We start from the raw sequence: 57,671 nt of genomic DNA, 5'->3' as shown, positions 1-57,671 counted from the left end.
ACTTAATACTACGTTGACAGGTTTACCGTCTACTTCTAGTTTCATGACACCATTCCGACCAACTTCTCGAAGCGTTTTGGATAGATCTTTTTCATTTAAGGCAATCGATTGTGTTTCCAATTCAAATCCATAAACTACTGCTGGGATGAAACCATTTTTTCGTAACTTCGCATTATCTTTATGTTCACGCTTTTGAGTTTTAACTAATGTACTCATCTATTTTCATCCTCCTATAAGTTCTTATCCTATTTAGATATATACCCATTTGGAGGACGTTTCAAACGTTATAGTATCAATCAAATAATGTACTTACAGATTTCTCTTCGAAAACTCGTACAATTGCATCACCTAACAATTTTGCAACAGACAATTCTTTGATTTTTGGAGAAGTTTTATCTTCAGCTAATTGAATAGAGTTAGTAATTACTAATTCTTTTATAACAGAATTATCAATACGTTCAATTGCCGGTCCAGATAATACTGGGTGTGTGCAACAAGCGTATACTTCTTTTGCGCCACTTTCCATAAGTGCTGCTGCCGCAATAGAAATAGTGCCAGCAGTATCAATAATATCATCGATTAATATAGCTGTTTTACCTTCTACATTACCTACGATATTCATAACCTCTGCCACGTTTGGACGCGGACGACGTTTATCAATAATTGCAATTGGAGCTTTTAGACGATCTGCCATTTTACGAGCACGAGTAACACCACCGTGGTCAGGGGATACGATAACCAATTCTGCCGGATCAAAGTTTTTACCCAAGAAGTAATCAGATAAAATTGGAGCTGCCACTAAATGGTCTATTGGAATATTAAAGAATCCTTGAATTTGTGGAGCATGTAGATCAAGAACGATCGCACGAGTTGCACCTGCAGTTGTTAATAAATCTGCTACAAGTTTAGCTGTGATTGGCTCACGAGCACGTGCCTTTCTGTCCTGACGTGCATATCCGTAATAAGGGATTACTACACTAATTGTACGAGCTGAGGCACGTTTTAGTGCATCAAGCATTATTAATAATTCCATAAGATGTTCGTTTACAGGACCTGAAGTTGATTGAACAATGAATACATCGCATCCACGAATACTTTCTTCGATATTGATCTGTACTTCACCATCACTAAATCTAGTAACTGTACTTTTACCTAGAGGTACTCCTACTTCTTTTGCGATTTCTTCTGCTAATTCTCTATTAGAATTAAGAGTAAATATTTTCAATTTTGAGTTTGCATATTGTTCTGGCATGGTAATCCTCCTGAGTTGTGGGTTATTTTAGTTTTTGTTTGTTTACGTAGCCTTCTTTATTCTCCTGTCGAACACGGCCTATTGCAAGTGCTTCTCCAGGTACATCTTTTGTAATAGTAGAACCTGCAGCAACATATGCTCTACTGCCAATCGTAACTGGTGCTATTAAATTGGAGTTACAGCCAACAAAAGCATCGTCTTCAATCGTTGTTACAAACTTATTTTCTCCATCATAGTTTACAGTAATCGCTCCACATCCAACGTTTACATTCGAACCAATGGATGCATCCCCCATATAACTTAAATGAGAAATTTTACTTCCGTTCCCTACTGTCGATTTTTTTACTTCGACAAAGTTTCCGATTTTTACATCATTGCCAACCTCTGACTTTGGTCGAATATGCGCAAATGGACCAATAGCTGTGTGATCTCCCACTTCACTAGATAAAACGACAGATGAATGGATAGTTGTTCCATTTCCAATTACACTTGAAACAATATGGCTGTTTGGACCTATCGTGCAGTTTTCTCCAATAGTAGTTTTACCTTCTATGATTACTCCAGGCTGAAGAACTGTGTCAGGACCAATAATGGCATCGCTACTAATGTATGTATTTTGAGGATCTATAATCGTTACGCCTTCACGCATATGATGATGTGCAATACGAGAACGCATAATTTGTTCTGCTTGAGATAATGCAATACGATCATTTATCCCTAGTGATTCTTCAAATTCATTTGCAGCAAAGGCTGAAATTACTTCGCCTTCTTTTTGTAAAATCTCGATTACATCCGGTAAATAATATTCACCTTGAGCGTTTTCATTTTTAACTAACTTTAAAGATTTAAACAAAGCTTCGTTATCAAAACAATACGTTCCAGAGTTAATCTCATTTACAAGCAGTTCTTCTTGCGATGCATCTTTTTGCTCTACAATGCTTTTAACATTTCCATCTTCCGATCGAATAATTCTCCCATAACCAGTTGGATTATCCGCAATTGCAGTTAAGATGGTTGCTTTAGCACCAGTCTGTTTATGATGATTTAATAGATCATTCATCGTTTCTACGGTTATAAGTGGTGTATCACCACATATAACAATCGTTGTACCTGAAAGAGTTGCAAGTGCTGGCTCTGCCTGTAATACGGCATGGGCAGTTCCTAGTTGCTCTACTTGTAGAGCATATTCACTTCTATTCCCTAACTGACTTTGAACAGTTTCTGCACCGTGGCCTACGATCGTGACTATTTTTTCAACACCTAGCTTCTCCATGTTTTCTACAACGTGTTCTACCATAGGCTTCCCACAAACAGGATGTAATACTTTATATAGACTAGACTTCATACGAGTTCCCTTACCAGCAGCTAATACGACCGCGTAAGTATTTGTCATTTTCCGTTTTCCCTCCAGTGGGCTAATTTCCTCTTTTGACTATAGCCGAAATGAAGCGATTTTTCAAGGAAATATCTCTTGACAAATACATTACAAAACAAGTAATATAGACAATTTTACTGCACAAAAAAACCATCTCTATCATAGAAATGGTTTTGTTTTGTAATTATACTATTATATGCTTGCTTCTTTTAATCTTTCTTCTTCTACATCATCACTTAGATGATAAGCATATAATACCGCTTCTTGAATTTTTGAGCGGGTTCCAGAATTTATCGGATGTGCAATGTCACGAAATTCGCCTTCAGGAGTTCTCTTACTCGGCATCGCAACAAATAATCCATCATTTCCATCAATTACTCGTATATCATGTACAACAAATTCGTTGTCCAGTGTAATGGAAGCGATAGCCCTCATACGGCCATCTGTCAGTACTTTTCGTAATCTCACGTCAGTTACTTCCATTTCTTCACCACCCCTTTTTTCAAATTGCAAAAATCCATCTTATTTACTATTCCACAAAAATTTAAAATGTCCTTCTTTATTTACGAATATTTTTAATATTGTAAAACAAAAGTATTAAAATACGTATTCTTAGAATCCTGTAATATTTCATCACGGCTATTGATTATCCAATTTACACATTAAAATTTTACAAGAAATGTGCAAGGATCCCATTTTGCACTTGTACGTTTTTGGTTCGCTTTAGACGAAATGATCACTACATCATTACCGCGGGCTAAGTGCATATTTTACTGCTTACTTTATAAAAAGGAACTGGCCAATTCATTCATTTCCAAAATCTTTAAAACTTTGTATCGTTTTCGGAGGTCTTTGGACAGACTTATTGCTCTATCATTACCGATTGATTTTTAATAGAGGCTGGTCGTTTGTCCGTCCGTCGCCCTTCTTCAACAGTACGAATAAGGTTAAGATTTTTTTAGATAATGAGTGAATAGATGCTTTCCAACTCATAAAGGAAGCACCCGAAGATGCAATTTCGAGTGCTCTAGTGCCCCTCTATACAATAGATGCTAACTATTTTTTTATCATATACTCTTTTACCAGTAGAAGAAAATTAGCAGAAATGCTCTTCTTAAAAATTCTTGCTAGCTAACAGGTACATCCCCTCTGCCTTACCTTGTATACAATCCACTGCATTTTCCTATCGTTCAAAGTACCAGTGACTTTATGCACGCAAAAACTAGATACTTCCTTATCTTTTAGTTGTCCTTTCTTTTATAATTGATTTGAAAACATTTACTTGATTGTAGTGGAAGGCGGCGACTCCAGCGGGATGAGTGAGACAGATGAGACATCACAACGCACGCGCAAGCGGCGGTGATGGCACATCGTTCACCCCGCGGAAAGCGTCCGCCTGTAACGGAAATCAACAGTAGTATTGAATCGATTTTTTCTCCAAAATATCTGAACACTGGATTTATGGAATGGAAAATTATATACTTTCTTATTCTTTCAAAAAAAAAAGCATGCTTTCCGAAGAAAACATACTTTTTATCTTATATAATTGCTATTACTTCTATTTCTACTTTTACATCTTTCGGTAGTCGAGCAACCTCTACTGCAGAACGCGCTGGTTTGTGCCCCTCAAAATGTTTTTCATATGCTTCGTTAAATTCAACAAAATCGTTCATGTCTTTTAAAAAGACTAATGTCTTTACTACTTTTGATAAGGAAGAACCTGCTTCCGTCAGTACTGCATCTAGATTAGCAAATACCTGTGCTGTTTGTTCTGTAATAGAACCTTCTACTACTTCTCCTCCAGGTGTTAATGGAATTTGACCTGAGCTATAAAACATTCCATTTACAATGACTCCTTGAACATAAGGTCCGATAGCCGCTGGTGCATTAGTTGTTGATACTGCTTTCATCTAAATTTCCACCCTTCTCAAAATAATTTCCTTCAGTTAATGCTATTGTGCCATCTTTTTCATTGACTTCATGAAGTTTTACAAGAGATAAATAATCGTCTACTAACTGTTCACCCTCATGCTCTGCCTCTACTAATACAGCAATGCCTGCAAGCTCACAATTAAATTCTTCTAGTAAACTCTTCATCCCATTAATCGTACCCCCGACTTTCATAAAGTCATCGGTGACTAATACTCGCTGCCCTTTTTCCATACTTCTTTTGGAAAGAACCATTGTTTGAATACGTCTTGCAGATCCAGAAACATAATTAATACTTACTGTTGGACCTTCTGTCACTTTGCTATCTCTACGAACAACCACGACTGGTACATTTAAATGTCTAGCTATGGCATGTGCAATAGGAATACCTTTTGTGGCAACCGTCATAATTGCATCTATTTTTTCATTAGCAAAAGCTGAGGCAAAAACTTTACCGACTTTATTCATAAGAGACGGGTTCCCCAACAAATCCGTCATATATAAGTAGCCACCAGGTAACAGGCGTTCTACTTTGGAAAGCTGTTCGATTAAATCTGCAGCAATTTGTTTTACATCTTGATCAGTCATTGTAGGTATAAATTTTACACCACCTGCTGCTCCAGGAACAGTTACAAGTAAACCTCTACCTCTTTCTTCAAACGTTTCTTTTACAATAGTTAAATCTTCACTAATAGAAGACTTAGCTGATTCATACAATGAAGCAAAGAACGTTAAAGAAATTAATTTATGGGGGTGTTCAATTAGATAGTGAGTCATGTCTACGAGCCGTTCACTTCTTTTCCATTTCATATAATCACCTCAAATCACGAATGTTTTATTAAAAACTTAACACAATTATCCGTGTTTAAGCAAGTGAATCCCGGTCTCCAATTAATCGAACTACATAAACCTCATCACAAAAACCACGAAGTCCATTATATATCCTCTGCACTCTCGACTCTTGGTTGACCAGCCCAAACACAGTTGGGCCACTACCACTCATCAACACAGCATCTGCACCAAACTTATGCATTTGTTCTTTTAATCCAGCAACCTCTGGATATAACTTTAGAGTAACCTCTTCTAATACATTCCCCACGGAAGCACACATCAAATCAAAATCTTTTTCCTCTATTGCTTTAACCATATGTTTTGTATTTGGATGTACTATATTATTTATTTTTAAATTACCATAAATATCTGCTGTCGAAACTCCTAACGTTGGCTTTGCTAGGATTATCCAACAATTTGCGGGAGCTGGTAGTTCTCGTATCTTTTCTCCCCTACCCGTTGCAAGTGCTGTACCCCCGTATACACAAAAAGCAACATCTGACCCTATCTTCGTACCAATTTGGGCAAGCTCGTCCAAAGTAAGTCCTAAACCCCAAATTGTATTTAACCCTCTTAACGTTGCAGCGGCATCACTGCTACCACCAGCTAAACCGGCAGCCACTGGTATGTTTTTCTCAATTTTAATGGAAACTCCTAATTTCACCCGATACGTATCTTTCAGTACTTTTGCGGCTTGATAAGCTAAGTTTCGATGATCATTTGGCACAAAACGATCAACTGACAAAATATGTATTTCTCCATCTTCTCTTACTTCTAATCCAATCCGGTCCGCCAAATCAACTGTTGTCATAATCATTTCGACTTCATGGTAACCATCAGGACGTTTATGTAATACATCCAGTGTTAAGTTTATTTTGGCAGGTGCTTTTACATAATACATACCATCTGCTCCTTTTCCAACATATATTGTCCCCTATTTTACCACAGTAATTTCTATTTGAAAAAAACGAAAAGCATGCTTGTACAACACAAAAAAGAAAAGGCGGATTTCTCCGCCTTTTCTCCTTGCTAGTTGTCCACTATTCTTTGGATTTCGTTTGCATACCGGTTTGTAACCAGAATAGTCATATTCAAGATTTACTTTGGCAACTTCGATTGCTGTTCAGCCATTTCAATTGCTCGCTTTACCATATTACCTGCATCACGTGATTTTATTCCACCCCAGCCTTCGGTCTTGACTACCTCATAAAATCCAAGATCTTTTGCAATCTCTTCTTTTAATTCTTTAGACATAATACCTTTTCTAGCCAAATGGGGAATCCTCCTTTTCAAATACGCCTCGGTGTATTTTCATCTAGATTTTGATTTGTGGTTGGACCTGCAGGATGCAGGACACTCAGTTACTCTCGCACGGGTACGACGAACATAAGCTAACATCCTAATGCAAAATCTGTGCCATCCGCCTGAGGCAGTAACTTTATTCAGCTTGTACCTTTACCTCTCGCCACTGCGCAAGCTCGTTGCAAATAAACATAACTGAATTAAGTTGAACAACTAGCTTTATAAGTATGTCCGGAAAACAGAAAAAAACTCCTTTTCTATTCAGCTGAACAGAGAAGGAGTTTTTTTACATATAAAAAATCGAAAATAAAAGTTCTAAACAATCATTTCACAACTATTAAATTATTTGCTTCATCAAAAATAGTGATTTCTACTGCTTCTGTCAAAATGTCTGCATAACTATAAGATACACGTTCAAAAGAATTTTCATCTTGATCCAAGTCGATAACGAATACAGCATGGTAAGTTTCTCTTAATACACCGGCACGTTCGATTGTTTTCTTTCGTCCTCCGTTTGCTTTTAACTGCAAACGTTTGCCTAAATGATGATCTAATGACTTCTTAATATCAGCTAAAGTTTTTGGCATTTCGCTTACACCTCACTGAATACTATGATACCATTGTTTATAATTTTTGTCAAACAAAATATTTTAACAATCATAACACATACTTGTCAACGTTTTTATTACTTATATACAACACTTTTGTTTATAAACATTACTAATATTGTAACAAGTGTTATTAATGAAAATGAGGATATAGCTCATCCGCTAGTTGACCAAACTCTACGATTGATAAAGTTTCGCCTCTTCTCGTCGGATCGATATTCACTTTTTCTAATGATTGAAGGATTAACTCTTTTTTCATTTTCCCGTTTGGTAAAGAGGACTGCAGATTATTAATAATTGTTTTTCTTCTTTGAACAAACGATCCCCTTGAAACTTTAAATAAAAAATCTTCATCGATTACATGTACGGGAGGTGTCTCATGTCGAGTAAGTTTTATAACCGCAGAATCCACATTAGGCTGAGGCATAAAAACAGCCTTTGGAACAACCATTGCTACTTCCGCTTTCATATAGTATTGAATAGCTATCGACAGCGAACCATATGCTTTTGTACCTGGTGAAGCAGTAATTCGATCCGCTACTTCTTTTTGCATCATGACAACCATTCCACGAATTGGTAGACGATCCATTAATAATTTCAGTAATATTGGTGTTGTTACATAGTATGGTAAGTTCGCTACGACCATTACATCTTGAAAATCAGAAAGTTTTTCTTTAAATAGTGCTTTTACATCTGCTTCTAAAATATCGGAATGAATAATTTCAACATTGTCATAAGGTGACAATGTGTCTGCTAAAACTGGCAGCAAACGTTGGTCAATTTCAAAAGCTACAACTTTTCCAGCTGCTCTTGCTAAATGCTCCGTTAAAGCTCCGATTCCCGGTCCTACCTCAATAGCAGCAGAATCCTTTGTCAGATCTGCATGACCGACAATATTCCGTAATATATTTGGATCGATTAAAAAGTTTTGACCTAAACTTTTTTTAAACGAAAAGCCATATTTCTTTAAAATTTCTTGTGTTCGAATCGGTGTTGCGATGTCTTTATGCATAATTTATTTATCCTCCATATTGAGCTGCAAGATTGCTTCCTCTAGCTGCTGTATACTAATTTGAAAAATGGAAAGGCGCTTTTGCAACTGCTTTCCATTTGTATATCCTATTTTCAATAGTTCTCCAAGCCTTGTTCTTCGTTCTTTGGAATTTGGATGACCAATAAGCTTTCCATCTACTAAAACTTCTAATGGAATATTCGGTGTTACATCGACATCGGACTTTGGAGTATATACATTCGCCAGTGCACCGCGAATATCCTCATCTTTTGCATGTTCAATCCCTAACCCTTTTCCATTTTTAGCAATTGTTTTTTCTTTTGATAAAAACGCATGCTTTACACCTGGAACATGCTCTTCAATAATCGCGCGTATACGTCTTCCTGGATAATCGGGATCCGTAAAAACAATGACACCTCTTTTATCTTGTGCATGTTGGATTTTAATCAGCGTCTCTTTTGAAATAGCTGAACCATTGGTTTCAATTGTGTCTGCTTCAACAGAACGTTTAATAGCAGTTGTGTCATCTTTTCCTTCTACGACTATGACTTCTTTTATTCGCAAACCAACTTCCTCTTTTCTGTCTTCCTTTTGACCTCTATCATAACGCAAAAAAGCTCTCCCTATCAACGAAAGGGAAAGCTATAAGAAAATCTAATACCTCTTTGCACATTTGCTTCTAAATTTTTATCAAACCTGCTTGATATATTGCTCAAAAAAATCTGTGACAATCGCTAGAGGCATTGGGCAACAGGATATTGGTTACTTAGTCTTTGCTCGGTTCAGCAGGGTTTTCTCCCTCCGCTGAATTAAGTTAATTTAACACTTTAATACGTACTTTTTTGCGGCCATAGTCGTAAGCCTTTGTTTTAGACGGCATAAATAGATCAATTTTATTTCCTTTTATTGCTCCACCAGTATCTCCAGCAACAGCATATCCATAGCCATCTACCCAGACCTTAGATCCTAGTGGGATAACGTTAGGATCCACTGCAATAACTTTTACATCTGGATTGGATCTCAAGTCGATACCTGTTGTAGTAACGCCAGAACACCCATTACAGTAAGCGGTATAAGCTGTTGCGGTTACGAAAAATTCATTTCCTTTTGTAGATGCAGCAGTAGCCGACTCCCCACGGGATACACTAGCAGTTACTACCTTCGTACCCACTGCCACAACTTTTTTCGTCGGCTTTTTGGTAATCTTTTCACCCATTACATTACGGGATACTTCTACACCATTTTCTTTGATTACTTCATAAGTACGTGAAACGGATCCTTTTTCACCCGCTTGCACAACTTTTTCTTTTCCCTTAAGTAGCGAGTCATCTTTTTTCGTTTCTACTGCAAAGTTTGTTTCTTCCTCAACTACATCGGTGACCTTTTCTACTCGCACTACTTGTATTACAGAATTAGGAAGTACTAATTCATCCATTTCCTGTTCCACTCGGTCGAATTCATTCATTTGAATGTTATGTTGTTTTAAAAAGTCAGCGACCGTAGTCGAAGTGGACCATACCTTCGTCTCTTTCTTGCCATCTAAAAGCGATAGTTCAAATGCTTTTTCAATTGCAATTTTGTTATCAGGTCCAACCTCTGCATCCGCAGCAGGCGTTATTGCATCATGTTCGTTTACTTGAACCTTTGCCTTTGCTAGTACTTCTGAAACTAAATCAGCAGTGGTGGTGATTGTTTGATTTTTCCCATCTACTGTGATTTCTATTTGTCTTGCCTGCTCCCACTCAATCGATAAGTTATTTTTGATTGACGTGTTCACTGAGGGGTGTAAATAATCTTCGTTGGTAACTTTTAAATTATTTTGCTCTAAAAGTTCTCCAACTGTATTTGCATGCGTTAATATCTCTTGTTGTTCACCGTTAACAGTTAAGACAACGGTTTTCTTTGTTCCTTCGTACAAAACGAAAGAAACGACTGCAAGAAACAATAGTAAAGATACTACAGCTACTAGTGTTCGCTTGCTCCTCAATGAATGAAAGAACAGATTTTTCATGGAAATATTTGTCATGAAAAACGCCTCCTTGTTCACTCGAGTGATTATATAGAGTACTTTTCAACTTGTCAACAGTTTAGGATTTTTCACACTATTCAAACACACAAAAACCTTACTCCCCTAACAGTGTGGTAAAATTTCCAAATTCTAATCAACCAGATGAAAAAAATTCTTTGCATTGGTTGTAGTTGCCTCTGCCACTTCTTCAATTGATACCCCTTTTAAACGTGCAATTTCTTCTGCTACAAGTGTCACAAGTGCAGGTTCATTTCTTTTTCCACGATGGGGATGTGGGGCTAAATAAGGAGCATCTGTTTCAATTAATAAATACTCTAAAGGAATTTCTGTTGCTACCTCTTTCGGTTTCTTTGCATTTTTAAACGTAACTGGACCTCCAAGTGAAATCAGAAAGTTCATTGCAATACATTGTTTCGCTGTTTCTACACTTCCACCAAAACAATGCATTATTCCGCCTGTGAGGTGTGCTTCTTCTTCTTTTAAAATACGAACAACATCTTCTGTTGCGTCTCGATTATGTATGATAATCGGTAAATTCACTTTTTGGGCTAGGCGAATTTGTTTTCGAAACAGAACCTGTTGTACTTCCTTTGGTGACTTGTCCCAATAATAATCGAGTCCTGTTTCTCCAATTCCAACTACCTTTTTATGCGCTGAAAGTTCTTCAATCCATTGTAAGTCTTCTTCCGTGCAATCAATTGCATCTACAGGATGCCATCCAATTACGACATATATGAATTCGTACTCTTCCGCTAGCTTCATTGCTCTTTCAATTGTTTTCCGGTCAAACCCTATAACAACCATCTGATTTACATTTGCTTGTAGAGCTCTTTCTATTACTTCCTGAAGGTCTTCATCATATTGATCTGCATTTAAGTGTACATGTGTGTCTATAAACATAATATTGTCTCCTCGCAATAGATTCTCTTGATATTAAAGTTAATTTATGTTCCTAACAATACTATTACAATTTCATAGAAAAAGGGACGACTTTCACTTTTCTTATTATCTTTTCCTTTTCTAGTAACAAGTTATTTCAATATAATCAATCTTCAATAGTATTTCAAAATATTATTCATATGAAAAAACCTGCCACTTGAGCGACAGGTCTTTTCTAACTTAAATCAGCCGGTCTTTTAAGTACTGCTGAACGCAAATACGCCAAGACGTATTTGATTTTATTATTTCACGGTTGCGCCATTTTCGAGTTTTTCATCTACTGTAGCGATTGTTAAATAACCATCTTTTTCACCAGCTAGAATCATCCCTTGTGACAATTCCCCTCTAAGTTTTACTGGTTTCAAATTAGCAACAACAATTACTTTTTTACCAATAAGATCTTCTGGTTTATAATGCTGTGCAATTCCTGAAACCACTTGACGCTTTTCATATCCCATATCTACTTGTAATTTTAATAACTTATCAGCTTTTGGAATTGGTTCGCATTCTAGAACAGTTGCTACTCGCAAATCTACTTTAAAGAAATCATCCACTGTAATTTCTTCTGAATCTGGTTCTTCTTCCACTTCTTCCTGTGGTGTTTGTACAGAGCCACGCATTTGCTCACGAATATATGCAACTTCTACCTCTACATCTAGACGCGGGAAGATTGGAACTCCAGTATTAATTACTTCTGTTCCATCTTTAATAACATTAAATGAACCTAAGTGATTCCAGTTTAAATGCTCCTCTGATAGACCAAGCTGCTCGATAATCTGTCTTGGACTATTCGTCATAAATGGTTGAATTAAGGTCGCAATTTGACGCAAGCTTTCTGCTAAATTAGTCATTACAGCTGCCAATTGACCTTTCAACTCTTCCTCTTTTGCAAGTATCCAAGGCTGTGTTTCATCAATATATTTATTTGTACGAGAAACTAGTGACCATACATCACCTAACACAATGCTAAATTGCATTTTCTCCATGTTTGCTTCATATTTTTCTACTGTTTCTTTTGCAAAATCCTGAAGAACTACATCAAACTCAGTTGGTTCAATTTGTTTCGCTGGAATTTTACCTTCAAAATATTTATTAATCATCGAAACAGTTCTATTTAATAAGTTTCCTAAATCATTCGCCAAATCGAAGTTAGTACGTTCTACAAATGATTCTGGAGAAAATACGCCATCTTGACCAAATGGAAGCTCTCTCAATAAGAAATAACGTGTTGCATCTAATCCAAAACGCTCCACTAACATCTCTGGATATACAACGTTCCCTTTAGATTTAGACATTTTACCATCTTTCATCATAATAAATCCATGTGCGTATACCTTTTTAGGTAGTGGTAAATCCAGTGCCATTAAGAAAATCGGCCAGTAGATTGTATGAAAACGAACAATATCCTTTCCTACTACATGCACATCCGCAGGCCAGAACTTTTTAAACAATGAATCGTCATCTGACATATAACCAAGTGAGGTAATATAGTTTGTTAAAGCATCTACCCACACATAAATAACATGCTTTGGATCTCCTGGTACACGAATTCCCCAGTCAAAGGATGTTCGAGAAACAGAAAGATCTTCTAAACCAGGCTTAATGAAATTATTAATCATTTCATTTTTTCGAGATTCGGGTTCAATAAATTCTAGATTATCTTCATAGTATGCTAATAAACGATCTGCATATTTCTTCATATTAAAGAAGTACGACTCTTCTTTTACCTTCTGAACTGGACGACCACAGTCTGGGCAATTACCATCTACTAATTGTGTTTCAGTAAAAAATGATTCACAAGGTGTACAGTACCAACCTTCATACTCCCCTTTGTATATATCTCCGTTATCTAAAAACTTTTGAAAAATCTTTTCGACAATTTTTGTATGGCGTTCTTCTGTTGTTTGAATAAAATCATCATAGGAAATGTCCATTAAAGCCCATACTTTTTTAGCAGCCTCTGCAATTTCATTTACATATGCTTGAGGCTCCATTCCAGCCTCTTGTGCTTTTTCTTGAATTTTTTGACCATGCTCATCCATTCCTGTAAGGAAACGAACGTCATACCCTCTTAATCTTTTGTATCGTGCCATTGCATCGGAAGCTACGGTTGTATAAGCAGTACCAATATGAAATTTCCCACTTGGATAATAAATGGGCGTTGTTAAATAAAATGTTTTCTGTTGTTCTTTCAATGTAATATTGCCTCCAATGCTGAATCTTCTATATTCTTTATTCTATCGAAATGAAGTACTTGTTTCAATCAATACATCCAGACAACATTGTCGAATATTATTTGATTTTGTAAGTTTCCAATTATTTGATAATATAGGAAAATAATTACTTTTACGAATATAATGTATCATTATATTATCATTCCTGTTCAATATATATCATTTTTTTACTATAAAATAAGAAAATATTAAAAGTTTAATTATTGACGAAAATGGTAGTACTTGGTATGATAGAGTACATAAAAGAGGTTTATGTCGAATTTTGACGAAAAATACTCACTCTTGAGAGGGGCAAAATTTATTATGAAATCTACAGGTATTGTTCGTAAAGTTGATGAATTAGGTCGCGTAGTTATTCCGATTGAACTTCGTCGTACACTAGGTATTGCAGAAAAAGACGCATTAGAAATCTACGTGGATGATGATAAAATTATATTAAAAAAATATATGCCTAATATGACATGTGCTGTTACTGGTGAAGTATCAGATGACAACCTACGCTTGGTTGGCGGTAAATTAATTCTAAGCCCTGAAGGTGCAGAACAACTTATTAAAGAAATTCAAAATAGCCTTAAATAATAGAACAAAAACATCCGTAGCCTTTCGGCTTACGGGTGTTTTTATTAATTTACATGGTAATTTTGATAAACATCTCTTTTCGATAAGCCTCTTTCAATCGCCACTTCTTTAATTGCATCTTTCGAATGATATTGCTTATCTTCTATGATACGATCCACGTGCTGTTCAATGCTTAAATCGGCCCACCATGGTTTATCTTCGAGTTCTACCACTTCTTCATGGCTGCCTTCTATTACAATACAAAATTCTCCACGAATTTCAGACTGTTCTACCCATTCAACAGCTTCATCAATCGTTCCTCTTAGAAACTCTTCGAATTTTTTCGTTAACTCTCTTGCTAATACTATTTGACGAGTGCCTTCCATAATTGATTGCATATCTTTTAGAGAGTCCTTTAAACGATGGGGAGATTCATACAATATAATTGATTCTTGCCTTTTTTGCAGCTTTGTAATTTCTGCTTTTCTCTCCTTTTTATTTCTACTTAAAAATCCGTAAAAGAAGAATGGTTGTGTCGATAATCCTGATGCAATTAATGCACTAAGTGCTGCATTCGCTCCTGGAATCGGAACTACTGCAAATCCTTCACTAACAGCTTTTGTAGCAATATCTGCTCCAGGATCTGAAATACAAGGAAGTCCTGCATCACTCACTAATGCGATACGTTTGCCTTGTCTAAGTAGCTCTAATATTTTTTCTCCACCTACTTGTTGATTGTGATCATGATAACTCATAAGTGGTGTCGATATCTCAAAATAATTACATAGTTTTTTCGTATTTCGCGTATCTTCCGCTGCAATTATATCTACTTCTTTTAATATTCGAATGGCACGCATCGTCATATCTTCTAAATTACCGATGGGTGTTGCAACTAAATATAAACAGCTGCTTTGTTCGTGCTCGGTCGATTTCTGAGATTTCATTGTTTACTTACCCTCCCATATAATGAGTTTTTTGTTTTCTAGTTAGCTGTTTAAATGCATATTCTGCTTGCATTGCTTCTTGTTTGGTTTCATATATTTCACTATATATACAGGTAACTGGTCGCTTTGCGCGTGTATATTTGGCTCCCTTACCATCATTATGCACAGCAATTCTCTTTTCTAAATCATTTGTGTAACCTGCATAATACGAGCCATCATTACATTCTAAAACGTAAAATGTGTGGACTTTTTCATTTCTCTCCATATAACAGCTCTTTTACTTCTTCGGTGTATTCTCCATCTTCTCCGTAAACATAAAGTGGAGGTAAAATTTTCAAATCTGGCTTCCCGTCTTTAATTCCTTCAATTAATAATGTATTCGCTTCCTTACCTTCCTTTGGATAGACAAATCGTATTCGTTTTGGCTCTATGCGATTAGCTCTCATTGCAGTTACAATATCAAGTAATCTCCCGGGACGATGTACAAATGCAGCTTTTCCACCTTGCTTCAATAACTCACTAGCAGAACGTACCGCTTCCTCTAACGTAAGATGGATCTCATGTCTTGCGATAGCTAAATGTTCTTTTAAGTTTTTTTCACTCGCTTCATGAGCAGGAAAATAAGGTGGATTACATGTCACGACATCATACTTTTCAGAGCCGATTTGTGTTGCAATTCCTTTTACGTCATCCTGCTTAATCGTAATTTGTTCAGCCAATTGGTTATATTGAACACTTCTAGTAGCCATATCTGCTAGTCTTTCTTGTAATTCAATTCCTATTATTTCTGCTTTTGTCCTGGCACTTAAAAATAATGGAATTGCACCATTACCCGTGCATAAATCCACTATTTTCCCTCTCTTTATTGGTACATATGTAAACCTTGCTAGTAAAACGGCATCCAATGAAAATGAAAAAACAGAAGGACTCTGAATGATTCGTAAATCTTCTGCCAACAAATAATCGAGTCTCTCATCATCCTTTAACCATTGTTCCATAATTAATTCCTCCAAGCAAAACAAAAGACTGACACCCACTTATGGAGTGGCATCAGTCAATTGATTAGACGTTTTGTTTATTTAGAAATGACAAGCAAAATAGACAATCTTCTTCTTTGCGAGAACTTCCGAAGTGGACATGGCATACATGATAACCTTCTTGATATAGTCGTGCTAAATTATCATAGCCTTCTCCAATATCAGTTTTGGTTAATTGTACTTGTGCTTCTCGCATTTTTTCGTGCAATGCTTCTTTTTCATGCATTTCATCGAGTCTTTGTCTTAAATGATTGTTTTCTTGTTGCAGCGCCTGACGTTCCTCTACCATTATCGCTACAAATTCTTTTAAAGCGCGAAATTGCAGCTGCGTGGACTCTAATTGTTTTTCAAATTCTATAATTGTATCAAAAAAATTACGGTCCATCACACATTCACCTCATTGCCCCGACCATTGTACTGGATTTTCAGCATGGTTAATAATTTCTTCTAATGTGTAATCTAATACACGTTGTGGATCACTTAGCTCTATGCGCAAAACTCGCTCCAAAATATTCATACTAACGACTCTTCCTAGACCATCTGGTGTCTCAATTTTTTCACCAATATCCGGCATTTGTTCTCTTGCTGTTTCATACTCATCATTTTCATACTTTAAACAGCACATAAGGCGACCGCATAATCCTGAAATTTTGGAAGGATTTAATGATAAATTTTGATCTTTTGCCATTTTAATAGATACTGGTTCAAAATCACCTAAAAATGTAGAACAGCATAACATACGACCACAAGGACCAATGCCTCCTAGCATTTTTGCTTCATCACGGACTCCAATTTGTCTAAGCTCAATTCGCGTTCTAAATACAGAAGCTAAATCTTTTACTAAATCACGAAAATCTACACGACCTTCCGCGGTAAAATAAAAGATAATTTTGTTTCTGTCGAATGTATATTCAACATCTACTAGCTTCATCTCTAGTTCTCTTTCTAAAATCTTTTCAGTACCTAGAGCTAGCGCCTGGGCAGATTCTAGTCGATTTTCTTCTACTTGAATACGGTCTTTATCAGTAGAAGGTCTTACTACTTGTTTCAAAGGAAGTACTACATCGTGCTCCCCTACCTGCTTAATCGGTACAACAACTTTTCCGTACTCGACCCCTCTAGCAGTTTCAACGATGACATAGTCATCTTTATCTAAGGAAAAATCCACTGGATCAAAATAATATATTTTACCCGCTTTTTTAAAGCGAACTCCTACAACGTTATACAAAAGTAGATCCCTCCTGCAGGTTTAGCATTAACTGTTCCATCATCAGTGTCCGGTTCATATTTTTATGCAAGTTTTGCTTAGCATGTAAAATCATTTCTAATTGCTTCGATAATTGCTCATACGTAGTATGTAAAGCCACCTGATTCCAATAATGCGACATATCCGGATAAGTACAAACTGCGATTGGACTTGCTTTTATAGCTACTATATCACGATAAGCGAATAGTAGTAAATCTAATGCTTGTTCTGCTTGTTCTTTCTCTTTCAACAGTGGAGCAAAATCTTCATGAATACACATCAATGCATCTTGGACACTTTTACCACTTGCTTCAACCAATTTTAACACTGATTTCCTTGCAAGTCCAAATTGCTCGTCCTTCGCTAAAAAAATTGCTTCTTCGACTTGATTCGTCATGCGACAAACGGTAGAAGCCATGGATTCTGTTATTCCTTCATCCACTAATTTCTGTTTCAACACAGATTGTGGCATAGCAGACAAATTTAAATGCTGACATCTTGAACGAATTGTTGGGATTAAAGCATGCATTCTATCTGTTAAAAGTATTGCGGTTACTTCCCCTTGAGGCTCCTCTAAAAACTTAAGTAAAGTATTGGCCGCACTAGCATTTAGTTGATCTGCATGATGGATGACATATATTTTCCTTCCTTGTTCTATGGAAGTTTTACTCATCTCATGTATTAACTCGTCTATTTGTCCTCTTTTTATAAATTGACCATCTGGTTCCAGCTGCATAAGATTTAGATGATTATTTGATTTCAATCTTTTACAACTTCGACATGTTTCACATGGAACATTTTTTGTCGGATTTTCGCATAAAATAAGTTGAACAAAAAATTGCATTACCTTTGTTTTTCCTGTCCCTTTGGCTCCTTCTATTATATAAGCATGTCCAATACGACTTTTCAAAACAATGGATTGTATTTGTTTAATCGCTACTGGCTGTAATCTTTCTACTTCTTCAATCGACCAGTTTTCCATGTATCACACCTCGTTTCAAAAAACCCGTGTCTCGCATTGAGCGAAAACACGGGAAATTTACGTGTATAAATTTATAAGTAGTCCTTTTATTTCACCAATTTTATCTAATAACTCAATAGAGCTTTTCTCTTGGCTGAGAATTTCTTCTGCTAATTCAACTAGTTTTTCATCAATTGTCTCAACAATTTTTAGTTTTCTACCTTCACCAAAACGATTCCAGGTGTGTGATTGTTTTAACCCCATTCCAAAGTCCACAGCTTCATGTAAAAACTTTCGAATGAGCATTTTAAATTTTGCCATATCACGTAAGTTTCTAGAACGAGCAAGACGATCTCCTGCAGTTGAAATATCTCCTAACAGTTTAGTCATTGTTTCTGTCTGCATTCTTTGTTCCTGCTTAGAAACCATTTGTCCAAATTTTGTTGATACAGGGCTATTCTGAATAGCATCTTTTCGTAAATTATCTATTCCTACTCGTAAATCTTGATTTATTTTCAACGTTTTCTATCCCTTCCTTCATTATTAAAAATGATGGAATTGTTCAATCGGTAGAACAAATACTGTGGCTCCTCCTACTTCGACCTCTACTGGGTATGGAATGTATGAATCTGCATTTCCTCCCATTGGAGATACAGGTGCAACCATTTGCTCTCTTGCTCTACAATTATCTCTTATTAACTCTAGTGCAGAAGATACTAACGAGTCATCGGTACCGATTAAAAAGGTAGTATTTCCAGATCGTAAAAAACCACCTGTACTTGCAAGTTTTGTTGCTCTAAACTTCGCTTTCGTTAACGCATTAGATAATCTGTTACTATCCTGATCCTGCACTACCGCTACTATCAATTTCATCGAGACTCACCCCTGTTATTTTTTTCTTCTTTCCATTATAACACGAATTATCTAATAACTTCTAATTCCTTTTTTATTACCAAATATACTTCTTCTAATACCGCTTCTACTGAACGTGAAGCATCAATTACTTGGATACGATTTGGATATTGATCAACAAGGGACAAATAGCCTTCTCTTACTTTTTCATGAAAAGAGAGGCTCTCCACATCTAATCTATTTTTTTCGCGATCATTATGGGCATTAATTCTCTCAAGCCCAACACTCGGTTCGATATCAAATAGAATGGTCTTGTCTGGCATTGTTTTACCAATCGCAAATTTGTTAATAGTTAAAATCTCTTCTACACCAATACCTCTTGCAAAACCTTGATAGGCAAGCGAACTATCTATAAAACGATCGCAAATGACAATCTTACCAGCTTCTAAAGCAGGTTGTACTTTCTCAACTAAATGCTGTCTTCTTGCTGCTGCATATAGTAAAGCTTCCGTACGACTATCCATCATTGTATGCTCATTATCTAAAATTATGTTTCGAATTTTTTCAGAAATCATAATTCCACCAGGCTCTCTTGTCATAACAACATCATAGCCTTCTTCATTTAATTTCTTCCCAAGTAATTGCATTACTGTAGTTTTCCCTGCACCTTCAGGACCTTCACTTGAAATAAAATACCCTTTTTTCTGCACAATTAATCCTCCACTACATATATTAACTTTTCCTCAAGTCGATGTTCTCCTTGAAATAAAGCACCTTTTTCTATCCACTCTTCTAGTTCTGTCAGCATTGAAACAGTAATCTTTTCCCCTGCTAGGACAAGTGGAATCCCTGGTGGGTAGGGAATAATCATCGCTTTTGCAATTCTTCCCATTGAACGGACATATGGAATCCATTCTCCTTGTTTTTCACTTAATAAACTTACACTCATATGTAATGTTGATATTGATTTCTGTCTTACTGAACTACCTTTTCTCGGACTAATTGGTACTTCTTTACGCAACTCATCAACTGCATGTTTTATACGCTTCCTAATTTCTGCAAAAGCATACTCTTGCTCAACTTTTAATAAAGGTAATATGAAAAGTACTTGGTAAGTATCAGCTAACTCCACATATATATTTTGTGCTTCTAACGCTCTTTGGATTTGAAATCCTGAATAATTTTCCACCCGTATTAATAGCTTCAGTGGATCATCCACTTGTACCACTTCTAATTGCGTAATTGTATTCAAAGCCTCTACAAATAAATTTCTTCTATACATAAATTGTTTAAAATCCATCTCATTGTATCTTTCTACATAGCTTCTAGCATCGTCTAAAGAAGCTAATAAAAGATAGGAAGGGCTACTAGATTGAAGCATTCTTAAATATTTATTAACTCTATTTGCATCTATCAAAGTAGAACTGATGTGTAAGAAAGATCCCATCGTTAATGCAGGTAATGTTTTATGGGCTGACTGCACAACTAAGTCTGCACCGTACATAAGTGCAGACTTCGGAAAGGCCCTATTCGCTTGAAAATGTGCACCATGTGCCTCATCAACAAGTACTGGAATATCCTTTGTATGGCACAAATCTATTATACTTTTTAGCTGAAAAGAAGTAACACCATAATAACTCGGATATGTTAATACAACAGCCTTAGCCGCTGGAAATTGTTCTATTGCCTTTTGCATTACCTCATATGATACATATGAGGCTGTTTTCGTACGCTCATCCCACTCGGGCGTTACAAAGATTGGTTCTGCCCCAACTAATTCAATTGCATGGAAAATAGACTTGTGAGCATTCCTCTGCACAATAATCTGCTCACCAAACTGGCAAGTGGCATAAATCATTGCTAAATTACCAACAGTCGTTCCATTTACTAAAAAGAAGCTCTTCTGTGTACCATATGTAATAGAAAGTAGATCCTCAGCCTCTTTAATGGCTTCTATAGGGTGATGATAATCATCTAATCCATTTAACTCCGTAAAGTCATACTGCATTGTCTCTTTCATTACATTTGGCAAATTAGATAATAGCCCATTTTTATGACCAGGCACATGAAAAGAGATACTTCTTAGGTTATGAAATTTCTCCAACGCCTCGACTAACGGTCGTTTTTCCTGCATATTGTATTCCCTCACTATATCGTTCAGATTTCCTTCTTTCATTATACATGAACAGACCTTTATCTTTCATATGGAATAGGAAGTTTTTGAGGAAATAAATAGGAGAGCAGTGAGGTGCAATCAACAATTTGAGAGAGAGAATATTTCTTGAAATAAATGGTTGATCAAAATTAATTTCAGAGTTACCGCTACAGATTACTCGGTAATGACTTCTTGGTGCCCAGCGACGTCCTACTCTTGCAGGGGGAAACCCCCAACTACCATCGGCGCAAGAGTTTAACTTCCGTGTTCGGGCTGCGAAAGCAGATGGGCGGCAGATTTCTTCGTCAGCCGCAGTCTTTCGGTTCTCACGTAGGCTATATGCTCCGAGCCTCTCTTCTTTGCTTCCTCGAACTCTTTGCCTTCCACTTTCTCGCACACTTCTCTATAAATAAAGTATATGTTGCCTTCGGTCTTCTTTTTCGAATACAAAAAAAGCCGCTACCAATTTCTTGGTAACGACTTCTTAGTGCCCAGCGACGTCCTACTCTTGCAGGGGGAAACCCCCAACTACCATCGGCGCTGAAGAGCTTAACTTCCGTGTTCGGTATGGGAACGGGTGTGACCTCTTCGCCATCATCACTAGACCTTGAGTTGTTCACTCAAAACTGGATAAAAGACATTGAATTCTTCAAATTCTATTTTGGTTAAGTCCTCGATCGATTAGTATTCGTCAGCTGCACGTGTCGCCACGCTTCCACCCCGAACCTATCTACCTCATCGTCTTTGAGGGATCTTACTTACTTGCGTAATGGGAAATCTCATCTTGAGGGGGGCTTCGTGCTTAGATGCTTTCAGCACTTATCCCGTCCACACATAGCTACCCAGCGATGCTCTTGGCAGAACAACTGGTACACCAGCGGTGTGTCCATCCCGGTCCTCTCGTACTAAGGACAGCTCCTCTCAAATTTCCTACGCCCACGACGGATAGGGACCGAACTGTCTCACGACGTTCTGAACCCAGCTCGCGTACCGCTTTAATGGGCGAACAGCCCAACCCTTGGGACCGACTACAGCCCCAGGATGCGATGAGCCGACATCGAGGTGCCAAACCTCCCCGTCGATGTGGACTCTTGGGGGAGATAAGCCTGTTATCCCCGGGGTAGCTTTTATCCGTTGAGCGATGGCCCTTCCATGCGGAACCACCGGATCACTAAGCCCGTCTTTCGACCCTGCTCGACTTGTAGGTCTCGCAGTCAAGCTCCCTTCTGCCTTTACACTCTTCGAATGATTTCCAACCATTCTGAGGGAACCTTTGGGCGCCTCCGTTACACTTTAGGAGGCGACCGCCCCAGTCAAACTACCCGCCTGACACTGTCTCCTACCCGGGTTACGGGTATGGGTTAGAATTTCAATACAACCAGGGCAGTATCCCACCGACGCCTCCTCCGAAGCTGGCGCTCCGGGCTCTAAGGCTCCTGCCTATCCTGTACAAGTTGCACCAAAATTCAATATCAAGCTATAGTAAAGCTCCACGGGGTCTTTCCGTCCTGTCGCGGGTAACCTGCATCTTCACAGGTACTATAATTTCACCGAGTCTCTCGTTGAGACAGTGCCCAGATCGTTACGCCTTTCGTGCGGGTCGGAACTTACCCGACAAGGAATTTCGCTACCTTAGGACCGTTATAGTTACGGCCGCCGTTTACTGGGGCTTCAATTCGCACCTTCGCTTGCGCTAAGCACTCCTCTTAACCTTCCAGCACCGGGCAGGCGTCAGCCCCTATACTTCACCTTACGGTTTTGCAGAGACCTGTGTTTTTGCTAAACAGTCGCCTGGGCCTATTCACTGCGGCTCTTCTAGGCTATTCACCCAAAAGAGCACCCCTTCTCCCGAAGTTACGGGGTCATTTTGCCGAGTTCCTTAACGAGAGTTCTCTCGCTCACCTTAGGATTCTCTCCTCGACTACCTGTGTCGGTTTGCGGTACGGGCACCTATCACCTCGCTAGAGGCTTTTCTTGGCAGTGTGAAATCAGGAACTTCGGACTAAGTCCTCGCCATCACAGCTCAATGTTATAGAATGCGGATTTTCCTACATTCACACCTTACTGCTTGGACGTGCATAACCAACAGCACGCTTACCCTATCCTTCTGCGTCCCCCCATTACTCAAACGGTGGTTTGGTGGTACAGGAATATCAACCTGTTGTCCATCGTCTACGCCTATCGGCCTCGACTTAGGTCCCGACTAACCCTGAGCGGACGAGCCTTCCTCAGGAAACCTTAGTCATACGGTGGACGGGATTCTCACCCGTCTTTCGCTACTCATACCGGCATTCTCACTTCTAAGCGCTCCACCAGTCCTTCCGGTCTGACTTCAACGCCCTTAGAACGCTCTCCTACCACTGATACCAAAGGTATCAATCCACAGCTTCGGTGATTTGTTTAGCCCCGATACATTTTCGGCGCAGCGTCACTCGACCAGTGAGCTATTACGCACTCTTTAAATGATGGCTGCTTCTAAGCCAACATCCTGGTTGTCTAAGCAACGCCACATCCTTTTCCACTTAACAAATACTTTGGGACCTTAGCTGGTGGTCTGGGCTGTTTCCCTCTTGACTACGGATCTTATCACTCGCAGTCTGACTCCCAAACATAAATCATTGGCATTCGGAGTTTGTCTGAATTCGGTAACCCGGGATGGGCCCCTAGTCCAAACAGTGCTCTACCTCCAAGATTCTTAACGTTTGAGGCTAGCCCTAAAGCTATTTCGGAGAGAACCAGCTATCTCCAGGTTCGATTGGAATTTCTCCGCTACCCACACCTCATCCCCGCACTTTTCAACGTGCGTGGGTTCGGACCTCCAGTAAGTGTTACCTTACCTTCATCCTGGACATGGGTAGATCACCTGGTTTCGGGTCTACGACCACATACTCATTCGCCCTATTCAGACTCGCTTTCGCTGCGGCTCCGTCTTCTCAACTTAACCTTGCATGTAATCGTAACTCGCCGGTTCATTCTACAAAAGGCACGCTATCACCCATTAACGGGCTCTAACTACTTGTAGGCACACGGTTTCAGGATCTATTTCACTCCCCTTCCGGGGTGCTTTTCACCTTTCCCTCACGGTACTGGTTCACTATCGGTCACTAGGTAGTATTTAGCCTTGGGAGATGGTCCTCCCAGATTCCGACGGAATTTCACGTGTTCCGCCGTACTCAGGATACACTCAAGAGAGAATGAACTTTTGACTACGGGGCTTTTACCCTATCCTGCGGACCTTTCCAGATCGCTTCGTCTAGCTCATTCCTTTGTAACTCTATGTAGAGTGTCCTACAACCCCAAGAGGCAAGCCTCTTGGTTTGGGCTATTCCCGTTTCGCTCGCCGCTACTCAGGGAATCGATTTTTCTTTCTCTTCCTCCAGGTACTTAGATGTTTCAGTTCCCTGGGTGTGCCACAGATACGCTATGTATTCACGTAAATGTACTGCTCCATTACGAACAGTGGGTTTCCCCATTCGGAAATCTCCGGATCAAAGCTCACTTACAGCTCCCCGAAGCATATCGGTGTTAGTGCCGTCCTTCTTCGGCTCCTAGTGCCAAGGCATTCACCGTGCGCCCTTATTAACTTAACCTAATATGGCTTCCAATTACTTGGAGTCCATTCAAAATTAGTAGTTAAAAGTACTACACAACATATAATCACCGAAGTGATTACAAATTGAATTTCTTGAATTTATTTCTTTCAATGTCGTTTTATCCAGTTTTCAAAGAACAAGTTTTCAAATGCTCATAAAAATGAACATTCAAAACTGAACTGCAAAACGTTAAGATACAGATAAAGATCTGTATTCCGTAATATATCCTTAGAAAGGAGGTGATCCAGCCGCACCTTCCGATACGGCTACCTTGTTACGACTTCACCCCAATCATCTGTCCCACCTTCGGCGGCTGGCTCCCGTAAGGGTTACCCCACCGACTTCGGGTGTTACAAACTCTCGTGGTGTGACGGGCGGTGTGTACAAGGCCCGGGAACGTATTCACCGTGGCATGCTGATCCACGATTACTAGCGATTCCGGCTTCATGTAGGCGAGTTGCAGCCTACAATCCGAACTGAGAACGGTTTTATGGGATTAGCTCACCCTCGCGGGGTTGCGACCCTCTGTACCGTCCATTGTAGCACGTGTGTAGCCCAGGTCATAAGGGGCATGATGATTTGACGTCATCCCCACCTTCCTCCGGTTTATCACCGGCAGTCACCTTAGAGTGCCCAACTAAATGCTGGCAACTAAGATCAAGGGTTGCGCTCGTTGCGGGACTTAACCCAACATCTCACGACACGAGCTGACGACAACCATGCACCACCTGTCACCGCTGTCCCCGAAGGGAAAGATCTATCTCTAGAACGGTCAGCGGGATGTCAAGACCTGGTAAGGTTCTTCGCGTTGCTTCGAATTAAACCACATGCTCCACCGCTTGTGCGGGCCCCCGTCAATTCCTTTGAGTTTCAGTCTTGCGACCGTACTCCCCAGGCGGAGTGCTTAATGCGTTAGCTGCAGCACTAAGGGGCGGAAACCCCCTAACACTTAGCACTCATCGTTTACGGCGTGGACTACCAGGGTATCTAATCCTGTTTGCTCCCCACGCTTTCGCGCCTCAGCGTCAGTTACAGACCAGAAAGCCGCCTTCGCCACTGGTGTTCCTCCAAATCTCTACGCATTTCACCGCTACACTTGGAATTCCGCTTTCCTCTTCTGTACTCAAGTCCCCCAGTTTCCAATGACCTTCCACGGTTGAGCCGTGGGATTTCACATCAGACTTAAAGGACCGCCTGCGCGCGCTTTACGCCCAATAATTCCGGACAACGCTTGCCACCTACGTATTACCGCGGCTGCTGGCACGTAGTTAGCCGTGGCTTTCTAATAAGGTACCGTCAAGGTACGAGCAGTTACTCTCGTACTTGTTCTTCCCTTACAACAGAGTTTTACGATCCGAAAACCTTCTTCACTCACGCGGCATTGCTCCATCAGACTTTCGTCCATTGTGGAAGATTCCCTACTGCTGCCTCCCGTAGGAGTCTGGGCCGTGTCTCAGTCCCAGTGTGGCCGATCACCCTCTCAGGTCGGCTACGCATCGTCGCCTTGGTAGGCCGTTACCCTACCAACTAGCTAATGCGCCGCGGGCCCATCCTGTAGTGACAGCCGAAACCGTCTTTTAACATTTCCACATGTGAGGAAATGGATTATTTGGTATTAGCCCCGGTTTCCCGGAGTTATCCCAATCTACAGGGCAGGTTGCCCACGTGTTACTCACCCGTCCGCCGCTAAATCAGAAGAAGCAAGCTTCTTCGTCATTCGCTCGACTTGCATGTATTAGGCATGCCGCCAGCGTTCGTCCTGAGCCAGGATCAAACTCTCCATAATAGAGAACTTAAAAAGCTCATTTGTTTTGCTGGCATCATCATTAAATGATGTCAAAAATTGTTTTGCTATCGAACTAACCGAAGTTAGTCTTTCAAGCTATATGTCTTAACGTTTTGCATGTTCAGTTTTCAATGTTCATGTTGTCTACCAAATCGTTTACCTCTTGGCGACTTCTACAATATTACTCTCTTATCTTTCATAAGTCAACACTTTTTAAAAAGTTTTTTATATTAATATAGAAATAACTACCACAGAGGCTACTCCAGGTACTCCCAACACCGCCACTACTGCTCCCGTAAATAAATTAACAGGGATTGTATATCCTACTAAACCTAAAAGCAAATGCACACCGAACAATAAAAAAATAGAAAAACCTAAACGAAATAGAAATATAGAAAGCCCTTCTAATATCACTGAAAAAGATTTCCTAAACATAAGAAGTAATAGTAGTACTAGTGAACACACAATGATAATTAACTTCATGAATAACTCCCTCCATAAAATCAGTATCTCTTACTGTATGAAGCTAGTACTATTATTATTCTATTTTAATATGACATTACGAATCTTTGCTTCTTTATATAAGTAAAAATGAATGCTTTCTGTCATTTTTCTTTTTGCAACAGCATCCAGATCATAATCATTCAAATAATCTTCTATTAATTGCGCTTGTTGCCAATCTTCCTTTGTTTCTTTAATGAGAGTAACAAACTGCTGGTCGAACTCTTTCTTTAATTTCCCTTTTTGAAAAAACACGGACAACTACATCCCCCTTACAACTCTCGACGGCCTTCTAAAGCTTTAGACAAAGTTACTTCATCTGCGTACTCTAAATCTCCACCTACTGGTAAACCATGAGCAATTCTCGTTGTCTTAATACCCGATGGTTTTAAAAGACGAGAAATATACATTGCAGTGGCTTCTCCTTCTATTGTAGGGTTTGTGGCCAATATAAGCTCTTCCACTTGGGTATCTTGTAACCTTTTTAATAAAGATGGTACATTTATATCTTCTGGACCAACACCATCCATGGGGGAAATTGCTCCATGGAGAACATGATATAAACCGTTATAATCTCTCATTTTCTCCATAGCTATAACATCTTTGGTGTCTTGAACCACACAAATCATGGATAAATCACGTTGTTGATCTTGGCATATGTGACAAGGGTCTATATCTGTAATATGCCCACACACCGTGCAGTAGCTTAAATTTCTTTTCGCATCGACTAGTGCTTTAGCAAAATCTAAAACAGTGTCTTCTTTCATTGTTAATACAAAAAATGCCAGACGGGCCGCTGTTTTCGGCCCAATCCCTGGCAATTTCATAAAACTATCTATTAGTTTGGATATCGGTTCAGGATAATGCATAATTTTTCCTCCTAGAACATGCCAGGGAGGTTCAATCCCTTCGTGAATTGACCCATCGTGGAGTTCGCCGTTTCTTCAGCCTTTTTCATAGCTTCATTTGTTGCAATTACAATTAGGTCTTGAAGCATTTCAATATCCTCTGGATCTACCACAGTTGGGTCTAGTTCTACCTCTAACACTTCTTTATGTCCAGAGACAACAACCTTCACCATTCCACCGCCAGCAACTGCTTCAAAGCGTTGAGTACCTAATTCTTCTTGAGCCTCAGCCATTTGTTTTTGCATTTTTTGCATTTGTTTCATCATACCTTGCATATTTCCCATTCCACGCATAATTAATTTCCTCCTTAGTCGTCATGTACTTCTACAAATTCTTTTCCAAATAACTTTTCAGCTTCTACGATTAAAGGGTCTTCCGATATCTCTTCCATCCCTTGTAAAAACTCTATTGCTTCAGTCGGCTTAGAAGAGGTATCTTCTGTATCCCCTGCGCCACCTTGTTTTAGACCATTTTGTTTAATAAACTCTTCTCTAATCTTCAACCAACTTTCCTCTGGTACATACACAACCTCGTACATGGTTCCTGTTAAGTTAGCGATTAGTTGAGGAAATGAAGAAGAAAATGTTTTATTCTCAATAGCCATTTGACAATGTATATCATATTTAAATTTTAACACAAATGCACTGGAAGATGCTGCTACTGGTTCTGCATCGTTTAACAGTGCAGCGTGTGATATTTGGAGCTGTTGCAGGATATTAGCCCACTGAGATTTAATGGTTTGAATATCTGTCTTTGTAGCTGTTTTTAATATTTCTTGAATTCGACCACTTGACACTTTCACGCCACCAGAAGACTTCTGCCTTTGTCTCTTTGGCTGCTCCTGCTCTCCACCGATTGCTTGTGGAATTATTCCTTGACTTATTTGTTGCTGCAATTGTTGTAACTGGCTTTCAAGTGATTTTACTTTCATTTCTAGCTCAGCATTACTCTCGCTATTTACCATCGCTTCTTTTGGTACTTGGGCTAGACGTATGATTGCTGTTTCCAAATATACTTTCGCATGATTTGAAAAACGCATTTCCTGCTGAGTGTTTGTCAATATCGAGATGCTTTTATACAAGGTATCTACTAGGAATTTAGAAGCCAGCTCCAGGAATAAAGCATCTCCCGTTGCTATTTCAAGTAATTCCGTTTGTTTGGGAGCTACAAGTAATATGAGTAAGTCTCTGTAAAACGTAATAAAATCCTCCGTTAATCGAACAGGATCTTTTCCGTCTTCCACTAACTGTTCAACATAACCAAGTGCCCTTGCTACATCTTTCTCAATTAACGCATCTGCTAGCTGAAAGAATACCTCTTGGCCGATAGATCCAGTTACTAGTAAAGCGTCTTGTATGGTCATTTTTTCCCCACTAAACGACACTACTTGATCGAGCATACTAAGTGCATCCCGCATACCGCCTGCAGCAGCCTGCGCAATAATTTTCAGTACGTTTACATCATATTCAATTGCTGCATCCGTTAAGACTTCTTTCATTCGAGAGACAATATCCGTAGATGTAATTCGTTTAAAATCAAATCGCTGACATCTAGATATTATTGTTAATGGAATCTTATGTGGTTCGGTTGTTGCTAGGATAAATACCGCATGCGCTGGTGGTTCTTCTAATGTTTTTAACAATGCATTAAAAGCACTTGTAGAAAGCATATGCACTTCATCTATAATATACACTTTGTAACGAGCATTTGAAGGCGCAAATCGAACTTTTTCAATAATATCTCTCATTTCTTCTACTCGAGAGTTAGAAGCTGCATCAAACTCAATCACATCTGTATTGGAACCCTCCGTAATACTCTTACATGTTTCACAAGTATTACATGGTTCTTTTGCTGGTCCATTTTCACAGTTTAGGGCTTTGGCAAATATTTTTGCCGCACTTGTTTTCCCTGTTCCTCGTGGCCCTGAAAATAAATACGCATGTGTGGTTTTATTGTAAAGGAGGGCATTTTGAAGGGTTTGCTTGATATGTGTTTGACCGGACATTTCCGCAAACGACTGAGGTCGATAAGCGCGGTAAAAAGCTTGATACGACAACAAATTCCCCTCCTTCTCATTTTTATGTAAATACTAATTTTATTATATCATAAAGAGACTTCGACTTCGCCTATTAATACAAGACGAATTTAATACATACAAAAAAACTCATTTGCCATATAGGCAAATGAGTTGTATGTTGTATAAATTAATGCCGTGCACCTTCCTTCGCTTGAAACACATAAGCGGCACCCTTGTCGTTAACTCGGCTTAGGCTACCCCGCGGCACATGAGAAAGCACCACTTAATGCTGCTTCCTTCCGGACCTGACATGGTTCATGGGCACCCATTGCGCAGGACCCAAACGTCAACATCACGTGCAAGTACCAGACCCTACATGTATTCAACCTCAGAGAAGGAGTTCAGTCTCGCTAGAGCGGATTGCGAGTTACAAGACACCGCTACCTTCCCACCTAGCACGGCATAAACTAGTATACGTTTTTTAGGAATAAAAATCAATGAAAACGACAAACTATATTTTTCCCTACTATATTTTATGCGCCAAATAGATTCGTTTTATTTGAAATTTCTTTTATAAATATATTGACTTTGGAATTTATCCGTGATAAATTAATTCATGTACTTCGGAGGAATACCCAAGTCTGGCTGAAGGGATCGGTCTTGAAAACCGACAGGCGGGTCATACCGCGCGGGGGTTCGAATCCCTCTTCCTCCTCCATATTTTAACTAAACACACGCATAGATTTGAGATTGAATTCGTTGCATTTGTAACGAATTTTTCTTTAAACAACGTGTTCAGAATATTAAGAAGTTAACTTTTATAGTTAACTTCTTTTTTTGTTCCAAAAAAACCCTCCTACAAGTTATTTGCGGAAGGGGTTTGGTTTGCTTATTTACGTAACGTTACAGTTTGCTCCATAAAGTGACCAATTCTCTCAAGAATTGCTTCTGCATCTTCTGGATTTTGCACGATGTCATAATCATTAATATTTAAACGAAGTACTGGGCACCCATTAAATCCATCAATCCATTTTTCATATCTACCATGCATTTCCTCCCAATAAGAGATAGGGGTTTGCTGCTCCATTGGGCGACCTCTATCCTGAATACGTTCAATTATATCTTCTAATGAACCTTCAATATAAATTAATAAATTTGGGTGAGGGAAGTATGGTGTCATAACCATTGCATCAAACAAGCTAGTATACGTTTCGTGGTCTATTGGATCCATCGTTCCTTTTTCTTTATGCATTTGAGCAAATATTCCAGTGTCTTCATAAATGGAACGATCTTGAATAAATCCTCCGCCATACTCAAACATTCTTTTTTGCTCTTTAAAGCGCTCTGCTAAAAAGTAAATTTGTAAATGAAAGCTCCATTTTGAAAAATCCTCATAAAAACGATCTAAATATGGATTGGAATCTACTTTTTCAAAAGAAGTTTTAAAATTAAGTGCATCCGCTAGAGCTTTTGTCATCGTAGATTTCCCTACTCCTACAGTTCCTGCAATTGTAATAACTGCATTAGATGGAATGCCATATTTCTCCCTTAAATTCATTTTAAAAACTCCTTCTATGCAATGTTGCATCTACTTTTTCTACTATTTTATTTAAATCTTGTCCATTTTGCACAAAATCTATTTCATCACCATTAAATCGAAGAACTGTTACTTCTGGATGCTTTTCTTCAAAATCATCCATAAACATACGATAATCTGTTGAAAGCTGCTCCAAATAATCTGGACTAATCTTTTTCTCAAATTCTCTTCCTCGCATATCAATACGACTAACAAGCACATCTAAACTTGCATCTAAAAAGATAACTATGTTTGGAACTGGCATATCTCTCGTTAATATTTGATAGATTGCTTCATACTTTTCATATTCTATTTTACTTAACGTTCGTTTAGCGAAAATTAGATTTTTAAAAATATGGTAATCTGCCACAACTGCTTTTTCTTTCAATAAATACTTTTTATCAATATCACTTAGTTGTTTATATCGATTGCATAGAAAGAACATTTCTGTTTGGAAACTCCACTCTGCGATGTCTTCATAAAACTTATCTAAAAAAGGATTTTCATCCACAATCTCTTTAAGCAATTCAAATTGATATGTGTCAGCAATCGCTTTTGCTAAGGAGGTCTTACCAACCCCAATAGGGCCTTCTACCGTTATAAATGGAATTGACATAGCTTTAACCTCACTCTAATATTTCATGTCATAACCTCTATTTTATCATAGGGAGAAAACGAAAAATAGAGCGTTTTTGTCTTTCCAGGGAAAGACAAAAACACCCTATTTTTTCTTTACACGAAACATCTCGTTGAGTAAATACCAATTTTGAGGGAAATCAAAACCACTATGCCAATAAGATATGCCTTGTAGCTTTAATTCTTTTAATAGATTAAATTTCGCTTGAATCGACCGCGCATCCTCAAACCATACCTCATGCTCTTTCCCATCTTTCCAATAGTGGAAAAAAGGTGCTTGCGCAACTGGATCATACTCTATAGCTGCATTACGATCTTTCGCTAACTGAATGGCTTGCTGTGGGCTTACTGCTTTAGCAAAGGGGTTTCCCGGTTTATATGGGAGTGTCCAATCATAGCCATATAAATTTTGGCCCATCATGACTTTACTAGGCTCAATTTCGGTTACAGCATATTCTAATACTTTTCGAACTGGACCAATTGGAGATACCGCCATAGGTGGACCTCCACTATAACCCCATTCATATGTCATAATGACAACAAAATCCACTACCTCACCAATCGCTTTGTAATCATGGCCACCATACCACTTTCCATTTTGCTCAGCACTTGTCTTTGGTGCAAGACTAGCCGAAATGGTAAAACCTTTTGCATATGCTTTTAATTCCTTTAAGAAGTTCACATAATTTTCTCGATCGGCACTGTCTATATATTCAAAATCGGTATGAATATGTGTGGTTCCTCGCTTTTTTGCTTCTGCTACTGCTTGCTCAAATACTTTTTGTTTCACTTCCTGATTTGTAAAAATAGTGTGCGCTAGCGTATCGCTAAATGCTCCGTTTTCTATGTTCGCTAGTACTATGACGGTTTCAACTTTATTTGCTTTTGCTACTTCTGGCAATTTACCCCAACTCATTGTAGTTAGCGTACCGTCTCTTTTCACTTCATAAGCAAAAGGCATCATGTAGGTTAATTGTGCTGCATTTGTTTCTACTTGTTTAATCACATTTTCCGAAGGGATTTCTGTATACCATTCTACATACAGATTTGATTCAATTAACGGTCGATCAGGGCTTGGTGTAGAGGGCAATACAAGTGCCTGCCCCAAAACTAATACATCTGAATCTGGTATACCATTTATTGAAGCAAGAGTAGCGGCATTAGTCCCAAACTGTTTGGCTATACCATATAAACTATCTCCTTGTTTAACTACATAAATCAATTAATCACTCCTTCAAAAATAGAATATGCAACATGCAAATAAAACATGCTACACTAGGCAAAAGGGGTTGACTCCAATTGGATGAGTATTACATGAATTTAGCAATAGAAGAAGCAAAAAAAGCCGCAGCTATTGGAGAAGTCCCAATCGGTGCTATCATTGTTTATAAAGATGAGGTTATAGCAAAGGCCTTTAATCTAAGAGAAACGACTCAAAATGCGACAACACATGCCGAACTACTAGCCATTCAAGAAGCATGTGCGAAAATTGGAAGCTGGCGATTAGAAGAAACGACTCTCTATGTAACACTGGAGCCTTGTCCAATGTGTGCGGGAGCTATTTTACAATCTCGAATTCCTCGCGTTGTGTACGGTGCAAGAGACGCAAAAGCTGGTTGTGTAGATTCGTTATATCATTTACTAAATGACAGTAGATTTAATCATATATGCGAAGTAACAGAAGGAGTTTTATCCGAAACATGCGGAAGTTTGCTTACACATTTTTTTAGAGATCTTCGTGCACAAAAAAAGAACCAGAAACGCCAATAAGTAGCGTTTCTGGTATGTGTCATAAAATATTGTTCACTCAAGTATTGCCTTTGGATTGGATATGACGTTCTTTCCCTAATATTATTATTTTATAACTGTTTTTCCACCCATATATGGAACTAAAACTTCTGGGACAACTACTGTTCCATCAGCTTGTTGATAGTTCTCTAAAATAGCAGCAACTGTACGTCCAAGCGCAAGTCCACTTCCATTTAATGTGTGTACATATTCTGGTTTTGCACCTGGTTCTCTTCTAAATCGGATACCCGCACGACGAGCTTGGAAATCTTCAAAGTTACTACAAGAAGAAATTTCTTTGTACTCCCCGTAGCTAGGTAACCAAACTTCTAAATCATATTTTTTCGCTGCAGTAAATCCTAAATCTGCTGTACACATACGAAGCACACGATATGGTAGTCCTAATAGTTGTAGCACTTTTTCAGCATGACCAGTTAAAAGCTCTAACTGTTCATATGAATCTTCAGGTTTTACAAAACGAACTAGCTCTACTTTGTTAAATTGGTGCTGGCGAATAAGCCCACGTGTATCACGACCTGCAGATCCTGCTTCTGAACGGAAACAAGCACTAAAAGCAGTAAATGCTTGTGGTAACGCTGCTCCATCTAAAATTTCATCACGGTAAAAATTCGTTACTGGAACTTCTGCTGTTGGAATTAAGAAATAATCCTCTTCGTTTACTAAAAATGCATCCTCTTCAAATTTCGGAAGCTGACCAGTACCAGTCAAGCTAGTACGGTTTGCTAAATAAGGAGGTAGCATTTCTTCATATCCATGCTCTTCAGAATGTAGATCCATCATGAAATTTATTAAAGCACGCTCGAGTCTTGCTCCTAAACCAAGATAAAAAGCGAAACGACTTCCTGTAACTTTTGCAGCGCGTTCAAAATCTACTATTTTTAAATCCGTCGCAATATCCCAATGTGCTTTCGTTTCAAAATCGAATGAGGGAACTTTTCCCCAAGTACGAATTTCCACATTATCGTCTTCAGAATCACCAATAGGAACACTATCATGAGGGATATTTGGAATACGCATCATCATATGTCCAAATTTTTCTTCCACTTCACGTAACTCATCGTCCAATCCTTTAATTTCATCGCCTACTTCACGCATACGAGCAATTAGATCATCCGCATTTTCCTTATTGCGTTTCATCTCAGAAATTTTTTGAGAAAACTCATTTCTCTCTGCTTTTAAAACTTCTGTTTTTGCAATTAATTCTCTACGCTTCTGATCCAAAGGTTGGAATTGATCAAATTCTGAAATGTCTTCACCACGCTTGGCAAGTTTTGCTTTTACTTCTTCGTAATGATCTCGTACAAATTTTACATCTAACATGTGTAATTCCTCCTTTAAAATAACTAAAAAACGACAAAAAAGCCCCCGTCCCATGAAAAGGGACGAGAGCATACCCGCGTTGCCACCCTGATTGACTTGACAATATGTCAAATCCACTTGTTAAATAACGGCTTTTCAACCGGCCACGACCTACTAAGCATTCAATCGTGCAACTCAAAGGACGGATTCACAAGTGTTTTTATCAGCTCACACCAACCGCTGACTCTCTAGAAAAGACGTGCTTGCTACTGCTTCCTATCATCGTTTTTAGATCATGAAATTACTCATACTTTACTATACGTTTGCTTCTTTGGCAAGTGTTTCCTTTACCATTTCTATAAAATACGCAGTAATTCTATGATCATCTGTTAGCTCAGGATGAAAGGAACATCCTAGAATATGTCCTTGTCTCGCCATTACAATACGATTTTCATACTTGGCAAGTATTTCAACATCTACTCCAACCTCTACAATATGAGGTGCTCGTATGAAAACCGCTGGAAAATCAGTCGCGACATCTTTAATTTCAATCGGCGTTTCAAAGCTATCCACTTGTCTTCCGAAAGAATTTCTTTCAACCGTTGCATTCAGTACACCAAGATGTGCAAAATCGTATCCAACCAGATTTTTAGAAAGCAGTATAAGACCCGCGCAAGTCCCAAACATTGGCTTTCCAGCTGTAGCGAATGCTTGAAGAGGCGAAAGCATGTCATAACTATCGATTAATCGGCGCATGGCAGTACTTTCACCACCGGGAAGAATTAAACCGTCCACCCCAGATAAATCATTCGTGCTTTTTACGACAACCGCCTCTGCTCCACACGCTTCAATGGAACGCATATGCTCACTTACTGCTCCTTGAAGTGCAAGTACTCCTATTTTAACCATCTTACCACCCTCTATCTTGCATACGATCTTGTGCAGATAAACGAGAAATTTCAATTCCCTTCATTGGAATTCCTAAATCTTTCGAAATTTCTACAAGTAATTTATAGTCTTGGTAATGTGTTGTAGCTTCTACAATTGCTTTAGCAAATTTCTCTGGATTGTCAGATTTGAAGATACCTGATCCTACAAATACTCCATCTGCTCCAAGCTCCATCATTAAAGCAGCATCTGCTGGCGTTGCAACTCCACCTGCCGCGAAGTTTACAACTGGCAATTTACCATTATGTTTAATTTGTAATAACACATCATAAGGTGCTCCTAAAATTTTTGCTTCTGTCATTAGTTCATCTTCATTCATATGAACAATTTTACGAACATGCGCATTCACTTTACGTAAGTGACGAACAGCTTCTACGATATTCCCTGTTCCAGGTTCTCCTTTAGTACGAAGCATCGAAGCTCCTTCTCCAATTCGGCGAGCTGCTTCCCCTAAATCTTTACATCCACATACAAATGGTACTGTAAATTCACTTTTACGTAAGTGATATTCTTCATCTGCAGGTGTTAATACCTCAGACTCATCAATATAATCCACGCCCATTGCTTCTAAAATACGCGCTTCTGTAATATGTCCAATACGTGCTTTTGCCATTACTGGGATAGTTACTGCACCCATTACTTCTTCCATAATACGTGGGTCCGCCATACGAGCAACTCCGCCTGCTGCACGAATATCCGATGGAACACGTTCTAATGCCATCACAGCTACCGCACCAGCTGCTTCTGCTATTCTTGCTTGTTCTGCATTGATAACGTCCATAATAACGCCACCTTTTTGCATTTCAGCCATTCCTCGTTTTACTCGTTCTGTTCCAGTTAAATTAGTTGTCATCATTATTTCCCCCCATATCGTTATGAGTTTAGTATAATAAAAGATGACCATTTGAAAAGTGCCAGAAACAATTAAAATGAAATGGTCAGATTGGTGATATGAATGGACTTTCTTATGTTTCAGCTTGAAAAAAATTCTTTAATTCCTTTATATGAACAGCTTTATAGCGAAATTAAAGAAGCAATTATCAGGGGGAAAATAGCGGAAGGAGCTAAACTTCCTTCGAAAAGAAAATTAGCTGACTACTTAGCAGTTAGCCAAACAACAATTGAATTTGCATACAGCCAACTAGTGGCAGAAGGCTATATTTCTTCCGAAGCAAGACGCGGTTTTTTTGTTCAGAACTTAGAGGAACTCGCTTTAATTGAACAAGCAATACCGAATGTTATCCAAGAGGAGAAGTATGTTTCTACTTATTCTATCGATTTTTCTCCCGGAAAAATTGATACAGAGTCCTTTCCATTTAAAATATGGAGAAAGTACGCTAAAGATATTGTTAATGAAATAAATAAAGATTTTCTTCAACTTGGACATCCACAAGGAGATTATATATTAAGGCATCAAATTTCCTCCTATTTATATCAGTCTAGAGGAGTAAAATGCACACCTGAACAAATTATTCTTGGCTCAGGAACAGAACAAATTATGCCATTAATCATTCGCTTGCTTGGAAAGGAAGCTATTTATGGATTCGAGAATCCCGGCTATCCGCTCACTCATCATTTATTTTTAGAGGACAAACAAAAATCGGTACCTATTCCCGTAGACGAAGATGGGGTAATAGTATCTCGACTCGAACAAACGAACGCGACTGCTATGTACGTAACACCATCTCATCAATTTCCAACTGGCGCAGTACTTTCAGCAACTCGTCGAAGCCAACTACTTGCCTGGGCTTATCAACAAGAAAATCGTTACATTATTGAGGATGATTATGATAGTGAATTTAGATACACAGGAAAGCCTATTCCTTCTTTACAAGGAATCGATCAAAATGAGCGTGTAATCTACTTAAGTACATTCTCTAAATCTTTAATGCCTTCACTCCGAATAGCATATGCTGTATTACCAAAATCACTTGTCACGCAATATAAACAGAAATACTCTTATTACTCTGCAACTGTTCCTCGAATGGATCAATATATTCTTGCAAACTTTATGGAGGATGGGTACTTTGCAAAGCATCTAAATAAAATGCGTAAAATTTATAAACGTAAATTAGAAATCATTACAAAAACTATCGCTGAGTATGCACCTACCGTCACTATCTCAGGGGAACAAGCAGGCATGCATATTGTATTAACAATTCTCTCTTCGAAAACAGAAGAAGAACTAGTGTCACTAGCAGAACAAGCAGGTATACGAATATACAGTCTTCGTGAATATATAACTGCAGAATTAGAACTAGATTTAGATCCAAAACTTGTATTAGGTTTCGGTGGAATAGAAATAGAACATCTTGCCACTTCTATACATCGATTCATGGAAGCATTAAAAATAAAAAAAAGCACTGAGAACTCGCTTTGAGTTTCAGTGCTTTTATCATTAAAATAGTCCACCTACAAAGTCTGTTGTACTATTCCATAAGTTACCGAAGAATTTTCCAATGCCTTGGAACATTAAACTAATCCAACTAGCCCGCTCTACCGCTTCTGTCGTTACAACATCCACTTCTGCTGCTTCATCAGAAATATAACCATAATCAGTTCCTTCTGTTTTCTCTAAATGGACTTTTCCTACAACCGTATCTTTTTCTACGTCAGCTTCCAATTTTTCTGTATTAGCTGTAAAGACCGGCTTGTACAAATCTTTTTCACTGGATCTTACTACCATTGAAATTGGTTCTTTTACCGCAATCGCTACTGTGTCTTCTTTCCCTTTTTCAACGGCTAATGTTTCATGTTTAGGAATTTTGTATCCTGCTGGAACTAATTCTTCTTTTGAAAATTGTGCAAATCCATAGTCAAATAATGCTCTTGTAGCATCAAATCGAGCTTTATATGTACCTTCTCCATTTGCATTTGTAGCTTTCATAACAACGGAGATAACACGCATTCCATTTCTCTCTGCTGTACCTGTAAAGGAATGACCAGCAAATTCTGTTGTACCTGTTTTTAATCCGTCTGCACCTTCGTATTCAAAGACTAACCCTGGCAACATCCAATTCCAGTTACTCATCTCAATTGCATCAGAAGTACCTTCTCTAAATGTTTTCTTAGGTATTTTAGTTGTTTCTAGTACTTCTGGATAATCCTTCATTAATAAATAAGCAAGTTTTGCTACTGATTTTGCTGGCATAACGTTTTCGTCAGAAGCACCTGTACTTGCTGGATGCATTCCTTGTAAATCTGCATTATTCAAGCCTGTGGAATTGACAAACTTATACCCTTCTAATCCCATTTCTTCGGCTTTTTCATTCATTAGCTTCACAAAGTTTTCTTCCGTACCTGCGATTGTTTCGGCAATTGCAATTGTAGCTCCATTAGCGGAATAAATAGCCATTGCTTCATAAAGTTCACGAATTGAATAGCTACCATCTTCACGAAGTGGTACATTACTTAATCGACGATCTTGAGAAATTTTATATGTATAATCATTTACAGAGTACTGTTGATCCCACTTAATTTTCCCTGATTCAATCGCTTCAAAAAGTAAATACTCGGTCATCATTTTCGTCATGCTTGCAATACCTAAAGGTGCTTCAGCATTTTTTTCATAAAGAATTTTCCCCGAATCTGCATCGATTAATATTGCAGCATCGACGTATAAATTTAAACTCTCCTCTGCTTTTGTAGCAGTTGGCATACCACATACAACCGAAACAAGAAACATCGGAAGTACTAGCCACTTAATCATTGATGTCATCCAAACTTTCTTCACTACAGTACCTCCACTATTCGTTTTATCACTGCCCATTTTATCATACTTTTTCACTTAGTTGGCACCAAGATTTAAAAAAGCACTCATTCTGCCTACATTAAGACGTTGAATGAGTGCAAAAGTTTCGATTTAAGTGCTTCTTAAGATATAGAGTAGTTTGGAGCTTCTTTTGTTATTTGCACATCATGTGGATGGCTTTCACGTAATCCAGCACCAGTCATACGAATAAATTGTGCTTTTTCACGTAAATCTTGCAAATTACCAGTTCCACAGTACCCCATCCCTGCTCGAACACCACCAAGTAATTGATGAATTGTATCAGAAAGTGGGCCTTTATATGGTAAACGACCTTCAATACCTTCAGGAACTAATTTTTTCGCATCTTCTTGGAAGTAACGGTCTTTTGAACCTTTTTCCATAGCAGCAATTGATCCCATTCCACGATATGTTTTAAAACGTCTACCTTGGAATATTTCTGTTTCTCCTGGACTTTCTGTTGTTCCTGCAAGTAAACTTCCTAGCATGACAACATGTCCACCTGCAGCAAGAGCTTTAACGATATCTCCAGAGTATTTAATTCCTCCGTCTGCAATAATCGATTTGCCTGCTTTACGAGCTTCTGTTGCGCAATCGTAAATAGCAGTAATTTGAGGAACACCAACTCCTGCAACTATACGAGTTGTACAAATTGATCCTGGACCAATACCAACCTTGACCACATCGGCACCTGCTTCAAACAAAGCTCGAGTTGCCTCACCTGTAGCAACGTTTCCAGCAATGATATCTAACTCAGGATATGCTTCCCGGATACTTCTTATAGTATCCATAACACCTTGAGAATGACCATGTGCTGTATCAATAACAATGACATCTACTTGTGCTTTTACAAGCTTTTCTACACGCATCATTGTATCTTTTGTCACACCAACCGCGGCACCAACTAATAAACGACCATGATGATCCTTTGCAGCATTTGGAAATTCAATAACTTTTTCAATATCTTTAATTGTAATAAGTCCCTTTAAAATACCGTTATCATCAACAATTGGTAACTTTTCAATTTTATATTGTTGTAAAATTTTCTCTGCATCTTCTAATGTTGTTCCCACTGGTGCAGTTACTAATTGTTCTTTCGTCATCACTTCATCGATTTTTAGAGAGTAGTCTTGAATAAAGCGTAAATCACGGTTTGTAATAATGCCTACTAATTGTAAATCTTCTGCATTGTTTACTATCGGAACGCCTGAAATTCTAAATTTCCCCATTAAATGCTCTGCATCATATACTTGATGAGTTGGTGTTAAAAAGAAGGGATCTGTAATAACTCCATTTTCAGATCGTTTAACTGTTAGTACTTGCTCTGCTTGTTCTTCAATGCTCATGTTTTTATGGATAATTCCTAATCCACCTTGACGTGCCATTGAAATAGCCATTTTGGCTTCTGTAACAGTATCCATACCTGCACTAATTACCGGTATATTTAAGTTAATTTTTGACGTTAATTGAACCGATAAGTTAATATCTTTTGGTAATACTTCTGATTGTGCTGGAACTAGTAAAACATCATCAAATGTTAAACCTTCTTTTTGAAATTTAGACTCCCACATTACTCTATTTCCTCCTCTAGATTTGAATATTATTACAAGGTTATCAGCGCTTCTGCATAGTGTCAAGATTCCTAAAATAATATATTTATTCCGATTTTTCTATTAATTATTTTTTACATGGTTATCCATTTAGTCTTATCTATCCAATATGGCTTTATTCATATACTAGCGAGATATTAGGTGTATTATTATAGGAACTTTTTTGTAAGTTAGGCTGTATCACAGACAATACAGTTATTTTTTGGTAATAGAAAACAAATAAATTTCAGAGAGGCGACAATCAATACTACCGAATTCGAGACTAAATAGTGAGAAATACAGACCAATTTATCAAGAATTGCAATCAAATAAAAAACATTAAAAAAGGCCACTACTGTTTCTCGGTAGTGACTTTTTGCCCTAGCGATCTCCTACTCTTGCGGAGCGAAACCTCCAACTACCATAGGCGCAAGAGCTTAACTTCCGTGTTCGGACTGCGAAAGCAGATGGGCGGCAGATTTCTTCGTCAGCCGCAGTCTTTCGGTTCTCACATAGGTTATTCGTTCCGAACCTCTCTTCTTTGCTTCCTCGAACTCTTTGCCCCTCCACTTTCTCGCACATTTCTCTATAAATAAAGTATATGTTGCCTTCGGTCTTCTTTTTCGAATACAAAAAAAGCCGCTACCAATTTCTTGGTAACGACTTCTTAGTGCCCAGCGACGTCCTACTCTTGCAGGGGGAAACCCCCAACTACCATCGGCGCTGAAGAGCTTAACTTCCGTGTTCGGACTGCGAAAGCAGATGGGCGGCAGATTTCTTCGTCAGCCGCAGTCTTTCGGTTCTCACATAGGTTATACGTTCCGAACCTCTCTTCTTTGCTTCCTCGAACTCTTTGCCCCTCCACTTTCTCGCACACTTCTCTATAAATAAAGTATATGTTGCCTTCGGTCTTCTTTTTCGAATACAAAAAAAGCCGCTACCAATTTCTTGGTAACGACTTCTTAGTGCCCAGCGACGTCCTACTCTTGCAGGGGGAAACCCCCAACTACCATCGGCGCTGAAGAGCTTAACTTCCGTGTTCGGTATGGGAACGGGTGTGACCTCTTCGCCATCATCACTAGACCTTGAGTTGTTCACTCAAAACTGGATAAAAGACATTGAATTCTTCAAATTCTAATTTGGTTAAGTCCTCGATCGATTAGTATTCGTCAGCTGCACGTGTCGCCACGCTTCCACCCCGAACCTATCTACCTCATCGTCTTTGAGGGATCTTACTTACTTGCGTAATGGGAAATCTCATCTTGAGGGGGGCTTCGTGCTTAGATGCTTTCAGCACTTATCCCGTCCACACATAGCTACCCAGCGATGCTCTTGGCAGAACAACTGGTACACCAGCGGTGTGTCCATCCCGGTCCTCTCGTACTAAGGACAGCTCCTCTCAAATTTCCTACGCCCACGACGGATAGGGACCGAACTGTCTCACGACGTTCTGAACCCAGCTCGCGTACCGCTTTAATGGGCGAACAGCCCAACCCTTGGGACCGACTACAGCCCCAGGATGCGATGAGCCGACATCGAGGTGCCAAACCTCCCCGTCGATGTGGACTCTTGGGGGAGATAAGCCTGTTATCCCCGGGGTAGCTTTTATCCGTTGAGCGATGGCCCTTCCATGCGGAACCACCGGATCACTAAGCCCGTCTTTCGACCCTGCTCGACTTGTAGGTCTCGCAGTCAAGCTCCCTTCTGCCTTTACACTCTTCGAATGATTTCCAACCATTCTGAGGGAACCTTTGGGCGCCTCCGTTACACTTTAGGAGGCGACCGCCCCAGTCAAACTACCCGCCTGACACTGTCTCCTACCCGGGTTACGGGTATGGGTTAGAATTTCAATACAACCAGGGCAGTATCCCACCGACGCCTCCTCCGAAGCTGGCGCTCCGGGCTCTAAGGCTCCTGCCTATCCTGTACAAGTTGCACCAAAATTCAATATCAAGCTATAGTAAAGCTCCACGGGGTCTTTCCGTCCTGTCGCGGGTAACCTGCATCTTCACAGGTACTATAATTTCACCGAGTCTCTCGTTGAGACAGTGCCCAGATCGTTACGCCTTTCGTGCGGGTCGGAACTTACCCGACAAGGAATTTCGCTACCTTAGGACCGTTATAGTTACGGCCGCCGTTTACTGGGGCTTCAATTCGCACCTTCGCTTGCGCTAAGCACTCCTCTTAACCTTCCAGCACCGGGCAGGCGTCAGCCCCTATACTTCACCTTACGGTTTTGCAGAGACCTGTGTTTTTGCTAAACAGTCGCCTGGGCCTATTCACTGCGGCTCTTCTAGGCTATTCACCCAAAAGAGCACCCCTTCTCCCGAAGTTACGGGGTCATTTTGCCGAGTTCCTTAACGAGAGTTCTCTCGCTCACCTTAGGATTCTCTCCTCGACTACCTGTGTCGGTTTGCGGTACGGGCACCTATCACCTCGCTAGAGGCTTTTCTTGGCAGTGTGAAATCAGGAACTTCGGACTAAGTCCTCGCCATCACAGCTCAATGTTATAGAATGCGGATTTTCCTACATTCACACCTTACTGCTTGGACGTGCATAACCAACAGCACGCTTACCCTATCCTTCTGCGTCCCCCCATTACTCAAACGGTGGTTTGGTGGTACAGGAATATCAACCTGTTGTCCATCGTCTACGCCTATCGGCCTCGACTTAGGTCCCGACTAACCCTGAGCGGACGAGCCTTCCTCAGGAAACCTTAGTCATACGGTGGACGGGATTCTCACCCGTCTTTCGCTACTCATACCGGCATTCTCACTTCTAAGCGCTCCACCAGTCCTTCCGGTCTGACTTCAACGCCCTTAGAACGCTCTCCTACCACTGATACCAAAGGTATCAATCCACAGCTTCGGTGATTTGTTTAGCCCCGATACATTTTCGGCGCAGCGTCACTCGACCAGTGAGCTATTACGCACTCTTTAAATGATGGCTGCTTCTAAGCCAACATCCTGGTTGTCTAAGCAACGCCACATCCTTTTCCACTTAACAAATACTTTGGGACCTTAGCTGGTGGTCTGGGCTGTTTCCCTCTTGACTACGGATCTTATCACTCGCAGTCTGACTCCCAAACATAAATCATTGGCATTCGGAGTTTGTCTGAATTCGGTAACCCGGGATGGGCCCCTAGTCCAAACAGTGCTCTACCTCCAAGATTCTTAACGTTTGAGGCTAGCCCTAAAGCTATTTCGGAGAGAACCAGCTATCTCCAGGTTCGATTGGAATTTCTCCGCTACCCACACCTCATCCCCGCACTTTTCAACGTGCGTGGGTTCGGACCTCCAGTAAGTGTTACCTTACCTTCATCCTGGACATGGGTAGATCACCTGGTTTCGGGTCTACGACCACATACTCATTCGCCCTATTCAGACTCGCTTTCGCTGCGGCTCCGTCTTCTCAACTTAACCTTGCATGTAATCGTAACTCGCCGGTTCATTCTACAAAAGGCACGCTATCACCCATTAACGGGCTCTAACTACTTGTAGGCACACGGTTTCAGGATCTATTTCACTCCCCTTCCGGGGTGCTTTTCACCTTTCCCTCACGGTACTGGTTCACTATCGGTCACTAGGTAGTATTTAGCCTTGGGAGATGGTCCTCCCAGATTCCGACGGAATTTCACGTGTTCCGCCGTACTCAGGATACACTCAAGAGAGAATGAACTTTTGACTACGGGGCTTTTACCCTATCCTGCGGACCTTTCCAGATCGCTTCGTCTAGCTCATTCCTTTGTAACTCTATGTAGAGTGTCCTACAACCCCAAGAGGCAAGCCTCTTGGTTTGGGCTATTCCCGTTTCGCTCGCCGCTACTCAGGGAATCGATTTTTCTTTCTCTTCCTCCAGGTACTTAGATGTTTCAGTTCCCTGGGTGTGCCACAGATACGCTATGTATTCACGTAAATGTACTGCTCCATTACGAACAGTGGGTTTCCCCATTCGGAAATCTCCGGATCAAAGCTCACTTACAGCTCCCCGAAGCATATCGGTGTTAGTGCCGTCCTTCTTCGGCTCCTAGTGCCAAGGCATTCACCGTGCGCCCTTATTAACTTAACCTAATATGGCTTCCAATTACTTGGAGTCCATTCAAAATTAGTAGTTAAAAGTACTACACAATCTATAATCACCGAAGTGATTATAAATCGAATTTCTTGAATTTATTTCTTTCAATGTCGTTTTATCCAGTTTTCAAAGAACAAGTTTTCAAATGCTCATAAAAATGAACATTCAAAACTGAACTGCAAAACGTTAAGATACAGATAAAGATCTGTATTCCGTAATATATCCTTAGAAAGGAGGTGATCCAGCCGCACCTTCCGATACGGCTACCTTGTTACGACTTCACCCCAATCATCTGTCCCACCTTCGGCGGCTGGCTCCCGTAAGGGTTACCCCACCGACTTCGGGTGTTACAAACTCTCGTGGTGTGACGGGCGGTGTGTACAAGGCCCGGGAACGTATTCACCGTGGCATGCTGATCCACGATTACTAGCGATTCCGGCTTCATGTAGGCGAGTTGCAGCCTACAATCCGAACTGAGAACGGTTTTATGGGATTAGCTCACCCTCGCGGGGTTGCGACCCTCTGTACCGTCCATTGTAGCACGTGTGTAGCCCAGGTCATAAGGGGCATGATGATTTGACGTCATCCCCACCTTCCTCCGGTTTATCACCGGCAGTCACCTTAGAGTGCCCAACTAAATGCTGGCAACTAAGATCAAGGGTTGCGCTCGTTGCGGGACTTAACCCAACATCTCACGACACGAGCTGACGACAACCATGCACCACCTGTCACCGCTGTCCCCGAAGGGAAAGATCTATCTCTAGAACGGTCAGCGGGATGTCAAGACCTGGTAAGGTTCTTCGCGTTGCTTCGAATTAAACCACATGCTCCACCGCTTGTGCGGGCCCCCGTCAATTCCTTTGAGTTTCAGTCTTGCGACCGTACTCCCCAGGCGGAGTGCTTAATGCGTTAGCTGCAGCACTAAGGGGCGGAAACCCCCTAACACTTAGCACTCATCGTTTACGGCGTGGACTACCAGGGTATCTAATCCTGTTTGCTCCCCACGCTTTCGCGCCTCAGCGTCAGTTACAGACCAGAAAGCCGCCTTCGCCACTGGTGTTCCTCCAAATCTCTACGCATTTCACCGCTACACTTGGAATTCCGCTTTCCTCTTCTGTACTCAAGTCCCCCAGTTTCCAATGACCTTCCACGGTTGAGCCGTGGGATTTCACATCAGACTTAAAGGACCGCCTGCGCGCGCTTTACGCCCAATAATTCCGGACAACGCTTGCCACCTACGTATTACCGCGGCTGCTGGCACGTAGTTAGCCGTGGCTTTCTAATAAGGTACCGTCAAGGTACGAGCAGTTACTCTCGTACTTGTTCTTCCCTTACAACAGAGTTTTACGATCCGAAAACCTTCTTCACTCACGCGGCATTGCTCCATCAGACTTTCGTCCATTGTGGAAGATTCCCTACTGCTGCCTCCCGTAGGAGTCTGGGCCGTGTCTCAGTCCCAGTGTGGCCGATCACCCTCTCAGGTCGGCTACGCATCGTCGCCTTGGTAGGCCGTTACCCTACCAACTAGCTAATGCGCCGCGGGCCCATCCTGTAGTGACAGCCGAAACCGTCTTTTAACATTTCCACATGTGAGGAAATGGATTATTTGGTATTAGCCCCGGTTTCCCGGAGTTATCCCAATCTACAGGGCAGGTTGCCCACGTGTTACTCACCCGTCCGCCGCTAAATCAGAAGAAGCAAGCTTCTTCGTCATTCGCTCGACTTGCATGTATTAGGCATGCCGCCAGCGTTCGTCCTGAGCCAGGATCAAACTCTCCATAATAGAGAACTTAAAAAGCTCATTTGTTTTGCTGGCATCATCATTAAATGATGTCAAAAATTGTTTTGCTATCGAACTAACCGAAGTTAGTCTTTCAAGCTATATGTCTTAACGTTTTGCATGTTCAGTTTTCAATGTTCATGGTGTTTTTATTGCGTCTTGTTTTGACGACTTCTCTATAATATCAAGGATTTACGTCTATGTCAACACTTACTTTATTTAAATAAACTATAGAACTCTTCCCTTTTTATAGAACTAAGGAAAGAGTTGCTTTAACTTTAATTTATTACACTCTCTATATGCATAGATCGATTAGTAGCCAAATCAAAGATTTGTCCTGTTTCAGTTAATCTAATCATTGGTCTCATGGGAGAGTCTCTATGTAAGAATACAATTTCTCCTATTTCTCCATTCGATAAACGAACGCGCGTGGAAATAGGTAAAGCACCTACTAAAGAGATTAATGCATTTACAACTTCGATACTATATTTACCAAATTCTTCTTCTTTAATCATTTCTAATACTTTAAAAGAAGAACTTCTTGAACGATAGATTCGCTCAGATGTCATGGCATGATATACATCTGCTATTGCAATGATTTGAGATTCTATCGAAATGTTTTCCATTCGCTCACCTTTAGGATAGCCACTTCCATTCAATCGCTCATGGTGTTGAAAAATTGCTAATTTCATTTCAGGTTTCAACAATGGACTATCTTTAATCATTTGAAAACTATAAATGGTATGTTTCTTAATCTCCGAGAAATCAGTTTCTGTTAAATAAGATTTTTTCTCTCTAATTTTTCTATCTACCTTTGCCATTCCTACATCTGCCATCAATCCAGCTGTTGCTAATTGATTTATTTGTCCAGGAGGAAAACGTAATTTTTTAGCTATAGCACCTGAAAAAATTCCAACTGCGATTGCATGGTGAGCAATATACCTATCAGGAGAGGAAAACTCATTTAAAAGAGAAAATATTTGTTTGTCTTCCATTGCTTTATCTACTAAAGGCATAATAATAGTACGTAATCTTGCTACATCTACCTTTATTCCTGCTTCCCACGAATTAAACTCTTTATAATAATTATTAACAGCATCATTATATAATTTACCAAAGCTTGCTTTAATTTCTGGAAGGCTCACTTTTTTCTCTATTGTTACTTTTTCTTCATTTAGCTTATTCATTTCTTCTTCTGTTCTATTAAATACATTATCTAATGCTATGGGTACTTTACTAATATTAAAAGCACGTAATACTTGGATATGCTCTCTAGTTATTTTTGTATCTTTTCGTATAATAGGGGTTTTCGTATTAACTAGTATATCTTGTGCAATTACACTTCCTAATCTTAACTCTTCTAAATTTTCTAAAGTATATTCCATTTAGCACCCTACTTTTTCTGATAAATTTACTTAATTATACTAAATATTCATTATTTATGCATATTTAAAAAAACACCTTTAAACAAATTTGTTTAAAGGTGTTTTTTTTACTCATTTACTTCTTCTGTCGGTGATACTTCATCAGTAGAACTTTCTTCTACTATTTCAATATCTTCCTCTTCGTCATCTTCTTTTTCTACTTTTGCAACAGTAGCAATCAACTCGTCGTCAGCTAATCTCATTAAACGGACACCTTGAGTACTTCTACCAGTAATAGAAATATCTTTTACATCCATTCGAATTAGCATGCCATTTATTGTGATTAGCATTAGATCTTCCGTGCCATCAACTGCTTTGACAGCAGATAAAGGCCCATTTTTCTCGGTAATCTGACAAGTTTTTACTCCCATACCTCCACGGCTTTGTAAACGATATTCTGACTCTGGAGTACGTTTACCATAACCATTCTCGGTAACAACTAAGATTTCTTGATCAGGTTCGATAATTTCCATACCGACTACGTAATCATCGTCTTTTAAGCGAACACCTCTTACTCCACCCGCTGTTCTTCCCATTGAACGAATATCTATTTCTTCAAATCGTACTAATTTACCTTGGCGTGTACCAATAATAATTTGTTTCTTTCCGTCAGTTAAACGAACAGCGATTAACTCATCTTCTTCACGTAACGAAATAGCAATTAAACCATTTGCTCGGATATGTGCAAAGCCCGACACTGGAGTACGCTTTGTAATACCATACTTCGTTGTAAAGATAAAATAACTATCTTCTTCAAAGGATGACATCGGAATCATTGCAGTAACCTGTTCATCTTTCTCGACAGCTAATAAGTTAATAAGCGGTAGTCCTTTTGCTGTGCGACCATATTCAGGAATTTCGAATCCTCTTGCACGATATACCTTCCCTTTATTCGTAAAGAATAAAATAGTATCGTGTGTAGATGTATACAATAGATGCTCTACAAAGTCATCTTCGTTTGTTCCCATCCCTTGTACTCCACGACCACCTCTTTTTTGGCTCTTATACGTATTAGCAGGTAATCGCTTAATATAGCCTTTGTTTGTTAAAGTAAGTACAGAATTTTCCACAGGAATTAAATCTTCATCCTCTAAAACCTCTGCTCCTCCTGCAACAATTTCTGTTCGGCGTTTGTCTGAGAATCGATCTTTAATTTCAGTAATTTCTTCTCGTATAATTTCAATTACTCTATACTCATTCGCTAAGATAAATTTAAGGTCACTTATTAATTTGAGTAATGAATTGTATTCATCTTCAATTTTATCGCGTTCTAAACCAGTCAAACGTTGCAGTCGCATATCTAATATCGCTTGTGCTTGACGCTCTGATAAATTAAATTTCTCCATCAGACCATTTTTTGCTTCTTCTCCTGTTTGAGAACTACGAATTAATGTAATGATTTCATCAATGTGATCTAAAGCAATTCGTAAACCTTCTAAAATGTGTGCACGATCTTCTGCTTTATTCAGTTCGAATTGTGTACGACGACGAATAACTACTTTTTGGTGTTCTAAGTAATGGTAAAGCATTTCTTTTATGTTCAACACTTTTGGTTGATTGTCTACAAGCGCGAGCATATTTACTCCGAAGCTTGATTGTAAAGCGGTTTGTTTATATAAATTATTTAATAATACATTTGAATTTGCATCTTTACGAACTTCAATGACAATCCGCATTCCGTTACGGTCAGATTCATCTGCAAGATGCGTAATTCCTTCAATTTTCTTATCGCGAACTAATTCAGCAATCTTTTCAATAAGTCGAGCTTTGTTAACTTGGTAAGGTAATTCCTTAACAATAATAACTTCTTTTCCACTCGCTTTTTGTTCGATTTCTACTTTTGCCCGGATTAACACAGAACCCCTACCAGTTTCATATGCACGACGAATGCCACTTCTACCTAGAATAATCCCTCCAGTAGGAAAATCTGGACCTGGAATAATAGTCATTAATTCTTCGATGGAGATTGCTGGATTTTCAGACAGTGCCAATACACCATCAATTACTTCTCCTAAATTGTGAGAAGGAATATTTGTTGCCATACCAACAGCAATACCAGAAGCTCCGTTTACAAGTAAATTTGGATATCTACTCGGTAAAACAACAGGTTCTTTTTCTTGTCCGTCATAATTATCTTTATAATCAATTGTATTTTTGTTAATATCACGTAATAATTCCATTGCAATTTTAGACATACGCGATTCCGTATAACGCATTGCGGCTGCTGCATCACCATCTACGGATCCAAAGTTTCCGTGTCCATCCACTAACATGTAACGATAACTCCAATGCTGCGCCATGCGCACCATTGCTTCATAAATAGAGGAGTCACCATGTGGATGGTATTTCCCCATTACATCTCCTACAATACGAGCTGATTTTTTATGGGGCTTATCTGGTGTATTTCCTAACTCTTGCATTCCATATAAAATTCGACGATGTACAGGCTTTAGCCCGTCGCGAACGTCTGGTAATGCACGGGATACAATTACGCTCATTGCATAGTCCAGAAATGATGTTTTCATTTCTGTACTAATATTGATCCCCTTGACACCTTTATTCGGTATTTCTGACATCCTAAAGACCTCCAGTCAACACACATTCTTATATATCTAAATTTTTCACATACACAGCATTTTCTTCGATAAATTGACGGCGAGGTTCTACATCTTCTCCCATTAGTTGTTCAAAGATTGCGTCAGCCTCCATGGCATTATCTAAGTTTATTTGGAGTAATGTGCGTACTTCTGGATCCATTGTTGTTTCCCAAAGTTGATCCGCATCCATTTCTCCTAGTCCTTTATATCGCTGAATATTTGGTTTTGAAGTTTTCGGTAAACGTTCTATAATCTCTTTTAATTGTTCATCATTATAGCAATATTCAACATGCTTCCCTTGTTTCACTTGAAATAAAGGAGGTTGCGCTGCGTATACATACCCCGCTTCGATTAACGGACGCATGAAGCGGAAGAAAAATGTTAGTAATAAAGTACGAATATGTGCACCATCGACATCGGCATCGGTCATAATAATAATTTTATGGTATCGTGCTTTTTCTAACGTAAATTCTTCCCCAATACCAGTTCCAAGTGCAGTAATCATTGCACGAATTTCAGCATTTCCTAATATACGATCTAAACGAGCCTTTTCTACGTTCAAAATTTTACCTCGTAATGGCAAAATCGCTTGGAAATGACGGTCACGACCAGATTTAGCAGAACCACCTGCTGAGTCACCTTCTACAATATACAATTCACTTTCTGCAGGAACTCGAGAAGAACAATCAGCAAGTTTTCCTGGAAGACTTGAAACCTCTAACGCCGATTTTCTACGTGTAAATTCACGGGCTTTTTTCGCAGCAACACGAGCTCTTGCAGCCATTAGTCCTTTTTCCACGACTTTTCTAGCAACCTGAGGATTTTCTAATAAGAAACGATCAAATCCTTCTGAAAATAAACTATTCGTAATAGTACTTACTTCTGAGTTACCTAATTTTGTCTTAGTTTGACCTTCAAATTGAGGATCTGGATGTTTAACAGAAACAATTGCTGTCAAACCTTCTCGTACATCATCCCCAGATAAATTTGTATCGGCATCTTTTAACAAACCATTTTTTCTAGCGTAGTCATTTATTACTCGAGTAAGTGCCATTTTGAAGCCGGACTCATGCGTCCCACCTTCATACGTATTAATATTATTAGCAAATGATAAGATATTGGAAGAATAGCCGCCATTATATTGCATAGCAATTTCTATAGAGATGCCATCTTTTTCTCCCTCTACAAATATTGCTTCTTCCGTAATAGGCTCTTTTGATTTGTTTAAATCCTCAACGTATGATTTTATTCCGCCTTCATACACATATTTAGTGGATTTTTCTTGCCCTTCTCTTTCATCCGCAATTGTAATAGATAAACCGCGATTTAAATAAGCCAATTCACGTACACGATGTGCTAATATATCAAACTCATACACAGTTGTTTCTGTGAAGATTTCCGCATCTGCTTTAAATCTTGTTGTAGTACCTGTTTCATCTGCTTCCCCAATTACTTCTAAAGGAGCAATAACAGCACCACGTTCAAATTTAATACAATGAATTTTTCCATCGCGTTTAACATATACTTCTGTATACTCAGAAAGTGCATTTACAACCGAAGCACCTACACCATGAAGTCCACCAGATACTTTGTAGCCACCGCCGCCAAATTTACCACCGGCATGCAATACAGTCATAATAACTTCTACAGCTGGTTTGCCCAATTTTTCTTGTGTATCTACTGGGATACCTCGCCCATTATCTTCAACTCGTATCCAGTTGTCTTTTTCAATTGTGACAACGATATGATCACAATAACCAGCAAGTGATTCGTCAATACTATTATCTACGATTTCCCATACAAGATGGTGAAGTCCTTTTGAACTAGTCGTACCAATATACATCCCTGGACGTTTTCTTACCGCTTCTAATCCTTCAAGTACTTGTATCTGATCGGCATCATAAGATGGTTTTAGTTCTTTTTCTTCCATTGCCAACTTGCTCACCTACTCTTTCATTACGTCAATAATGTTTAATCCTGTTTATATTTAATTTATAACTGCACCTTGTTCCACATGAAACATTTTTGCATGTTGAATGGTTTCATGGGCAATTCCCTCTACACTTGTAGTTGTAACGAAGGTTTGCACGTCCCCTTGAATTGTGTTTAATAAATGGGACTGTCGATAATCATCTAGTTCAGATAAAACATCATCCAGCAATAAAACAGGAGCTTCACCCACCTCCTGTTTTATCAGTTCAATTTCAGCCAGTTTCAAGGATAAAGCAGTTGTCCGCTGTTGTCCTTGAGAACCATATGTTTGTACATCATAGTCATTGACAAAAAACTGTAAATCATCACGATGAGGACCCGTTAAAGTTACTCCTCGCTCTAATTCTCTTTTTTGACTATCAAACAACTTTTTTTCTAGATGAGCTTTCATTTCACTATCAGACCAATTTGCTTTAATACCCGTTGTAGAATCATACGATACAGTCAATTTTTCTAATTCTCTAGAAATACCAAAATGAATAGGTTCAGCCCATTTTTGCAATAATTCCATGAACTGAAATCTTTTTTTAATAACCTTCACTGCTGCGTCTATATATTGTTCAGTATATACTTCAAACATGACATCCTTTAAATTGCTTTTCCCTTGATGTTGTTTTAATATATGATTTCGTTGTTTTAATACTTTTTGAAATTGAAGTAAATCATGCAAATAAACAGGGGAAATTTGACCGATTTCCATATCTAGAAATCGTCTTCTTACTTGTGGACTTCCTTTTACTAAATATAAATCCTCTGGAGCAAACATCACGACATTTAATTGGCCGATATAATTACTTAGCCTTGTTTGTTCTAAATGGTTAACTTTTGCTTTTTTTCCTTTTTTCGATAAAATTAATTCTAATGGTAAACGACCATATTTTTTTTGAATATTACCTTTTATTTTACCATAGTCTGCTTCCCAACGTATTAATTCTTTATCATTCGAAGTTCTGTGGGATTTTGCCATAGATAATACATATAGGGATTCCATTAAGTTTGTTTTACCTTGTGCATTTTCACCTATCAACACATTAATTTTAGAGGAAAAGTCCAACTCTATTGAATCATAATTACGGAAATTTTTTAATTCAAGTCGTTCAATATACATATTATTCCCCGTTCTCTGGTCCAACCAATTGAAATCTTCCTACTCCTGGAATATTTACAACATCTTTATTACGAAGTTTTCTACCTCTTCTTTGATCTACTTCTCCATTTACATAGACAGTATGTTCGCTTAAAAACCACTTGGCCATTCCACCCGAATCTATTGCGTCCGTCATTTTTAAGAATTGACCGAGCGTGATATATTCTGTGTCAAATCGAATCTCTTCCAACAGCAATTCAACCTCTTCTCATTTTCATTATCCCTTTATTTTACTCCAATTAACCAAATAAGTAAAAAAAGATAGCCACATTAGTGACTATCCACATTCTTAAAGTTATAAAACTAAAAATTAATATGTTCTTACCGGAAGTATTAGTTGCAAGATAGAGTCATCATGAACAGACTTCAAAACAAATGGTCTCATAGCTCCTGTAAATAAAATTTTCACATCTTGACCATCAATTGCTTTTAAAGCGTCCATCATATATTTTGCGCTAAAAGAAATTTTCAATTCTTCTCCATCAATTGATTCTGCTTGAATTTGTTCTTCTACGTTCCCGATTTCAGGCGAATTAGAAGATACTTCAACAAAACCTTGCCCAATTGTTGAAAAACGAACAACATTGTTTCTTTCTTCTCTGGCAAGTAACGAAGCTCGATCAATTGCTTGTAATAACGATTTTCCATTTACTAAAATAGTCGTTTTATATTCACTTGGAATTAGTCTAGAGGTATCAGGGTAATTTCCTTCTAATAATCTGGAATAAAATAATACCTCACCTGTTTTAAATAAAATTTGCTGTTGGGTCATTACAATTGCAACCTCAGATGAAGTTTCTTCTAAAATTTTATTCAATTCATTTAAGCTCTTTCCTGGAATTACTACACTATATGCTTCTTCAGGTAAATCTTTAATTGCTGTTTTTCTTTTAGCTAGACGGTGACTATCTGTTGCTACACAGTGAAGTTCTCCGTCTTTTACTTGCCAATTTACACCCGTAAGTACTGGACGACTTTCAGAAGTAGAAACAGCAAATACAGTTTCTTTAATAATTGATTTTAATAAATCAGAAGGCATGAAAAATTGATGTTCTTCTTCAATTTGAGGAAGCAATGGATATTCTGTTGCATCTAAACCAATCAAACTAAATTCAGATTTACCTGATCGAATATGTGTTTGAAACTGATTTGTTACCTCAATTTCCACTTCATTTGTAGGTAGTTTTCGTACAATTTCATTAAATACTCTAGCTTGTAAAACAATTGAACCTTTTTCTGAGATTCGAATAATTTGTTCTCCATTTTTTTCTACAGGTATAAACGTCTGAATCGTGATATCCGAATCACTACCAGTAATATATAATCCTTCACTTGTAACTTCTAATTTGAGTCCAGTTAATATTGGAACAGTTGTTTTTGAACTTACTGCTTTCATAACATCATTTAGTCCCTCAAGTAAACTATCTCTCATTACTTCAAATTTCATTTTGGTACCTCACTTATATAGTTATTATTATTTAAAAGATTAATAGAAATAGTAATAGGGCTTGTGGATATGTTGATAAGTCTATTTTATCTTACGTACGCTAAACTATCCACATGTGCATAAGTTGTTCTTAAGTAAGTTAGTAAGATATACACTTATCCACAAACCAAATTATCTTCCTAGGATAGATTTTATTTGTTTAATATCATCTTGCAAATTTAAATCTACTTTTACCATTGTTGAAATTTTCTCATGTGCATGGATAACAGTTGTATGATCACGTCCTCCGAATTCATCTCCTATTTTCGGTAAGGAGAAGTCCGTTAATTCACGAGATAGATACATCGCGACTTGACGAGGAAATGCAATCGATTTTGTACGTTTTTTTGCAGTAAAATCTTCTAACTTTATATGAAAATGTTCTCCCACTACTTTTTGAATATCTAATATAGTAATAATTCTTGGTCGAGCATTCGGCATAATATCTTTTAGTGCTTCTGCAGCTAGATCCGAGTTAATATCTTTATTTACAAGAGAAGAATAAGCGACAACGCGTATTAATGCGCCTTCTAATTCACGAATGTTCGTGTCAATTTGATTTGCTATATAGACCATTACTTCATTAGGAATATCTAAGCCGTCAGCTCGTGCTTTTTTGCGTAAAATAGCAATTCTTGTTTCTAAATCTGGTGGAGCAATATCAGTTATTAAACCCCATTCAAATCGTGAACGAAGACGATCTTCTAATGTTGGAATTTCTTTTGGTGGGCGATCACTTGAAATAACAATTTGCTTTGATTCTTCATGAAGTGCATTAAATGTATGAAAAAATTCTTCTTGAGTTTGTTCTTTTCCAGCTAAAAATTGAATATCATCTATTAGTAATACATCTACATTTCGATACTTATTGCGAAAATCTACTGTTTTATTATCACGAATGGAATTAATAAATTCATTTGTAAATTTTTCAGAAGATAAATAAACCACTTTAGCATTTGGATTGTGTTCTTGAACATAATGACCAATCGCATGCATTAAGTGGGTTTTTCCTAGTCCTACTCCTCCGTATATAAATAGAGGATTATATGCTTTTGCAGGTGCTTCTGCTACAGCTAATGATGCTGCATGAGCAAATCGATTTCCAGAGCCAATAACAAATGTATCAAATGTATATTTGGAGTTTAGCATTCCAGGTGAAAAATCAGGTTGATCTCCTTGATTTACTGGAATTTTTGGTTTAGGTATATCAAAGTCATCTAAATCTTGATTTTTAGGTACAACAAAAGAAATAAGTAGTTCATTGCCCGTAAGTTCTGTTAAAATCCCGGCAATTAAATGAATATAGTGATTTTCAAGCCAATCCCTTGCGAAGGAATTAGGCGCAGCTATTGTAACTGTCTCTCCTCTATATGAAAGTAGCTTCGTCGACTTCAACCAAGTTTCAAAACTAGGTTTTGATGTTTTCTTTTCTACTTCAGAGAGAACTTTAGCCCAAAGTTCTTCTAAATGTTCCAA

The 57,671-nt window shown here is 38.9% G+C and carries 47 protein-coding genes, 1 tRNA gene, 6 rRNA genes, 1 other RNA gene and 1 other annotated feature (1 of these 56 running past the window's edge); of the genes, 4 read left to right on the top strand and 51 right to left on the bottom strand.

Translation table 11 applies throughout. From position 1 onward, the window contains the following. The 14 genes from MHH81_RS00275 to metG form a co-directional block, all read right to left on the bottom strand. Positions 1 to 216: the start of a 50S ribosomal protein L25/general stress protein Ctc gene (locus MHH81_RS00275; protein ID WP_340916623.1), read on the bottom strand. The gene continues 396 nt to the left of window position 1, outside the view; 216 of the gene's 612 nt are visible here — the first part of the coding sequence; its start codon is at positions 214 to 216; its stop codon lies beyond the left edge, outside the window. 76 nt (positions 217 to 292) lie between these two features. Further along, positions 293 to 1,252 (bottom strand): ribose-phosphate diphosphokinase, encoded by a 960-nt coding sequence (locus tag MHH81_RS00270; RefSeq protein WP_340916621.1) that lies wholly within the window; start codon positions 1,250 to 1,252, stop codon positions 293 to 295. A 22-nt stretch (positions 1,253 to 1,274) separates the two neighbouring features. Continuing rightward, positions 1,275 to 2,645, bottom strand: coding sequence for a bifunctional UDP-N-acetylglucosamine diphosphorylase/glucosamine-1-phosphate N-acetyltransferase GlmU (glmU, locus tag MHH81_RS00265; protein ID WP_340916619.1), 1,371 nt, complete (start codon positions 2,643 to 2,645; stop codon positions 1,275 to 1,277). 174 nt (positions 2,646 to 2,819) lie between these two features. After that, entirely contained in the window at positions 2,820 to 3,110 is a 291-nt protein-coding gene (spoVG, locus tag MHH81_RS00260; RefSeq protein ID WP_340916616.1) for a septation regulator SpoVG, read from the bottom strand. Positions 3,111 to 4,165: 1,055 nt separating this feature from the next. Beyond that, positions 4,166 to 4,537 carry a RidA family protein gene (locus tag MHH81_RS00255; RefSeq protein ID WP_340916614.1) on the bottom strand — a complete coding sequence of 124 codons (372 nt, stop codon included), beginning with the start codon at positions 4,535 to 4,537 and terminating at the stop codon, positions 4,166 to 4,168. Next, positions 4,515 to 5,366, bottom strand: a complete 852-nt coding sequence (purR, locus tag MHH81_RS00250; RefSeq protein ID WP_340916612.1) for a pur operon repressor — start codon at positions 5,364 to 5,366, stop codon at positions 4,515 to 4,517. Before purR ends, MHH81_RS00255 begins: the two co-directional genes overlap by 23 nt. 55 nt (positions 5,367 to 5,421) lie before the next feature. Next, positions 5,422 to 6,288, bottom strand: coding sequence for a 4-(cytidine 5'-diphospho)-2-C-methyl-D-erythritol kinase (gene ispE, locus MHH81_RS00245; RefSeq protein ID WP_340916611.1), 867 nt, complete (start codon positions 6,286 to 6,288; stop codon positions 5,422 to 5,424). Positions 6,289 to 6,485: 197 nt separating this feature from the next. Beyond that, a complete protein-coding gene (locus tag MHH81_RS00240) occupies positions 6,486 to 6,659 on the bottom strand; it encodes a small, acid-soluble spore protein, alpha/beta type (RefSeq protein ID WP_340916609.1) in 174 nt (57 codons plus the stop codon). Positions 6,660 to 7,012: 353 nt separating this feature from the next. Beyond that, on the bottom strand, positions 7,013 to 7,276 hold the full coding sequence (gene veg / locus MHH81_RS00235) for a biofilm formation stimulator Veg (RefSeq protein ID WP_053591096.1): 264 nt from the start codon (positions 7,274 to 7,276) through the stop codon (positions 7,013 to 7,015). 154 nt (positions 7,277 to 7,430) lie between these two features. Continuing rightward, positions 7,431 to 8,309 carry a 16S rRNA (adenine(1518)-N(6)/adenine(1519)-N(6))-dimethyltransferase RsmA gene (rsmA, locus tag MHH81_RS00230; RefSeq protein ID WP_340916603.1) on the bottom strand — a complete coding sequence of 293 codons (879 nt, stop codon included), beginning with the start codon at positions 8,307 to 8,309 and terminating at the stop codon, positions 7,431 to 7,433. 3 nt (positions 8,310 to 8,312) lie between these two features. Beyond that, on the bottom strand, positions 8,313 to 8,873 hold the full coding sequence (gene rnmV / locus MHH81_RS00225; protein ID WP_340925062.1) for a ribonuclease M5: 561 nt from the start codon (positions 8,871 to 8,873) through the stop codon (positions 8,313 to 8,315). 250 nt (positions 8,874 to 9,123) lie between these two features. Next, positions 9,124 to 10,335: a ubiquitin-like domain-containing protein gene (locus tag MHH81_RS00220; protein WP_340916600.1), complete on the bottom strand. Its 1,212-nt coding sequence runs from the start codon at positions 10,333 to 10,335 to the stop codon at positions 9,124 to 9,126. A 132-nt stretch (positions 10,336 to 10,467) separates the two neighbouring features. Further along, complete coding sequence (locus tag MHH81_RS00215; protein WP_340916597.1) at positions 10,468 to 11,238, bottom strand: TatD family hydrolase; 771 nt, start codon at positions 11,236 to 11,238, stop codon at positions 10,468 to 10,470. Positions 11,239 to 11,519: 281 nt separating this feature from the next. Next, entirely contained in the window at positions 11,520 to 13,472 is a 1,953-nt protein-coding gene (gene metG, locus MHH81_RS00210) for a methionine--tRNA ligase (RefSeq protein WP_340916594.1), read from the bottom strand. Between the two features lie 342 nt (positions 13,473 to 13,814). Here metG and MHH81_RS00205 point away from each other — a divergent pair, with 342 nt between their 5' ends. Further along, complete coding sequence (locus tag MHH81_RS00205) at positions 13,815 to 14,090, top strand: AbrB/MazE/SpoVT family DNA-binding domain-containing protein (RefSeq protein WP_340916592.1); 276 nt, start codon at positions 13,815 to 13,817, stop codon at positions 14,088 to 14,090. Between the two features lie 44 nt (positions 14,091 to 14,134). Here MHH81_RS00205 and rsmI read toward each other — a convergent pair whose 3' ends face one another. From rsmI to ffs, 19 genes are all read right to left on the bottom strand, one after another. Further along, positions 14,135 to 15,013 (bottom strand): 16S rRNA (cytidine(1402)-2'-O)-methyltransferase, encoded by an 879-nt coding sequence (rsmI, locus tag MHH81_RS00200; protein ID WP_340916589.1) that lies wholly within the window; start codon positions 15,011 to 15,013, stop codon positions 14,135 to 14,137. Between the two features lie 7 nt (positions 15,014 to 15,020). Then, positions 15,021 to 15,278, bottom strand: coding sequence for a GIY-YIG nuclease family protein (locus MHH81_RS00195; protein ID WP_340916583.1), 258 nt, complete (start codon positions 15,276 to 15,278; stop codon positions 15,021 to 15,023). Then, positions 15,265 to 16,011, bottom strand: a complete 747-nt coding sequence (locus MHH81_RS00190) for a tRNA1(Val) (adenine(37)-N6)-methyltransferase (protein ID WP_340916580.1) — start codon at positions 16,009 to 16,011, stop codon at positions 15,265 to 15,267. Before MHH81_RS00190 ends, MHH81_RS00195 begins: the two co-directional genes overlap by 14 nt. Before the next feature lie 64 nt (positions 16,012 to 16,075). Next, positions 16,076 to 16,438, bottom strand: coding sequence for a DNA replication initiation control protein YabA (yabA, locus tag MHH81_RS00185; RefSeq protein WP_340916577.1), 363 nt, complete (start codon positions 16,436 to 16,438; stop codon positions 16,076 to 16,078). Between the two features lie 9 nt (positions 16,439 to 16,447). Further along, positions 16,448 to 17,278, bottom strand: coding sequence for a PSP1 domain-containing protein (locus MHH81_RS00180; protein WP_340916576.1), 831 nt, complete (start codon positions 17,276 to 17,278; stop codon positions 16,448 to 16,450). After that, the gene (gene holB / locus MHH81_RS00175; protein WP_340916574.1) at positions 17,271 to 18,278 is read right to left on the bottom strand and encodes a DNA polymerase III subunit delta'; all 1,008 of its coding nucleotides are present in this window, start codon (positions 18,276 to 18,278) and stop codon (positions 17,271 to 17,273) included. The genes MHH81_RS00180 and holB overlap by 8 nt, the downstream gene beginning before the upstream one ends. 57 nt (positions 18,279 to 18,335) lie before the next feature. Then, positions 18,336 to 18,776: a YaaR family protein gene (locus MHH81_RS00170; RefSeq protein WP_340916572.1), complete on the bottom strand. Its 441-nt coding sequence runs from the start codon at positions 18,774 to 18,776 to the stop codon at positions 18,336 to 18,338. 24 nt (positions 18,777 to 18,800) lie between these two features. Next, positions 18,801 to 19,130 (bottom strand): cyclic-di-AMP receptor, encoded by a 330-nt coding sequence (locus MHH81_RS00165; RefSeq protein WP_142643831.1) that lies wholly within the window; start codon positions 19,128 to 19,130, stop codon positions 18,801 to 18,803. Between the two features lie 47 nt (positions 19,131 to 19,177). Then, a complete protein-coding gene (gene tmk, locus MHH81_RS00160) occupies positions 19,178 to 19,819 on the bottom strand; it encodes a dTMP kinase (protein ID WP_340916570.1) in 642 nt (213 codons plus the stop codon). 2 nt (positions 19,820 to 19,821) lie between these two features. Then, entirely contained in the window at positions 19,822 to 21,243 is a 1,422-nt protein-coding gene (locus MHH81_RS00155) for an aminotransferase class I/II-fold pyridoxal phosphate-dependent enzyme (protein WP_340916568.1), read from the bottom strand. A gap of 510 nt (positions 21,244 to 21,753) precedes the next feature. Then, positions 21,754 to 21,869: ribosomal RNA gene (gene rrf, locus MHH81_RS00150) — 5S ribosomal RNA — on the bottom strand. A gap of 56 nt (positions 21,870 to 21,925) precedes the next feature. Next, a 23S ribosomal RNA gene (locus MHH81_RS00145) occupies positions 21,926 to 24,854 on the bottom strand. Positions 24,855 to 25,089: 235 nt separating this feature from the next. Beyond that, positions 25,090 to 26,643: ribosomal RNA gene (locus tag MHH81_RS00140) — 16S ribosomal RNA — on the bottom strand. The 16S, 23S and 5S rRNA genes sit together here, the layout of an rRNA operon. Before the next feature lie 225 nt (positions 26,644 to 26,868). Then, a complete protein-coding gene (locus tag MHH81_RS00135; RefSeq protein WP_340916564.1) occupies positions 26,869 to 27,126 on the bottom strand; it encodes a pro-sigmaK processing inhibitor BofA family protein in 258 nt (85 codons plus the stop codon). A 60-nt stretch (positions 27,127 to 27,186) separates the two neighbouring features. Next, positions 27,187 to 27,399 (bottom strand): YaaL family protein, encoded by a 213-nt coding sequence (locus tag MHH81_RS00130; RefSeq protein WP_340925060.1) that lies wholly within the window; start codon positions 27,397 to 27,399, stop codon positions 27,187 to 27,189. A gap of 17 nt (positions 27,400 to 27,416) precedes the next feature. Further along, positions 27,417 to 28,013: a recombination mediator RecR gene (gene recR / locus MHH81_RS00125; protein WP_340916562.1), complete on the bottom strand. Its 597-nt coding sequence runs from the start codon at positions 28,011 to 28,013 to the stop codon at positions 27,417 to 27,419. A gap of 11 nt (positions 28,014 to 28,024) precedes the next feature. Next, positions 28,025 to 28,345, bottom strand: coding sequence for a YbaB/EbfC family nucleoid-associated protein (locus tag MHH81_RS00120; RefSeq protein WP_340916560.1), 321 nt, complete (start codon positions 28,343 to 28,345; stop codon positions 28,025 to 28,027). A gap of 14 nt (positions 28,346 to 28,359) precedes the next feature. Next, positions 28,360 to 30,108: a DNA polymerase III subunit gamma/tau gene (dnaX, locus tag MHH81_RS00115; RefSeq protein ID WP_340916558.1), complete on the bottom strand. Its 1,749-nt coding sequence runs from the start codon at positions 30,106 to 30,108 to the stop codon at positions 28,360 to 28,362. Positions 30,109 to 30,262: 154 nt separating this feature from the next. Continuing rightward, positions 30,263 to 30,530, bottom strand: an RNA gene (gene ffs, locus MHH81_RS00110) — signal recognition particle sRNA large type. Between the two features lie 164 nt (positions 30,531 to 30,694). Here ffs and MHH81_RS00105 point away from each other — a divergent pair. Continuing rightward, positions 30,695 to 30,787 (top strand) — tRNA-Ser (locus MHH81_RS00105). A 171-nt stretch (positions 30,788 to 30,958) separates the two neighbouring features. Here the strand turns inward: MHH81_RS00105 and MHH81_RS00100 are convergent. The 3 genes from MHH81_RS00100 to MHH81_RS00090 form a co-directional block, all read right to left on the bottom strand. Beyond that, the gene (locus MHH81_RS00100; RefSeq protein ID WP_340916555.1) at positions 30,959 to 31,627 is read right to left on the bottom strand and encodes a deoxynucleoside kinase; all 669 of its coding nucleotides are present in this window, start codon (positions 31,625 to 31,627) and stop codon (positions 30,959 to 30,961) included. Between the two features lies 1 nt (position 31,628). Further along, positions 31,629 to 32,261, bottom strand: coding sequence for a deoxynucleoside kinase (locus MHH81_RS00095; RefSeq protein WP_340916551.1), 633 nt, complete (start codon positions 32,259 to 32,261; stop codon positions 31,629 to 31,631). A 105-nt stretch (positions 32,262 to 32,366) separates the two neighbouring features. Continuing rightward, positions 32,367 to 33,503 (bottom strand): glycosyl hydrolase family 18 protein, encoded by a 1,137-nt coding sequence (locus MHH81_RS00090; protein WP_340916548.1) that lies wholly within the window; start codon positions 33,501 to 33,503, stop codon positions 32,367 to 32,369. Positions 33,504 to 33,580: 77 nt separating this feature from the next. On the opposite strand from MHH81_RS00090, the gene tadA reads away from it, so the two are divergent. Further along, entirely contained in the window at positions 33,581 to 34,051 is a 471-nt protein-coding gene (gene tadA / locus MHH81_RS00085) for a tRNA adenosine(34) deaminase TadA (protein WP_340916546.1), read from the top strand. An 84-nt stretch (positions 34,052 to 34,135) separates the two neighbouring features. Here tadA and serS read toward each other — a convergent pair whose 3' ends face one another. From serS to pdxS, 3 genes are all read right to left on the bottom strand, one after another. After that, positions 34,136 to 35,410 carry a serine--tRNA ligase gene (gene serS / locus MHH81_RS00080; RefSeq protein WP_340916543.1) on the bottom strand — a complete coding sequence of 425 codons (1,275 nt, stop codon included), beginning with the start codon at positions 35,408 to 35,410 and terminating at the stop codon, positions 34,136 to 34,138. Positions 35,411 to 35,465: 55 nt separating this feature from the next. Then, positions 35,466 to 35,681, bottom strand: a binding site (T-box leader). 23 nt (positions 35,682 to 35,704) lie between these two features. Further along, entirely contained in the window at positions 35,705 to 36,298 is a 594-nt protein-coding gene (gene pdxT / locus MHH81_RS00075) for a pyridoxal 5'-phosphate synthase glutaminase subunit PdxT (protein ID WP_340916541.1), read from the bottom strand. Between the two features lies 1 nt (position 36,299). Next, the gene (gene pdxS / locus MHH81_RS00070) at positions 36,300 to 37,190 is read right to left on the bottom strand and encodes a pyridoxal 5'-phosphate synthase lyase subunit PdxS (RefSeq protein ID WP_340925058.1); all 891 of its coding nucleotides are present in this window, start codon (positions 37,188 to 37,190) and stop codon (positions 36,300 to 36,302) included. A 102-nt stretch (positions 37,191 to 37,292) separates the two neighbouring features. Here pdxS and pdxR point away from each other — a divergent pair, with 102 nt between their 5' ends. After that, entirely contained in the window at positions 37,293 to 38,717 is a 1,425-nt protein-coding gene (gene pdxR / locus MHH81_RS00065) for a MocR-like pyridoxine biosynthesis transcription factor PdxR (RefSeq protein WP_340916540.1), read from the top strand. Between the two features lie 18 nt (positions 38,718 to 38,735). Here the strand turns inward: pdxR and MHH81_RS00060 are convergent, their stop codons facing one another. The 12 genes from MHH81_RS00060 to dnaA all read right to left on the bottom strand — a co-directional run bounded on the left by MHH81_RS00060 (position 38,736) and on the right by dnaA (position 57,671). Beyond that, positions 38,736 to 40,022: a serine hydrolase gene (locus MHH81_RS00060; protein WP_445678117.1), complete on the bottom strand. Its 1,287-nt coding sequence runs from the start codon at positions 40,020 to 40,022 to the stop codon at positions 38,736 to 38,738. 188 nt (positions 40,023 to 40,210) lie between these two features. After that, positions 40,211 to 41,677, bottom strand: coding sequence for an IMP dehydrogenase (gene guaB / locus MHH81_RS00055; RefSeq protein ID WP_340916538.1), 1,467 nt, complete (start codon positions 41,675 to 41,677; stop codon positions 40,211 to 40,213). A gap of 985 nt (positions 41,678 to 42,662) precedes the next feature. Beyond that, positions 42,663 to 42,778: ribosomal RNA gene (rrf, locus tag MHH81_RS00050) — 5S ribosomal RNA — on the bottom strand. A 56-nt stretch (positions 42,779 to 42,834) separates the two neighbouring features. Then, positions 42,835 to 45,763: ribosomal RNA gene (locus tag MHH81_RS00045) — 23S ribosomal RNA — on the bottom strand. Positions 45,764 to 45,998: 235 nt separating this feature from the next. After that, positions 45,999 to 47,552: ribosomal RNA gene (locus tag MHH81_RS00040) — 16S ribosomal RNA — on the bottom strand. 275 nt (positions 47,553 to 47,827) lie between these two features. Then, positions 47,828 to 48,934 (bottom strand): HD-GYP domain-containing protein, encoded by a 1,107-nt coding sequence (locus MHH81_RS00035; protein WP_340916535.1) that lies wholly within the window; start codon positions 48,932 to 48,934, stop codon positions 47,828 to 47,830. 107 nt (positions 48,935 to 49,041) lie between these two features. Beyond that, positions 49,042 to 51,549: a DNA gyrase subunit A gene (gyrA, locus tag MHH81_RS00030; protein WP_340916532.1), complete on the bottom strand. Its 2,508-nt coding sequence runs from the start codon at positions 51,547 to 51,549 to the stop codon at positions 49,042 to 49,044. A gap of 28 nt (positions 51,550 to 51,577) precedes the next feature. Further along, a complete protein-coding gene (gene gyrB, locus MHH81_RS00025) occupies positions 51,578 to 53,500 on the bottom strand; it encodes a DNA topoisomerase (ATP-hydrolyzing) subunit B (protein WP_340925056.1) in 1,923 nt (640 codons plus the stop codon). 57 nt (positions 53,501 to 53,557) lie between these two features. Further along, complete coding sequence (recF, locus tag MHH81_RS00020) at positions 53,558 to 54,670, bottom strand: DNA replication/repair protein RecF (protein ID WP_340916529.1); 1,113 nt, start codon at positions 54,668 to 54,670, stop codon at positions 53,558 to 53,560. A 1-nt stretch (position 54,671) separates the two neighbouring features. Continuing rightward, positions 54,672 to 54,899 carry a S4 domain-containing protein YaaA gene (yaaA, locus tag MHH81_RS00015; protein WP_340925055.1) on the bottom strand — a complete coding sequence of 76 codons (228 nt, stop codon included), beginning with the start codon at positions 54,897 to 54,899 and terminating at the stop codon, positions 54,672 to 54,674. A 120-nt stretch (positions 54,900 to 55,019) separates the two neighbouring features. Beyond that, complete coding sequence (gene dnaN, locus MHH81_RS00010; protein WP_340916527.1) at positions 55,020 to 56,156, bottom strand: DNA polymerase III subunit beta; 1,137 nt, start codon at positions 56,154 to 56,156, stop codon at positions 55,020 to 55,022. A gap of 171 nt (positions 56,157 to 56,327) precedes the next feature. Continuing rightward, positions 56,328 to 57,671: a chromosomal replication initiator protein DnaA gene (gene dnaA / locus MHH81_RS00005; protein WP_340916525.1), complete on the bottom strand. Its 1,344-nt coding sequence runs from the start codon at positions 57,669 to 57,671 to the stop codon at positions 56,328 to 56,330.

The sequence above is a fragment of the Psychrobacillus sp. FSL H8-0484 genome, assembly GCF_038005325.1.
GTDB lineage: Bacteria > Bacillota > Bacilli > Bacillales_A > Planococcaceae > Psychrobacillus.
This window is presented reverse-complemented; position numbering and strand designations above follow the sequence as displayed.

What these genes read in the sequence shown, in the direction of transcription:
- MHH81_RS00270 (WP_340916621.1), bottom strand. Translation starts at nt 1,252, where the DNA reads ATGCCAGAACAATATGCAAACTCAAAATTGAAAATATTTACTCTTAAT.
- glmU (WP_340916619.1), bottom strand. Translation starts at nt 2,645, where the DNA reads ATGACAAATACTTACGCGGTCGTATTAGCTGCTGGTAAGGGAACTCGT.
- spoVG (WP_340916616.1), bottom strand. Translation starts at nt 3,110, where the DNA reads ATGGAAGTAACTGACGTGAGATTACGAAAAGTACTGACAGATGGCCGT.
- MHH81_RS00255 (WP_340916614.1), bottom strand. Translation starts at nt 4,537, where the DNA reads ATGAAAGCAGTATCAACAACTAATGCACCAGCGGCTATCGGACCTTAT.
- purR (WP_340916612.1), bottom strand. Translation starts at nt 5,366, where the DNA reads ATGAAATGGAAAAGAAGTGAACGGCTCGTAGACATGACTCACTATCTA.
- ispE (WP_340916611.1), bottom strand. Translation starts at nt 6,288, where the DNA reads ATGTATTATGTAAAAGCACCTGCCAAAATAAACTTAACACTGGATGTA.
- veg (WP_053591096.1), bottom strand. Translation starts at nt 7,276, where the DNA reads ATGCCAAAAACTTTAGCTGATATTAAGAAGTCATTAGATCATCATTTA.
- rsmA (WP_340916603.1), bottom strand. Translation starts at nt 8,309, where the DNA reads ATGCATAAAGACATCGCAACACCGATTCGAACACAAGAAATTTTAAAG.
- MHH81_RS00220 (WP_340916600.1), bottom strand. Translation starts at nt 10,335, where the DNA reads ATGACAAATATTTCCATGAAAAATCTGTTCTTTCATTCATTGAGGAGC.
- MHH81_RS00215 (WP_340916597.1), bottom strand. Translation starts at nt 11,238, where the DNA reads ATGTTTATAGACACACATGTACACTTAAATGCAGATCAATATGATGAA.
- MHH81_RS00205 (WP_340916592.1), top strand. Translation starts at nt 13,815, where the DNA reads ATGAAATCTACAGGTATTGTTCGTAAAGTTGATGAATTAGGTCGCGTA.
- rsmI (WP_340916589.1), bottom strand. Translation starts at nt 15,013, where the DNA reads ATGAAATCTCAGAAATCGACCGAGCACGAACAAAGCAGCTGTTTATAT.
- MHH81_RS00195 (WP_340916583.1), bottom strand. Translation starts at nt 15,278, where the DNA reads ATGGAGAGAAATGAAAAAGTCCACACATTTTACGTTTTAGAATGTAAT.
- MHH81_RS00190 (WP_340916580.1), bottom strand. Translation starts at nt 16,011, where the DNA reads ATGGAACAATGGTTAAAGGATGATGAGAGACTCGATTATTTGTTGGCA.
- holB (WP_340916574.1), bottom strand. Translation starts at nt 18,278, where the DNA reads ATGGAAAACTGGTCGATTGAAGAAGTAGAAAGATTACAGCCAGTAGCG.
- MHH81_RS00165 (WP_142643831.1), bottom strand. Translation starts at nt 19,130, where the DNA reads ATGAAATTGATAGTAGCGGTAGTGCAGGATCAGGATAGTAACAGATTA.
- MHH81_RS00155 (WP_340916568.1), bottom strand. Translation starts at nt 21,243, where the DNA reads ATGCAGGAAAAACGACCGTTAGTCGAGGCGTTGGAGAAATTTCATAAC.
- MHH81_RS00135 (WP_340916564.1), bottom strand. Translation starts at nt 27,126, where the DNA reads ATGAAGTTAATTATCATTGTGTGTTCACTAGTACTACTATTACTTCTT.
- recR (WP_340916562.1), bottom strand. Translation starts at nt 28,013, where the DNA reads ATGCATTATCCTGAACCGATATCCAAACTAATAGATAGTTTTATGAAA.
- MHH81_RS00120 (WP_340916560.1), bottom strand. Translation starts at nt 28,345, where the DNA reads ATGCGTGGAATGGGAAATATGCAAGGTATGATGAAACAAATGCAAAAA.
- MHH81_RS00100 (WP_340916555.1), bottom strand. Translation starts at nt 31,627, where the DNA reads ATGAATTTAAGGGAGAAATATGGCATTCCATCTAATGCAGTTATTACA.
- MHH81_RS00095 (WP_340916551.1), bottom strand. Translation starts at nt 32,261, where the DNA reads ATGTCAATTCCATTTATAACGGTAGAAGGCCCTATTGGGGTTGGTAAG.
- serS (WP_340916543.1), bottom strand. Translation starts at nt 35,410, where the DNA reads ATGTTAGATGTAAAATTTGTACGAGATCATTACGAAGAAGTAAAAGCA.
- pdxT (WP_340916541.1), bottom strand. Translation starts at nt 36,298, where the DNA reads ATGGTTAAAATAGGAGTACTTGCACTTCAAGGAGCAGTAAGTGAGCAT.
- pdxS (WP_340925058.1), bottom strand. Translation starts at nt 37,190, where the DNA reads ATGACAACTAATTTAACTGGAACAGAACGAGTAAAACGAGGAATGGCT.
- pdxR (WP_340916540.1), top strand. Translation starts at nt 37,293, where the DNA reads ATGGACTTTCTTATGTTTCAGCTTGAAAAAAATTCTTTAATTCCTTTA.
- MHH81_RS00060 (WP_445678117.1), bottom strand. Translation starts at nt 40,022, where the DNA reads ATGTTTCTTGTTTCGGTTGTATGTGGTATGCCAACTGCTACAAAAGCA.
- guaB (WP_340916538.1), bottom strand. Translation starts at nt 41,677, where the DNA reads ATGTGGGAGTCTAAATTTCAAAAAGAAGGTTTAACATTTGATGATGTT.
- MHH81_RS00035 (WP_340916535.1), bottom strand. Translation starts at nt 48,934, where the DNA reads ATGGAATATACTTTAGAAAATTTAGAAGAGTTAAGATTAGGAAGTGTA.
- gyrA (WP_340916532.1), bottom strand. Translation starts at nt 51,549, where the DNA reads ATGTCAGAAATACCGAATAAAGGTGTCAAGGGGATCAATATTAGTACA.
- gyrB (WP_340925056.1), bottom strand. Translation starts at nt 53,500, where the DNA reads ATGGAAGAAAAAGAACTAAAACCATCTTATGATGCCGATCAGATACAA.
- recF (WP_340916529.1), bottom strand. Translation starts at nt 54,670, where the DNA reads ATGTATATTGAACGACTTGAATTAAAAAATTTCCGTAATTATGATTCA.
- dnaN (WP_340916527.1), bottom strand. Translation starts at nt 56,156, where the DNA reads ATGAAATTTGAAGTAATGAGAGATAGTTTACTTGAGGGACTAAATGAT.